Source organism: Paenibacillus sp. FSL M7-0896, from assembly GCF_037975415.1.
In the GTDB taxonomy this organism is placed as follows: domain Bacteria; phylum Bacillota; class Bacilli; order Paenibacillales; family Paenibacillaceae; genus Paenibacillus_AQ; species Paenibacillus_AQ silagei.
In genome coordinates this window covers 6,111,624-6,169,294 of record NZ_CP150250.1, presented here as the reverse complement: position 1 = coordinate 6,169,294, position 57,671 = coordinate 6,111,624, and the positions used below count along the sequence as shown (strand labels likewise).

52 protein-coding genes and 3 rRNA genes (2 of these 55 cut by a window edge) are annotated in these 57,671 nt (G+C 51.1%); 36 read left to right on the top strand and 19 right to left on the bottom strand.

Annotated features, from left to right (window positions below; genetic code table 11):
• The 6 genes from MKY12_RS26560 to MKY12_RS26535 form a co-directional block, all read right to left on the bottom strand.
• On the bottom strand, positions 1 to 924 hold the 5' portion of the coding sequence (locus MKY12_RS26560; RefSeq protein WP_339251119.1) for a metallophosphoesterase. Its footprint begins 3 nt before the window's first position; only the first 924 of its 927 coding nucleotides appear in the window; it begins with the start codon at positions 922 to 924; its stop codon lies off the left edge, out of view.
• A gap of 41 nt (positions 925 to 965) precedes the next feature.
• Positions 966 to 1,307: a multidrug efflux SMR transporter gene (locus tag MKY12_RS26555; RefSeq protein ID WP_036731114.1), complete on the bottom strand. Its 342-nt coding sequence runs from the start codon at positions 1,305 to 1,307 to the stop codon at positions 966 to 968.
• Positions 1,304 to 2,110 (bottom strand): HAD family hydrolase, encoded by an 807-nt coding sequence (locus tag MKY12_RS26550; protein WP_036731116.1) that lies wholly within the window; start codon positions 2,108 to 2,110, stop codon positions 1,304 to 1,306. The genes MKY12_RS26555 and MKY12_RS26550 overlap by 4 nt, the downstream gene beginning before the upstream one ends.
• Positions 2,111 to 2,222: 112 nt before the next feature.
• Positions 2,223 to 3,638: an ABC transporter substrate-binding protein gene (locus tag MKY12_RS26545; RefSeq protein WP_339311555.1), complete on the bottom strand. Its 1,416-nt coding sequence runs from the start codon at positions 3,636 to 3,638 to the stop codon at positions 2,223 to 2,225.
• A 34-nt stretch (positions 3,639 to 3,672) separates the two neighbouring features.
• A complete protein-coding gene (locus tag MKY12_RS26540) occupies positions 3,673 to 4,515 on the bottom strand; it encodes a carbohydrate ABC transporter permease (protein WP_339311553.1) in 843 nt (280 codons plus the stop codon).
• 36 nt (positions 4,516 to 4,551) lie between these two features.
• Positions 4,552 to 5,433 (bottom strand): sugar ABC transporter permease, encoded by an 882-nt coding sequence (locus MKY12_RS26535; protein WP_339311551.1) that lies wholly within the window; start codon positions 5,431 to 5,433, stop codon positions 4,552 to 4,554.
• Positions 5,434 to 5,656: 223 nt separating this feature from the next.
• On the opposite strand from MKY12_RS26535, the gene MKY12_RS26530 reads away from it, so the two are divergent.
• From MKY12_RS26530 to MKY12_RS26500, 7 genes are all read left to right on the top strand, one after another.
• Positions 5,657 to 6,235, top strand: a complete 579-nt coding sequence (locus tag MKY12_RS26530; RefSeq protein WP_339311550.1) for a transcriptional regulator — start codon at positions 5,657 to 5,659, stop codon at positions 6,233 to 6,235.
• Positions 6,236 to 6,238: 3 nt separating this feature from the next.
• Complete coding sequence (locus MKY12_RS26525) at positions 6,239 to 6,913, top strand: response regulator transcription factor (protein ID WP_339311548.1); 675 nt, start codon at positions 6,239 to 6,241, stop codon at positions 6,911 to 6,913.
• A gap of 38 nt (positions 6,914 to 6,951) precedes the next feature.
• Positions 6,952 to 8,088 (top strand): HAMP domain-containing sensor histidine kinase, encoded by a 1,137-nt coding sequence (locus tag MKY12_RS26520; protein WP_339251111.1) that lies wholly within the window; start codon positions 6,952 to 6,954, stop codon positions 8,086 to 8,088.
• Between the two features lie 89 nt (positions 8,089 to 8,177).
• Positions 8,178 to 8,852: an ABC transporter ATP-binding protein gene (locus MKY12_RS26515; RefSeq protein WP_339251110.1), complete on the top strand. Its 675-nt coding sequence runs from the start codon at positions 8,178 to 8,180 to the stop codon at positions 8,850 to 8,852.
• Entirely contained in the window at positions 8,849 to 11,278 is a 2,430-nt protein-coding gene (locus tag MKY12_RS26510) for an FtsX-like permease family protein (RefSeq protein ID WP_339251108.1), read from the top strand. The genes MKY12_RS26515 and MKY12_RS26510 overlap by 4 nt, the downstream gene beginning before the upstream one ends.
• A gap of 48 nt (positions 11,279 to 11,326) precedes the next feature.
• Entirely contained in the window at positions 11,327 to 11,782 is a 456-nt protein-coding gene (locus MKY12_RS26505) for a hypothetical protein (RefSeq protein ID WP_339251106.1), read from the top strand.
• 129 nt (positions 11,783 to 11,911) lie between these two features.
• Entirely contained in the window at positions 11,912 to 12,865 is a 954-nt protein-coding gene (locus MKY12_RS26500; protein WP_339251104.1) for an EamA family transporter, read from the top strand.
• Between the two features lie 117 nt (positions 12,866 to 12,982).
• Here MKY12_RS26500 and MKY12_RS26495 read toward each other — a convergent pair whose 3' ends face one another.
• The 4 genes from MKY12_RS26495 to MKY12_RS26480 all read right to left on the bottom strand — a co-directional run bounded on the left by MKY12_RS26495 (position 12,983) and on the right by MKY12_RS26480 (position 17,996).
• Positions 12,983 to 15,487 carry an FtsX-like permease family protein gene (locus MKY12_RS26495; RefSeq protein WP_339251102.1) on the bottom strand — a complete coding sequence of 835 codons (2,505 nt, stop codon included), beginning with the start codon at positions 15,485 to 15,487 and terminating at the stop codon, positions 12,983 to 12,985.
• Complete coding sequence (locus MKY12_RS26490; protein WP_339251100.1) at positions 15,484 to 16,182, bottom strand: ABC transporter ATP-binding protein; 699 nt, start codon at positions 16,180 to 16,182, stop codon at positions 15,484 to 15,486. The genes MKY12_RS26495 and MKY12_RS26490 overlap by 4 nt, the downstream gene beginning before the upstream one ends.
• Positions 16,183 to 16,278: 96 nt before the next feature.
• Entirely contained in the window at positions 16,279 to 17,313 is a 1,035-nt protein-coding gene (locus MKY12_RS26485) for a HAMP domain-containing sensor histidine kinase (RefSeq protein ID WP_339251098.1), read from the bottom strand.
• Complete coding sequence (locus tag MKY12_RS26480) at positions 17,310 to 17,996, bottom strand: response regulator transcription factor (RefSeq protein ID WP_339251096.1); 687 nt, start codon at positions 17,994 to 17,996, stop codon at positions 17,310 to 17,312. The genes MKY12_RS26485 and MKY12_RS26480 overlap by 4 nt, the downstream gene beginning before the upstream one ends.
• A 418-nt stretch (positions 17,997 to 18,414) precedes the next feature.
• Here MKY12_RS26480 and MKY12_RS26475 point away from each other — a divergent pair, with 418 nt between their 5' ends.
• From MKY12_RS26475 to MKY12_RS26430, 10 genes are all read left to right on the top strand, one after another.
• Complete coding sequence (locus tag MKY12_RS26475; RefSeq protein WP_036731138.1) at positions 18,415 to 18,717, top strand: hypothetical protein; 303 nt, start codon at positions 18,415 to 18,417, stop codon at positions 18,715 to 18,717.
• Positions 18,718 to 18,764: 47 nt separating this feature from the next.
• On the top strand, positions 18,765 to 19,442 hold the full coding sequence (locus tag MKY12_RS26470; RefSeq protein WP_036731140.1) for a PspA/IM30 family protein: 678 nt from the start codon (positions 18,765 to 18,767) through the stop codon (positions 19,440 to 19,442).
• A gap of 4 nt (positions 19,443 to 19,446) precedes the next feature.
• Positions 19,447 to 19,926: a PspC domain-containing protein gene (locus tag MKY12_RS26465; protein WP_036731142.1), complete on the top strand. Its 480-nt coding sequence runs from the start codon at positions 19,447 to 19,449 to the stop codon at positions 19,924 to 19,926.
• 3 nt (positions 19,927 to 19,929) lie between these two features.
• The gene (locus tag MKY12_RS26460) at positions 19,930 to 20,637 is read left to right on the top strand and encodes a PspA/IM30 family protein (RefSeq protein WP_339251092.1); all 708 of its coding nucleotides are present in this window, start codon (positions 19,930 to 19,932) and stop codon (positions 20,635 to 20,637) included.
• Positions 20,638 to 20,834: 197 nt separating this feature from the next.
• Positions 20,835 to 21,482, top strand: a complete 648-nt coding sequence (liaF, locus tag MKY12_RS26455; RefSeq protein ID WP_209878920.1) for a cell wall-active antibiotics response protein LiaF — start codon at positions 20,835 to 20,837, stop codon at positions 21,480 to 21,482.
• A 39-nt stretch (positions 21,483 to 21,521) separates the two neighbouring features.
• Positions 21,522 to 22,556 (top strand): sensor histidine kinase, encoded by a 1,035-nt coding sequence (locus MKY12_RS26450; RefSeq protein ID WP_036731150.1) that lies wholly within the window; start codon positions 21,522 to 21,524, stop codon positions 22,554 to 22,556.
• Positions 22,557 to 22,571: 15 nt separating this feature from the next.
• Positions 22,572 to 23,231 carry a response regulator transcription factor gene (locus MKY12_RS26445; RefSeq protein ID WP_036731152.1) on the top strand — a complete coding sequence of 220 codons (660 nt, stop codon included), beginning with the start codon at positions 22,572 to 22,574 and terminating at the stop codon, positions 23,229 to 23,231.
• A gap of 146 nt (positions 23,232 to 23,377) precedes the next feature.
• A complete protein-coding gene (locus tag MKY12_RS26440; RefSeq protein WP_339311547.1) occupies positions 23,378 to 24,181 on the top strand; it encodes a hypothetical protein in 804 nt (267 codons plus the stop codon).
• 209 nt (positions 24,182 to 24,390) lie between these two features.
• Positions 24,391 to 25,941, top strand: a complete 1,551-nt coding sequence (gene zwf, locus MKY12_RS26435) for a glucose-6-phosphate dehydrogenase (protein ID WP_036731156.1) — start codon at positions 24,391 to 24,393, stop codon at positions 25,939 to 25,941.
• Positions 25,942 to 26,284: 343 nt separating this feature from the next.
• Positions 26,285 to 27,871, top strand: coding sequence for a peptide chain release factor 3 (locus MKY12_RS26430; RefSeq protein ID WP_076082003.1), 1,587 nt, complete (start codon positions 26,285 to 26,287; stop codon positions 27,869 to 27,871).
• A 122-nt stretch (positions 27,872 to 27,993) separates the two neighbouring features.
• Here the strand turns inward: MKY12_RS26430 and MKY12_RS26425 are convergent, their stop codons facing one another.
• Complete coding sequence (locus MKY12_RS26425; protein ID WP_036700271.1) at positions 27,994 to 28,230, bottom strand: small acid-soluble spore protein SspI; 237 nt, start codon at positions 28,228 to 28,230, stop codon at positions 27,994 to 27,996.
• 194 nt (positions 28,231 to 28,424) lie between these two features.
• Between MKY12_RS26425 and MKY12_RS26420 the strand changes: the two genes are divergently transcribed.
• The 3 genes from MKY12_RS26420 to MKY12_RS26410 all read left to right on the top strand — a co-directional run bounded on the left by MKY12_RS26420 (position 28,425) and on the right by MKY12_RS26410 (position 30,756).
• Positions 28,425 to 29,084, top strand: a complete 660-nt coding sequence (locus MKY12_RS26420; RefSeq protein WP_036700269.1) for a TrkA family potassium uptake protein — start codon at positions 28,425 to 28,427, stop codon at positions 29,082 to 29,084.
• A 31-nt stretch (positions 29,085 to 29,115) separates the two neighbouring features.
• Positions 29,116 to 29,922, top strand: a complete 807-nt coding sequence (locus MKY12_RS26415) for an RNA methyltransferase (protein ID WP_339251085.1) — start codon at positions 29,116 to 29,118, stop codon at positions 29,920 to 29,922.
• 105 nt (positions 29,923 to 30,027) lie between these two features.
• Positions 30,028 to 30,756 (top strand): peptidase E, encoded by a 729-nt coding sequence (locus MKY12_RS26410; RefSeq protein WP_339251083.1) that lies wholly within the window; start codon positions 30,028 to 30,030, stop codon positions 30,754 to 30,756.
• Between the two features lie 50 nt (positions 30,757 to 30,806).
• On the opposite strand, the gene MKY12_RS26405 is transcribed toward MKY12_RS26410, so the two are convergent.
• The gene (locus tag MKY12_RS26405; RefSeq protein WP_339251081.1) at positions 30,807 to 31,358 is read right to left on the bottom strand and encodes a helix-turn-helix domain-containing protein; all 552 of its coding nucleotides are present in this window, start codon (positions 31,356 to 31,358) and stop codon (positions 30,807 to 30,809) included.
• A 160-nt stretch (positions 31,359 to 31,518) separates the two neighbouring features.
• Here MKY12_RS26405 and MKY12_RS26400 point away from each other — a divergent pair, with 160 nt between their 5' ends.
• The 13 genes from MKY12_RS26400 (at position 31,519) to MKY12_RS26340 (ending at position 46,376) form a co-directional block, all read left to right on the top strand.
• The gene (locus MKY12_RS26400; RefSeq protein WP_339251079.1) at positions 31,519 to 32,178 is read left to right on the top strand and encodes an alpha/beta hydrolase-fold protein; all 660 of its coding nucleotides are present in this window, start codon (positions 31,519 to 31,521) and stop codon (positions 32,176 to 32,178) included.
• A gap of 6 nt (positions 32,179 to 32,184) precedes the next feature.
• Positions 32,185 to 32,955: a class III extradiol ring-cleavage dioxygenase gene (locus tag MKY12_RS26395; protein ID WP_339251077.1), complete on the top strand. Its 771-nt coding sequence runs from the start codon at positions 32,185 to 32,187 to the stop codon at positions 32,953 to 32,955.
• A 156-nt stretch (positions 32,956 to 33,111) separates the two neighbouring features.
• Positions 33,112 to 33,996, top strand: a complete 885-nt coding sequence (locus MKY12_RS26390) for a hypothetical protein (RefSeq protein ID WP_339251075.1) — start codon at positions 33,112 to 33,114, stop codon at positions 33,994 to 33,996.
• 194 nt (positions 33,997 to 34,190) lie between these two features.
• A 16S ribosomal RNA gene (locus tag MKY12_RS26385) occupies positions 34,191 to 35,751 on the top strand.
• A gap of 299 nt (positions 35,752 to 36,050) precedes the next feature.
• A 23S ribosomal RNA gene (locus tag MKY12_RS26380) occupies positions 36,051 to 38,977 on the top strand.
• A gap of 146 nt (positions 38,978 to 39,123) precedes the next feature.
• A 5S ribosomal RNA gene (gene rrf, locus MKY12_RS26375) occupies positions 39,124 to 39,240 on the top strand.
• Together the 16S, 23S and 5S rRNA genes form the textbook arrangement of a ribosomal RNA operon.
• 527 nt (positions 39,241 to 39,767) lie before the next feature.
• Positions 39,768 to 40,865, top strand: coding sequence for a hypothetical protein (locus MKY12_RS26370; protein WP_339311545.1), 1,098 nt, complete (start codon positions 39,768 to 39,770; stop codon positions 40,863 to 40,865).
• Positions 40,866 to 41,062: 197 nt separating this feature from the next.
• Complete coding sequence (locus MKY12_RS26365; RefSeq protein ID WP_339311543.1) at positions 41,063 to 41,722, top strand: response regulator transcription factor; 660 nt, start codon at positions 41,063 to 41,065, stop codon at positions 41,720 to 41,722.
• Between the two features lie 2 nt (positions 41,723 to 41,724).
• Complete coding sequence (locus MKY12_RS26360) at positions 41,725 to 43,098, top strand: HAMP domain-containing sensor histidine kinase (protein WP_339311542.1); 1,374 nt, start codon at positions 41,725 to 41,727, stop codon at positions 43,096 to 43,098.
• Positions 43,099 to 43,201: 103 nt separating this feature from the next.
• Positions 43,202 to 44,293: a hypothetical protein gene (locus tag MKY12_RS26355; protein WP_339251070.1), complete on the top strand. Its 1,092-nt coding sequence runs from the start codon at positions 43,202 to 43,204 to the stop codon at positions 44,291 to 44,293.
• Between the two features lie 108 nt (positions 44,294 to 44,401).
• Positions 44,402 to 45,199, top strand: coding sequence for a dihydrodipicolinate synthase family protein (locus MKY12_RS26350; RefSeq protein WP_339311540.1), 798 nt, complete (start codon positions 44,402 to 44,404; stop codon positions 45,197 to 45,199).
• Positions 45,200 to 45,263: 64 nt separating this feature from the next.
• Positions 45,264 to 45,848 carry a DUF421 domain-containing protein gene (locus tag MKY12_RS26345; RefSeq protein ID WP_339311539.1) on the top strand — a complete coding sequence of 195 codons (585 nt, stop codon included), beginning with the start codon at positions 45,264 to 45,266 and terminating at the stop codon, positions 45,846 to 45,848.
• Between the two features lie 54 nt (positions 45,849 to 45,902).
• A complete protein-coding gene (locus MKY12_RS26340) occupies positions 45,903 to 46,376 on the top strand; it encodes an OsmC family protein (RefSeq protein ID WP_339311537.1) in 474 nt (157 codons plus the stop codon).
• 20 nt (positions 46,377 to 46,396) lie between these two features.
• Here the strand turns inward: MKY12_RS26340 and MKY12_RS26335 are convergent, their stop codons facing one another.
• The 4 genes from MKY12_RS26335 to MKY12_RS26320 form a co-directional block, all read right to left on the bottom strand.
• Entirely contained in the window at positions 46,397 to 47,821 is a 1,425-nt protein-coding gene (locus MKY12_RS26335) for a HAMP domain-containing sensor histidine kinase (protein ID WP_339311535.1), read from the bottom strand.
• 2 nt (positions 47,822 to 47,823) lie between these two features.
• Positions 47,824 to 48,510 (bottom strand): response regulator transcription factor, encoded by a 687-nt coding sequence (locus MKY12_RS26330; protein WP_339311534.1) that lies wholly within the window; start codon positions 48,508 to 48,510, stop codon positions 47,824 to 47,826.
• A 15-nt stretch (positions 48,511 to 48,525) separates the two neighbouring features.
• Positions 48,526 to 49,998, bottom strand: a complete 1,473-nt coding sequence (locus MKY12_RS26325) for a hypothetical protein (protein ID WP_339311533.1) — start codon at positions 49,996 to 49,998, stop codon at positions 48,526 to 48,528.
• A 520-nt stretch (positions 49,999 to 50,518) separates the two neighbouring features.
• Positions 50,519 to 51,940: a glycoside hydrolase family 1 protein gene (locus tag MKY12_RS26320; RefSeq protein WP_339251059.1), complete on the bottom strand. Its 1,422-nt coding sequence runs from the start codon at positions 51,938 to 51,940 to the stop codon at positions 50,519 to 50,521.
• Between the two features lie 139 nt (positions 51,941 to 52,079).
• Between MKY12_RS26320 and MKY12_RS26315 the strand changes: the two genes are divergently transcribed.
• Complete coding sequence (locus tag MKY12_RS26315) at positions 52,080 to 53,051, top strand: LacI family DNA-binding transcriptional regulator (RefSeq protein WP_339251057.1); 972 nt, start codon at positions 52,080 to 52,082, stop codon at positions 53,049 to 53,051.
• A 74-nt stretch (positions 53,052 to 53,125) separates the two neighbouring features.
• Here MKY12_RS26315 and MKY12_RS26310 read toward each other — a convergent pair whose 3' ends face one another.
• The 3 genes from MKY12_RS26310 to MKY12_RS26300 form a co-directional block, all read right to left on the bottom strand.
• A complete protein-coding gene (locus MKY12_RS26310; protein WP_051478692.1) occupies positions 53,126 to 53,824 on the bottom strand; it encodes a DUF6710 family protein in 699 nt (232 codons plus the stop codon).
• Positions 53,825 to 53,937: 113 nt separating this feature from the next.
• Positions 53,938 to 54,906, bottom strand: a complete 969-nt coding sequence (locus MKY12_RS26305) for a carbohydrate kinase (protein ID WP_339311531.1) — start codon at positions 54,904 to 54,906, stop codon at positions 53,938 to 53,940.
• Positions 54,907 to 54,939: 33 nt separating this feature from the next.
• Entirely contained in the window at positions 54,940 to 55,980 is a 1,041-nt protein-coding gene (locus MKY12_RS26300; protein ID WP_036732508.1) for a LacI family DNA-binding transcriptional regulator, read from the bottom strand.
• A 441-nt stretch (positions 55,981 to 56,421) separates the two neighbouring features.
• Between MKY12_RS26300 and MKY12_RS26295 the strand changes: the two genes are divergently transcribed.
• Positions 56,422 to 57,372 (top strand): ABC transporter permease subunit, encoded by a 951-nt coding sequence (locus tag MKY12_RS26295; protein WP_339251052.1) that lies wholly within the window; start codon positions 56,422 to 56,424, stop codon positions 57,370 to 57,372.
• A 12-nt stretch (positions 57,373 to 57,384) separates the two neighbouring features.
• Positions 57,385 to 57,671, top strand: partial view of a carbohydrate ABC transporter permease gene (locus MKY12_RS26290; RefSeq protein WP_036732509.1) — the 5' portion only. It continues 595 nt past the right edge of the window; the window shows 287 of its 882 coding nt (coding positions 1-287); it begins with the start codon at positions 57,385 to 57,387; its stop codon lies off the right edge, out of view.

The window sequence follows — 57,671 nt, the reverse complement described above, 5'->3', positions numbered from 1 at the left end:
CCTTAGAGCGTTAACGGGATACGCCACCTCATATTGCGCCGCTTCAATCCAGGTTCCGGTAGTGAAATCCCGTCCCCGCACAAGCACTTTATCAGCATAGACTTCTATATAATAGCCCTGGCTGCCGCTCTTGTGTTCATCTGCATCCGTCCAGAGGTAGGCCACCGAAGCAGCATTGAACATTGTAGCCGTCTGCCCGTTGCCGGGAAACATCGTGTTGCTGACCTCCAGCTCCCAGTGGGTATGTCCGGTGAACAGCAAGGTCTGCGGGTGCCGCGACAGAATAGTACGCAGCTCCTGATCCTGTGTTACCCCGTACCATTCCTGAGATTCCAGTGAACCGGCTACCGTATCCTTCAGCGGCTGGTGCAGGAAGAGGAAGACGGGCTGATCCGGCAGGTAAGTCTGTTCCTGGTCAGGCGGCAGTTGCCCGTTAGACTTCGGTTTGTCTGGTGCGTGTTCACCAAGCTTGCGGTCCAGCCACTGCAGCTGTTCAGCGGATAGATTGCAGAACGTAGGCAGCCCTTCCTCCGTGCCGAGGAAGATGAAATGATACCCTGAGATCCAGTGGTCATGATAGGGGCCCGGCATCCCCATCCGGGAAGTATACATCCCAAGGCGGGATTCCCAATGCCCGAGGCCGACATCATGGTTGCCCAAGGTGTAACGAAGCTGCGGCAGTGAGGCTTGATGCTGTTCAAGAATACGCTGGACCTCCTCATACTCCTCCGGGAAGCCATTGTCTGTTATATCTCCAATGTGCATGATGCCGCTGCTGCCTTGAGCATGTCCCGCTATATCCTCAAGCGCCCGTCCGAAGTTCTGATTGTACTCATGCTCGGGATCGGCCGTGACATGGGTGTCGGTAATAATCTGGAACGTCAACAGCGGTTCAGTAACGCCGGGTGTGGCAAATGTATTCATAGGCAAGCGAAGCCTCCTTGAAATATTTTTTATTCGTTAGGCTAATGCCCCTTGGTACTAATGTTCAAACCAATAATTCCGGCTACAATCACAGTCACCCATAGGAGGGAGGAGCCCGTCAGCCTCTCTTCGAACAACAATGCCCCCGCCAGAGAAATCAGGAGGATACCCGCCCCGGACCATACGGCATAAGCGACTCCAACCTTGATGGAGGTGAGGGCGACACTCAGTGAGGTGAAGCTAATTCCGTAGAATACGAACATCAGCACAGAGGGCCAGGGCCGGGTGAGGCCATGCGACAGCTTCATGGAGACCGTTCCAGACAGCTCGAAGACAATAGCTAAGGCAAGAAATACCCAGGCCATGGCCCCTTCGGCCTTCATCGTACCATCCTTCGTACGCCAAGCTCCGCATAAGAGGACACGATACAATCTGCATCCGGCAAAAGAGTCCCGGCAGCCCGCGTGTCTGCCGCCAGCCCGGCGGTAATTCCGCCGGCAATCCCAATGGCTGCCGCAGCGCCCGCTGCCTTCGCCATCCGCATATCTCCGTTCGTATCGCCGATCACGGCGGCTTCAGCCGGAGATACCCCCAGCCGCCCGCAGGCAAGCAGCGCCATGTCGGGGAAGGGCTTGCCCCGCTCCACCTGATCGGTGCCGATCACGGCGGTGAAATACTGGCGGATGCCCAGCCAGCGCAGATGACTCTCGGCTGCCGCAGTTTCGTCGGCAGTCACTACGGCCATAGGCGTGCCCTGGGCTGCGCACGCGTCCAGAAAGGGCACCAGCCCGGGAAGAGGACGGACCGGACGGCTCTGCTCCAGCATCGCATCCGCTGCATTCCGGCAGGAGTCCACCAGTTCGACCGCTTCGGCCCAGGATAGGCCGAGAGAATAACCCTGCCAGGACGCAATGGCGTACAGATCGCTCATCGTGCCCATGGCGAGCGGACCGTTGCGGTCGTAATCGGTGATCTTCCCTGCGGCATCATGAACCGTTCCCAGCAGGGAGGCCCGGTGCTGCTCAGGGAAGCTTAGTCCGCGCTGCTCAAGCTTCCAGGTGAACTGGTCCAGGAAGCACTCGCCCCAGCTTCCCCAGAGGGATACGAACTGTAGTAAGGTTCCATCCTTGTCGAAGAGGATGGCCGATATGGGATAGTTTCCTTGCGGAGTGTTAAGCTCAATCACGCAGCGTCCCCCTTCATAATTTGAATAGTCAAGATGCTCTCACATTCAGATAGAAACCGCCGCCTTCATCAGACGGCAGTATATTTGTTCCTGCATGCGTAGTTCAGCCGTTCTATTTCAGGTTATCCAGTGCCGCCTGAGCCGTCTGCTGCGCTTCCTTCAGCGCCTCGGCTGCAGGGATATTCTCAATCTGCACCTTATCCGCTGCGATGGTCAGGGCATCATTAATTTTGCCGCCTGTCGGGTCCTGGAACGGAGGGGAAGCGTGAGCCGCCTGCTGCAATGGAATCTTGATCTGCGGATTGCTCTCACTGAAGGCGACGAATGCCGGATCTTTGAGTGCAGACTCACGGACAGAGATGTAGCCGGTGTTGATGGACCAGAAGGCCGTATTCTCGGAGCTTGTGAAGTAGGTCAGCCATTTCATCGCTGCCTGCTTCTCGGCGTCTCCGGCTTTGGCAGGAATACCGGCCATACTCGCCCCGGCGACAGGTTTGCCTTCGCCGGCTCCGGCCCAGCCCGGTTGCTCCATAGCGGAGACGACGCTGAAATCGAGGTCGCCCTGGTCGCCGCTGGAGCCGGTGTATCCGGCCGCCTGGCCTTTCATCACATCGTCAATTGTCTTGTACCAGTACTCCCAGCCTTGCCCGCCCGAATGAATGCGCATCGTCTTGTCCTCATGAATTGCTTTGCGGAAGAACTCCCAGGCGTCGATCCACTCCGGGGAATCAATCGTGACCTTGGTGCCGTCCTCACTAAGAATACTGCCTCCTTTGCTGAGAGCGGCATCAACCATATTGCCGGAGCCCCACATCGGTTCCCAGCCGTAGAAGGTGGTTTTGCCACCTTCGGAGATGGTCATTTTTTTCGCGGCCGCAGCGAGGTCTTCCCAGGTCTTAATCTGGCTGGCGTCTATGCCGCTTTTCGCAAAAGCATCCTTACGGTAGTACATCACCTGGGTCGATCCATACATTGGGAGGAAATACTGCTTGCCGTCAACCTGGCCCTGGTTCAGGAAGGTCTGGACGAAATCCTCTTTATTGAAGTCCGGCTGCCCGGCAATCAGCTCATCCATCGGGGCGTAATAACCCTTGCGCGCCCAATCGATATTGGAGGAGAGGACCGCCGCCGGGACCTGCCCGGCAGCAATCGCTGCCTGAAGCTTCTGTTCGGTCTCTGTATAATCCCCCTGCACGATCCCCTTGACGATGACCTCCTGCTGGGAGGCGTTGAATTTCTGAATGAGCGATTCCATATTTTCACCCAGCTTGCCGCCGAGCCCATACCAGAATTCAATCGTGACCGGTGCGCCTCCAGCCGGAGCGGCATTGGCAGCAGGGACTGCGGCGGCTGCTCCGTCCGCTGTGACTGCATTGTCGGGAGCGGCATTTCCGCCGCAAGCGGTGAGCACGGAGAGTCCGGCGATCAGGGATGCTGCAGACAACCTTTTGAAAATAGAAGAATTTCTCGCTGGAACGGTACCGTCCTTTAAAAGGATGGCGAAGCTGTTTCCACTTGATACGTTCATCATCATTCTCCTCTTGGGTATTGAAGTTTAGGGTTTAGCCTTTACTTGAGCCTGCGGTCATGTTGACACTTTGCATTATCGTTTTCTGCGCCAGCAGGAAGATTAGCAGCAGCGGGGCAATCGTGAAGGCGCTGGCGGCCATGATGAGCGGCCATTTCAGTCCGTAAGCACCTCCTTCCACGAAGAAGCTGCGCAGACCGGCCGAGACCAGCTGCAGGCTGGGGTCCTTCGTAATGAGCATCGGCCAGAAGTAATTGTTGTACTGGTCAATGAAGGTAATCAGCGCCAGTACGGCGAATGAGGATCTTGTGACCGGCACAAGGATCGTCCATAGAATCCGCATATGCGAGGCACCGTCCACTTCACCGGCCTCCACCAGCTCATGCGAGACTTGAAGGAAGGCCTGCCTAATCAGGAAGATCGAGAATATACTCACACAGTTGGAGAGAATCAGGCCCGCATAGGAGTTCAGCAAGTGTAACTCGGAGAGGACCAGGTATCCGGGCAGGTAGACTGCCGTTGCAGGAACCATATAACCGAACAGAATCACTCCGGCAAAAACGCCCTTCAGGCGGAATTTCATATGCGTCAGCGCATAAGCCATCATCCCGGAATTGATTGTCTGCAGGAGGACAATGGAGACAGCGACGAAGATACTGTTACCCATATATCTGGCGAACGGCGCCTCGTTCCAGGCAGCGGCGAAGTTGCCCCACAGCGGCACCTCAGGCCAGAGTGTGGGCGGAGAGCGCCAGATCTCATCATTGGTCTTGAGGGCACTCGTAACCATCCAATAGAACGGGAAGGCCATCAGAAGAGCAAGCGCGGCGAAAAAAATCTGGCGGACCAGCCTACTGATACGTGTGAATATAGGCAAGCGGTGAGACCTCCTTAAGGGCTGATGGTAAAGCTTCTATTGATAATGAGTGGTCCGCTTGCTGATCCCGAAAGAGAGGACCGACAGCAGCATGCAGATCAAGACCAGAACGACAGCTACGGAAGAAGCCTCTCCGATCTGGAACGATTCGAAGGCGGACTGATAATACAGATAGAGCAGAGTGCGGGTGGAGCCGGACGGGCCGCCCTGGGTCAGGACATTAATCTGGTCATAGGCCTGAAGTGCCGAGACTAACTGCACCACGAATAAGAAAAGAGTAGTCGGCGAGATCAGCGGCCATGTAATCCGCAGGAACTTCTGCACCGGGCTTGCCCCGTCCAGCTCCCCGGCTTCCAGCAGGTCGGAAGGCACATTGCGCAGCGCCACCAGATAGAAGATCATTGCCCAGCCGACCGACTTCCAGATCGTGACCAGCAGGACGCCGGTTAATGCCCATTTGGGGTCCTGCAGCCAGCCGATGGAGTCCAGACCGAAGAAGTTCAGCACCGCATTGGCAAGTCCGGCTTCAGGCTGATAGATCCAGGACCAGACGATAGACACAGCGACGGTCGGCGTCACCCAAGGCGAGAACAGCAGGATCTGATAGAGGGCTGAGCCCTTCAGCTTTCTGTTCATGAGGAGGGCCAGACCCAGTCCGAACAGGATCACCGGCAGCACACTGCCGAGACAGAAGAGAACGGTCACCCTTAGCGCTTTGTAAAAAGCGGGGTTGCTGAGCAGATCGGTATAATTCTGCCAGCCGACAAAGGTTTTCTCCGGGCTCATGAAATCCCATTCCGTGAAGCTGAGATACAGCACATACAGCAGCGGCGCGAGCCAGAACACGGCGAACGGGATCATGGCCGGCAGAGTGAACAGCACGGGCTTCAAGCCGCTGAATAACCTTGAACGTGTCATTTTCGTCCATATTCTCCATTTCCTCCACATTGGTTGATGCGGTATAATGCAGAGGACAGTTCCTCTGTTCAAAAAAAATTGTACACTCATGAGGCAGGCTTGTGGTTAAGCGGGCGTAAAGCCCGTTCGGATTTTCTGTAAAATTTGTAGGATGATTGCCGTAAAGCTGCGGTATTGTGTAAGGTAGAGAGAACGATTCTATGTGAAAATGAGGTGCCACCTGATGAAGCAGGCCGCATTCGGCGAAGAAAATCCGCACCGTTCGCCCCGGGAGCAGCTGCTCGGCCCGGTAATCGATGCCATAGCCCAGACCATGGATTTATATGGAGCAAATTATTCTTTCGGACAGCTGTACGGAGTGATGTTCTTCGAGGACAAGCCGATGACGCTGGAGGAAATGAAGCAGGTCATGAATATGAGTAAAAGCAATATGAGCTACGGAGTCCGCTCCCTGATCGCCTCCCGGATGGTCACGAAGCTTCCGGAGAAGCGTGAGCGGAAGGAGCTGTACGCAGCGGAGACGGACTTCTTCGAGGCCTTCCGGAACTTCTTCACCCTGAAGCTTCAGCGGGAGATCGATGTGATGCAGGAAGCCATGGGAGCTGCGGTCCCTGACCTCCAGGCACTGGCCTATGCAGCAGACACACCCGAAGAGGAGCGGCAGGCCTGCCTCAGAGATTTGGAGAAGCTGGAGCATGCGGCCGAGTATTATGCCTGGCTGCAGCGGTTCGTGTCGGGGCTTGCGGAGGGGGTTGTTTTTGGCGGCGAACGGGGAAGTACAGGCGAGGAAGGCGGAGTATGAGCTATGAATAATCAGATTCTTATTGTTGATGATGAGACGGATATAGTTAATCTGCTTAAAGATTATTTTGAGATAAATGGTTATAAGGTCTTAACCGCGCGGAGCGGCGGGGAGGCATTACGCAAAGTAGTGTATAATCCAGACATTATTTTACTGGATATTAATATGCCGGAAATTGATGGTCTTGAGGTGTGCACTCGTATACGGGATTTCGTATCCTGCCCTATTATATTCCTGACTGCGCAAGTGGGAGAGTCAGATAAAATTAATGGCTTTCGTGTGGGCGGGGATGATTATATTGTGAAGCCATTCAGCATTGATGAGCTTGGAGCTAGGGTAGAGGCACATCTGCGCCGTGAACGAAGACAATCTGTTAAGACACAAACCAGATTTTCAGATGATTTAGTGATCGACTATTCTTCCAGATTGGTTTACTGCAAAGGATGCCCAATATCTTTTGCCAAGAAAGAATTTGGTATTATTGAGTTGTTGTCAATGAACATCGGTCAGGTTTTTGATAAGGACCATATTTATGAAAAAGTCTGGGGCCTGGACCATGAAGGAGATAGCATCGTTGTTGCAGAGCATATCAGAAGAATTCGGTCTAAATTTAATGAGGTTAGTGATCACATATACATTTCAACAGTATGGGGTGTGGGCTATAAATGGGTAGGGTAATAAAAGGTTGGCGTAACTTATCCATTAGGGTGACATTTATGATCTATATGCTTGTATTTGTCCTTATTGCCGGACTCCTTAGTGTGATTACTATTACTGGGGCAGGCCAGATACGTAATAATATGTTTCTGAAGTATAACGACTCTTACACCTCAGCGGACATTGAGAATCCAGCCATTGTCTACAACATGAAGGACTTCAATACAGATTATTCTTATACAGATGAACAGATTATTAAGTTATGCAGTTTTCTGGACTCCTGGTCCATTTTGATATTTTTTGGGCTGGCTACCTTGTCGGCCTCCTGGTTGTTTTACCATAATAAGCTCAAACAACCGATTGGGATTTTGCGCGAAGCTTCTAATAAAATATCCAATAATGACTTGGATTTTCATATTCCGCACTATAGTGAAGATGAAATGGGGCAGCTGTGCAGGTCTTTTGAGAGCATGAGAGCTGCTTTGGAGGATAACAACCGTCAGATGTGGCGTTCTATAGAGGACAGAAAACAGTTGAATGCAGCTTTTTCACATGATCTCCGGACACCGCTGACAGTATTAAGAGGTTACGCGGATTTTTTAAATAGATATCTGCCAGAAGATAAAATAAGCAAGGAGAAGCTACTGGATACCATAACAACCATGAGTATACATATATTACGGCTGGAGAATTATGTGCAAATTATGGGCGAGGCCCAAAAACTCGAAGATATCTCGGTAGCATGGACCCAAGTAGAGGTTTCCGTTTTTTTGAAACAACTAAGCAGTTTGGCTGAATTTCTGGCACGGGAACATTCATTGGAATTATCATTTGAAAATCAAATCGCTGAACAATCGTTGAACATTGATACAGGAATGGTTACCAGGATATACGAAAATATGATTGCCAATTCGCTTCGTTATGCAAGTCAGACGATTTCTGTACGATTTGAATTTGTTAAAGGATTCTTTTCGATTACAGTTAATGATGATGGCAAAGGGTTCTCAAGTCAGGATCTGAAGCTTGCTACCACGCCATTTTATACAAGCAAGGCGGAAGATGAGGAGAGCCATTATGGCATGGGGTTGAATATTTGCAAGGTACTGGCTGAGAAGCAAGGGGGCAGTATTCAGCTAACGAACAATAAGTCAGGTGGCGCCTGTGTGAAAGTTTCGATTTTGCTGCACCAAAGTTGATAAATAATAGATAACTATTGGATATCCTTTCCTAGAGAACCACTTAGGGGAGGATATTTTTGTATCCACGTATAAAGGGAGGCGCCGATATGATTCTGGAAGGAAAGAAATTATGTAAATATTATGGCAGTGGAGAAGGTCAAGTGAAGGCAATCCACAATGTTGATTTCTCAGTGGCGAAAGGTGAGTTTATCTCTATTGTTGGACAGTCTGGTGCAGGCAAAAGTACATTAATGCACATCATTGGGGGGTTGGATGCTCCTACAAGCGGTGAGGTCATCATAAATGGGACTTCCATTTATACATTGCCAATGAGTCAACTAGCAGTGTTTCGCCGCCGCCAGATTGGATTTGTGTTTCAGGCTTTTAATTTGGTACCCTCACTTAATGTGTGGGAGAACATCATTTTACCCATTGGGCTGGATGGGAAGAAAGCAGATGTTACCTATATTGAAGATATTTTAAATACTTTGGGGATCTATGAAAAGCGGGCCAGTCTGCCCACAGTATTGTCTGGCGGCCAGCAGCAAAGGGTGGCAATTGCCCGTGCATTGGCAGCTAGACCGGCTATTGTGCTCGCAGATGAACCCACAGGAAATCTCGATAGCCGTTCTAGCAATAACGTTTTGGATTTGCTGCGTTTATCCGTAGAGAAATATAATCAGACTTTGATTGTTGTAACGCATAATGACGAAGTGGCTAAGCTTGCAGGTCGGACTGTTCGAGTGGTGGACGGTTCCATAGCAGTAGAGGTAGAAGGATGAAAAATACGATTACTGTCCACAATGTATCCCTGAAAAATCTACGTCATCACAAAAGCCGGACCTTATTGACTGTAGGTACAGTTGCTTTAGCCGTAGCCTTAATTTTTGTGGTGCTGACTTATTTTTACTCTGACGACCAGAGGAGCAAGCGAGAAGCGATTAATGAGTTAGGTGCCTATCATGTGCAGTATGAGCATTTGTTGCCGGAGCAGCAACAAGCTATTGAGAATAATCCGAAGATAAAAAAGCACTATGTTTCCTATATCAGTAAAAATGTTAAGTCGGACACGTTTGAAAAATTAAATATTAATATGGCTATAAGTTATATAGAGGGAATTAATGAAGGACTGATTCAATTAATGCAAGGGAGGGCTCCGGTCACTGACGACGAAATTGTATTGGATAAATGGGTAATTGAGGAACTTGGCTTTTCTCCTAATATAGGAGTAGTAATTCCATTGAATTTGCAAGTTATGAATGCAGGGGAAACAGAACATATAACAAAAAAATTTAAGCTAGTTGGCATTATTGATGATATCGCCGTACGTAAAACGGTTAGAGCTGGTCTAATGTTTATTTCTCAAAACCTTTCCAGGCAATATAGTCCTAACCCGGATGTTGTTCTATTTGCTCTTTTGAATTCAGACTTTAATGCTTCATCTACGGCTCACAAAATTGGTGAGGGCTCTCAGCTAAAAGATGATCAAATACAAATAAATGAACGTTACAATGGCGCATATGAGCAGAATCCGTTAACTATTCTGAAAGTAACCCTTGTTGTGTTTGTAATTATAATTAGTGCAGCCATGGTTATTTATAACATATTCAATATATATATATCAGAGCAGATCCGTTTATTTGGGATGATGAAAGCAATAGGAATGACTCCTAATCAACTGCGAAAGATGATTCTTACGGAAGGACTTATGATTCCGCTGGTTGGGAGTTCTATGGGGCTTTTGCTGGGTGTAGGGGGAAGTGCAGCATTTATTCCCTTCTTAGGAAATATGGCTAGTGGTAGCTCCGAATTATATGTTCAACTGTCTCCTAACATTGCTTGTATTGCTTTAATTACAGGCCAGATTCTCGTTGTATTTTCTGTTTATATTCCTGCTAAAAAAGTAGGAAAAATTACGGAGATTGCAGCTATTCGTTATAATCCCGCTGAAGACTTGGGAAAGAGAAGTCATAAGACCAAAAAAAAATTCAAAAACTCAATTAGCGGTTTTGCTCTGGTATTGGCACAAATGATCCGATACCGTAAACGTACTTGGGTTACCATAACATCGATTACCCTGACAGGACTTATTTTTGTGGTCACTTGGAGTATTCTTAGTAGTATTAATATTAATAATATGGCTGGAAGTATGGTGCCTGGTGATTATAAATTAAGTACTGCTGCTTACCGTGGAACTGATGTAAACCTAGATCTGTTAAATAACAAAGTTATAAACCAAGTAGATGCTATTACTGGTGTCAAGACAGTATTAACAGAAATGTATGATGTCTTGATCTATAACAAACAAGATGCAAACCTTCATCTCAAGGACATGGCGAGTATGAAAAACCCGGAAATTCGTACGGATATTTATGCTTACGATGATGGCTTAATGAAAAATACACTCAAGATGCTCGGGAAAGATGATTCTATGCTTACAGAACTGAGAAATGGTGATAATCTCATTGCGGTCGCGGAAGATGGAAGGTACAAAGTGGGTGATAAAATACGATTGGCAAAGTATGGAGAAGGAAAGAAAGAACGTGTATTCACTATTGTCGGTGTATTGCCCAATTATGTTACGTATAAAGGTAGTACTTCAGAGGGGGGAGCTCTTATTGCGCATCAGAACCTGTTTAAACGATTGGACTCAGATCAACGTATTAAGCAGATTAGTGTTTTAGCCGATCAAGGCCAACAAGGGAAGGTAGAGCAAACCCTCAAAGGGATTGCAAATGCCGATCGGAGAATAACATTCACTTCTTTTCAAGAAATATATCAAGAGTTCAATGGAATGAAGAAAGTGCTTCAATTGGCGGCTAATGGTCTTATTTCAGCATTAATGATTATTAGCATATTTAATTTAATAAATTCCAATTTAACGAGCATGAATTCTAGAAAGCGGGAAATTAGCTTAATTGAAGCTATTGGACTGTCGCGGAGTCAGCTGATTTTACAATTAGGCAGTGAAGGCTTAATGGTGATCCTAATCAGTCTGGTGTTCACTTTTTCACTGGGCATTCCAGCAGGATATTTTGGCGTTGAAATTTTCAAGCAATCCGCCACCTATGTCCAATATCAACTGCCAATGACAGCCATGCTAACCCTATTATTCGCCTATTTTATAGTTCAAGTAGGGACTACCTTTTATATGCAGTGGCGCTTAAGCAAGGAGAGCTTGATGGAACGAATCCGGTTTAGTGAATGAGCGAGGGACAGCAAATAGTTTAATATAATCTTGAAGGGGGAAATAATAGTGTTTCAACCTAAAGTGAATTCTACAAAACCCATTTACAGTATATTAGTTTTGGTAATTGTTATTGCATTATCGTTAACAGCATGCGGAAGTAAAAAGGGGGATGGGATTTCTCCTGAGTATCATGGCGTAAAATACACAGGTCAAGGAGATGTGGAAACAAAAGTTAATGTGGTTATTTATAATGAAGATGATATTTTGTTTCTTCAGACCGTTAAGATTATTGATGATAACCCCACAGTCTGGAAAGCACTTCAGGCCATTTCAGACAATGCTGAACAGGGGATGCTAATCGAAAAGGATCAGAAAGGACAAATAATTAAGGTAGGTGATATAAAAAATGATAAAGAGAAGCACTGGAAACTTTTTATTAATAATACTATTGAAGAGGGAGATATTGAGAAAGTAGGGCTTGACGAGAACCAGCCGCTAACATTGAGATACTCTAACGATTAGTCAATGTACGGGGAGGGATCATGCTATAATATTGCCCAGGGGATGTTCTTATAAATGATAGAACGGGAGACCCCTCATAAACCTGTTTTTAGGGAAAAGGGATGACGCGGCTTGAAGCATAAGGGGAAAATGAATCAGTTATATGTGGTGGGAATAGCACTCTTATTTGTTTATTTATTTTGGGGAGGCACCTATGTCGGCATGAAGATTGCCATCGAGACGATGCCGCCCTTTCTGATGGCAGGGGTCCGCTTTTTCACGGCAGGTGTGGTCCTGTACCTCATTGCCAGAGTAAGCGGAGCGAAGCGTCCGGCCGGGCGTGAATGGCGATCCTCCGCGATTGTAGGTGCCTTGCTGCTGCTTGGGGGCAACGGGGTAGTAGCCTGGTCAGAGCAAAGAGTCTCTTCCTCCATCGCTTCGCTCATCGTAGCGGCGGTGCCTGTCTGGATGATGCTGATGGGTTGGCTTGGACGCGGCGGCAAACGGCCGAATACCGGAGTCATCGCAGGAATTGTTCTTGGACTGCTCGGCATCGCCGTGCTGGTCTTCCAGCCGGGGAAGGGAGAGGGCGGTACCGCTACCGATATGATTGGCATTATTACCTTGCTGGCAGCTTCCATAAGCTGGGCGGCAGGGTCTATGTACTCCCGAAGCGCAACCATGCCGGGTTCACCTTTGATGTCAACGGCTGCTCAGATGCTAACAGGAGGCGCGCTGCTGGTGATTTTCTCCTATTTTACCGGCGACTGGTCTCGGTTTGAACTCTCCGGCATTTCTATGCGCTCTTACCTGGCTCTGGCCTACCTGATCACTTTCGGCTCCATTGTCGGCTACACAGCCTATATCTGGCTGCTTAAGAATGCTGACGCTACCCTCGTCTCCACGTATGCCTTCGTGAATCCGGTAGTCGCTGTGCTGCTTGGCTGGCTGCTGGTAGGCGAACAGCTTACCTTGAACACCCTGATCGCTGCCGTGATCATTATCGGGGCTGTGGTTTTGGTGACTCTTTTCCGAAGTAAGCCACAGCCGGCGGCTACTCAAGCAGCGCTTGATATACAACCGCCGCAGCAGTCGGTACACTGAGAGCGAATAACCACATTCTGCTGACTGTTCAGGTACGCTATTATTAAGCTGTATTTCATATCTTATAACAGCAACAGCCGGTACTCTATTAGAGCATCCGGCTGTTTCAGCATGCCTTTATTCCATTTCACGGAGCCTTTCGACGATCGGGCTGCGGGCGAGCGGCTTATAGGCGCTTAAGGTGATGAGATAAGAGAGGACTGCCAGGATAGGGATGATCAGAATAAACGGCAGCCACATCATCCGGAATTCCATGTAGGCCATCCCTGCGGTAATGCCCCTTGCCGTCCAGTAAGTCAGCAGCACACCTATAGTAGAGGTAAGCAGCACAGTGAGAAGCACGGTGTACATGCCTTCGTAGACGAGCATACGCTTGAGCTGCTGTTTGGTCATTCCAATGCTCTCTAGAACGGCAAATTCATGCCTGCGTGCGATCACTCCGGTCAGGACAGAATTAATGTAATTAAGCAGGCCAATAAGTGCAATTACGAGACTCAGTCCATACCCTATAATCTGAAAAATATGGATATTATCACTTAACTCCTCCCTGTAATCTTCTCTTGATTTCAGCTGCAGAGCATCCAGCGGGCGGATAGCCTCCCTGATCAATTGCCCCGTTTCGTCAAGCTTGCCTGGGGCTGCATTCAGGGTAAGCGAGAGGATGTCTGCTGGAGTCCCGCTCTCCAAAGTGGCTTGCCGGAGTTCGGCTGCAGGCAAAAAGGCATTGTAGCCGTTACCGAAATACGTTTGACTGGTTGCTGCATAGAAAGCATTATATTTCAGCACGGCCATCACTTCGTATCTCCTCTTTAATCCGGAATAGCTGATTGTATCCCCGGGATGATAGTAGCTTGTATAAGAACCTGGCCCTGTAAGAGTCTCCGCCACCAGTATGTAATCTCCGGAATCGAATTGTTCCTTGTTAAAGTGACCTTCAAGTATATCCTGATCTGCGAGATCGTACCAACCGGAATCAAGCCCGTAGAGTTGGGTATGCACTTTGGCGGGAAGGGCAGAAGGAGTGGCTGAAGACTCGGCTGAAGCACGGACAGAATCATCCGGAGGATAAGAGAAGAGGGTATAATATACTTTATCGATACTTTCCACACCGTCCAGATGCTTCAGCTTCGCACACAGTTCCTCGGACAACTCGGTTTCATTGACTGAGCGTTCCCCCTCCTGCTGGACAATTCCCTTGTTGTGAATCATATAATCTCCATGAATATATGCACTGAGATATTTATTGACATCCATAGAGGAGATCACCGTAAATATCGTGTTAAATAGCAGAATGCTTAAGAAGAGCGAGGATAGCATCAGGCTCAGCTTCTTCTTGCTCCGGAACAGGTTGGAGAACGACATCCGGTATAGTCTGGCTCCATGCCTGGATGGCTTGAGGGTTCTTTTTCCGCTATTCTGAACGCCTGAGAATTTAACGGCTTCCACCGGGGCGATGTCCGCTGCCAGCCGGCCCGGCTTATGCGCTGCGATCCACACGGTCAGGAAGGAGAAGAGGGCTGCCCCTGCAAATATCCATGGACTGGATGAAAGAGAATTTCCTTTTAACTCCCCGGATAGCGAAGTGGTCAGAGGTGTAACCCATCTGCCGGTCATATAGCCGGAGCTAAGGCCGAACGGCAGGGCAATGAGGTACAGCAGCCTGGCTTGAATAGCGATGATTCTCCTCAGTTGTCTCGGGGTGGTGCCAATCATTTTCAGCAGGCCGTAGAACTTCACATCCCGGACCACCGAAATATAAAAAATATTGTAAATAAGCAGGTAGCCGCTAAGCATAATGATAAAGATAACTGCGGCATATGGAAGGATATTCTCAACATTTTCCGCCAAAGATACGCTGGAGTAGGCCCAATTGATCCCGATAGGAGCCGTAATACTCGTATCAGCTAGAATCCTGTTCATTTTTTTCTCAATATGAAATGAATTGTTGAACATGACACTCAGTTCTGAGGTGTTTACGTAGGATCCGCTTTCCTTCGATTGTACGGGATCAATGTCTGAGAGGTTTTTATCGGTAAAGGCCTTGGAGACAAAAGCCAGACCCGCCATCGCCAATTGCTTGTCCGCTTCATAATAGCCCGACAAGGTGAATTTGCGGTTAATGATCCGTTCTCCGGTATCGATCTGCAGTGTGATTTCCTTCCCGAGCTCCGGCTGCACCCCTAGCTTGCCCAGAACCCAGGTATTCAGGGCAACCTCATTCTCTCCGGCAGGCAATCCCCCTTCAACAAATTCTATGAAGCCGTGATCAGCGTAATTCTGGTCAACCTGCAGCACCTCAACCCGGTCCTGGTCGAACACTTTATTATGTAATATGCCGGAATTAAGGGAGAGAGAGGATTGTTTAATGGAAGGGTGCTTCAGCAGCGTCTCCACTTGTTCCGGGCTAAGATATTTAAACCCTCCGTGAAAGTCACTTCCGACTGTCTTCATCTGTGCGTATTGCATGGATTGGTTAAGGCTTAGAGCCATGGTGAAAATGGAGGTGATGAGCAGTGTAGTCAGTATAATGGCGCAGATGGCAGCCAGATTCCGCAGCCGGTTGGCTCTCAGGCTAGTCATCGCCAGATTTAATATGGTCTTCCGGTTGTTCGTCGCGATCATAACCGGCTCTCCCCGTGGGCCTGCGCCGATCCCAGGGCAAGCCTGCCGTCCTCAATGCGGATGATCCGGTCCGCCATCTGTGCAATGCTCTCGTTATGTGTGATCATTACAATGGTCTGGTCGAATTTGACACTGAGCTGTTTCAGCAGGATAAGTACCTCCTGGCTGGTCCTGCTGTCCAGATTGCCGGTGGGCTCATCGGCCAGAATAATGGAAGGTTTGGTGGCAAGCGCTCTTGCGATAGCTACACGCTGCTGCTGGCCTCCGGAGAGCGCAGAAGGCAGGTTACCAACTTTCTCCTGAAGCCCCAGACTTGTGATGATCAGGTTCAGATATTCCTGGTCAATCTGGCCGCCGTCAAGCTCAATGGGCAGGACGATATTTGCCAGCACACTCAGGATCGGCACCAGGTTATAACTCTGGAAGACAAATCCTACAGAACGGCGTCTGAAGATGGTCAGTTTCTCATCACTCATCTGAAAAATATCATGCCCGTTGACATAAACCTTGCCCTCTGTAGCCCGGTCCAGACCGCCAAGCATGTGAAGCAGCGTGCTTTTTCCGCTACCGCTCGTCCCGACGATTGCCACGAACTCCCCTTTTTCTACATTTATAGACACGTCATCCAGGGCTTTGACCGTATGCTCTCCTTTTCCATAATATTTCTTGAGATTCTCTATTCGTAGAATAGACATGTTATATTCCTCCTGTGCGTATGTTTGTATCCACCTCTACAAGGTATCAGACAAATCTAACAGGAGAGTGTCTGAAATCTGACGGAATGGACATATTCAGAATAGCGGCAGGAAGATCGAGAACACAGTGCCTTGTCCGGGAACAGAAGCAGCTTTCATATGTCCGCCTTGAGCGGTGATGATCTCCCGGGCCAGGAATAGCCCAATTCCCACACCTTCTGAATCGCACACATTCTTTCCCCGGTAGAACCTCCTGAAAATTTGGGGCAGCTCTTCCTGGGAGATTCCACGGCCGGTATCTGCGATATCCAGGCGTATAAACATCTCATTTGCTTCCGCAGTGATATGGATACTGCCCCCTGGTTCTGAATATTTCACAGCATTCTCCAGCAGATTGAATAACACTTCGGTTGTCCATTTGGGGTCGTAGCACGCTGTGATGTGAGGTTCACAGTTTATACTGATAGTGATGCGGCTGTTCTCTGCCTGGATTAGGATCTGGGAGACTGCTTCAGAAACCGCACGGATCACAGGACAAGGCTCCAGGCGCAAAGAGATCATGCCCGTCTCCAGCCTGGACAGTTTGATCAGGGATTGGATCAGCCAGTCGAGTTTTTCCGACTGTTTTTTAACTTGTACAGCAAGCTGAAGCGCATGTTCATCATTCACCAGACTTTCCTCAAGCAACTGGCTGTAGATCATAATATTGGATAAGGGCGTTTTGGTCTGGTGGGAGATGTCGGAGATCAGTTCTTTAATTTTGTTCTTTTCCGTTTCCAGATTCTGTCCGTTCACTCTTGCAATCTCTATGTACCGCATTAATTTATGTTCTATGGAGGAGAGCAGGGTTTCTTCATAATTATAGGTGGGCTCACGCCCGTGAGTAGCATTGTCTACCAATGTCTCTACCTTTCCCATGAAAGAAGTAACCATATTCCGGAGCGACCGGAACCAGGCACCTCCTAGGATCAGCATGCAGATTATGAATAGAAGAGAGAGTCCAAGCAGCGATGAACCAGTGATCTCCAGTAATATAATACAAGTCGCATATACCAGCACCAGAATGATAAAAGCTGCAGCAAATGCCAGATTCACCAATTGGTTAAGCGGCAGCCGTTCTTGTCTCTTCATAGAACAGGACCTTCTGTCCATGTATACCCTAAACCATATACAGTCTTGATATATTGAGGCGAAGAGGGATCCTCTTCGATCTTGGCCCGCAATCTTTTGATGGCTACCGTTAGTGCATTCTCATCCACGAATACCGCCTCCTGGCTCCACGTTTTGTCGATCAGCTGCTCACGGGTCAGAATGTTTCCCCTATTCGTTACCAGTATGCGCAGCAGTTTCTGTTCGGATTTGCTCAGCAGCAGCGGCCGGCCGTTCTTGAAGTACTCCATTTTGCCAAAATCAAATTCAAGCAGGCCTACAACGATCCTCTCACTGGTAAGCGCATCACTTCTTCTCAGAACGGCCATTACCCTGGCCCGCAGAATCATCAGACTGAACGGTTTGGTAATATAATCATCAGCCCCCAGAGCAAATCCGGTTACAATATCCGGTTCCATGTCGTTGGCCGTCAGGAAGATAATCGGCACCTGCGAGGTTCCGCGGATTCTTTCGCAGTAATCCAGTCCGCTTCCGTCTGGAAGGTTCACATCCAGCAGAATGAGATCGATTGGGGTTGAGGAGATAATCTGATCAGCCATTGCCAGTGAATAGGCTTGTTCAATATGCAATTCATTATGGGCAAGTGACAGGGCTATCCCCTTGTTCAAGCTTTGATCGTCTTCAACGATGAGTAGTGTCTTCATGGGCATGACTCCTTTAGTAATCAGGCATTCTCCCAATATTATGGCCAACCCTGGAATATCCTGCAAGTGGGGCGGTGCAGTCTTGATTCGTCGGACAATAAAAAGGCATCTCCATGGTAGAAATCTACCTTGAACTTCTTGTCCCCAAAGCCTTGGACTACTTGTATCTCCCTCAGCAAACCCCAGTGCAGCGATCTTCATTACATATTTGTACATCCATGAGCTGTTGCTTACATCGCTGAAGCCTTTTTTTCTCTTCAGCATGCTAAACTTTCAGGATATATAGCCGCCCCCAGTCCTGCAACCATCCCCGACTAAGGTCCAGTACATAAAACCGTCCACAGTCTGTTTTGAAAGATGCGGGATTGCCCTAGAATAAGGGTATAAGAAAGAGAGCAGCGAAAGGCGGTGATAACAAATGCAAAGAAACAAAGGTAACGGACTTGCGATTGCGCTGATTGTAATCGGAGCGGTAATGCTGCTTGGCATTCTGCCTCACTTGATTTCAGGAATTTTCGGTATCCTGTTCCCGGCAGTGCTGGTGGTGCTCGGATACTACGGAATTAAGAGCGGCCGCAAGATTATCGGCTGGGTGGTGCTGTTCATCGGTGTCATGTCCCTGATCTCCAAGCTTTCCTGGATTATCGGTCCGCTGCTGGGTATTGCTCTGGTAGTGTGGGGCATCTCGGTACTCAGGGGCAAACAAAGCAGAACATACTAATACACACAGTCCATACTTATTAAGAAGCAGGGAGGGAGCAGGAAATCATGAGTGTTTTTCGCAGAATGAGGGACATCACCGTAGCCAACTTGAATGAACGACTGGAGCAGAGCCAAGATCCGGTGAAGCTGATTGATCAATTTCTACATTCAACCCGTGAAGAGATCGGGGAGGCCGAACGGCTGTACCAGCAGTACGCTTCTCATACGAAGCAATTGCAGCAGCAGGTGAATCAGGCCACCGCCATGAGGAACAAACGTGAAGAGCAGGCGCTCCTCGCACTCAAGGCAGGCGAAGATCATCTGGCCAAGCTGGCATTGCAGGAGAAAATTATCCACGAGGAAAAGCTGGAGCAATACAGCGGGCTGCTGGAGACGAGCCAGCAATCACTTTTCGAACTGGAATCCCAGCTGAACGAGCTCAAAATGGAGTATCAGACGGTATATAGCAAACGCCAGTTCTATGCAGCACGGATGGAGTCGCTGCGGCTGCAGCAGCGCATGAATCAAAGAGCCGGTGCTTATGGCGGCGGAGATGTTCCCAAAATGTTCGGCCGTCTGGAAGACAAGATGAACGACTGGGAGCTAGAAGCCAAAAGCCTGAGCGACTTGCGCCGGATGGGACAGGAATATGCGGTGCAGGCCGGAGAGACCGTGGCAACCGTACTCGAAAGAGAAATGGCCCGTCTAAAGGAGAAGCTGAACAATGATGGCAGAAAGGAGTAGTAGTATGACCCGATTGTATCGTTCAACAAGAGACAAAGTAATGACTGGGCTGGCAGGCGGATTGTCCGAGACTCTCGGCATTGACTCTACACTGTTCCGGATTCTGCTGGTGATCAGTATTCCATTTAGCGGTGGAGCTACAATTCTCGTATACTTTATCGCAGCAATGGTGATTGCCAAGGAGCCTAACCAGTACAATCCCTTCGGTCCCGGACCGGGTGGGCCGGGCGGCCCGTACGGCGGACCCTACTCCGGCGGACCTGAATATGGCCGCGGACCACAGGCTCCGCACCAAGGACCTCAGGGATATGGCCCCTATGGCGGACAGCCGGGCTACAATCCCGGTTATGAGAAGGCAGGCGCTCATGCGGCTCCTGATTCCGGCCTGGATGCCATGATGAAGGATATCGAGAAGAAGGCACTGCAAAAAGAAGTGGAAGAGCTCAAACAAAAACTTGCTAAATACGAGAAGGGAGAAGTGTAAATTATGGGAGTATTCAAACGGATTAAAGATATGACTAAGGCGTCGGTAAATGATATGTTGGATAAGGTAGAGGACCCGATTGTGATGCTGAATCAGTATCTGCGCGATATGGAGGCTGAGATTCATGAGGCTGAAGTAACGGTAGCGAAGCAGATGGCTAATGAACGCCGTATGAAACAGCGTGTGGACGAAGCTGCCAAGGTTGCCGGACAACGTGCTGCACAGGCTGAGCTTGCGCTGAAGAACGGGCAGGAGGAAGTTACCCGCAAGCTGCTGGAAGAGAAAATCTACTTCGACCAGAAGTTTACCGAGTATGGCGAGCTTCACGCACAGGCTGAAGTACAGGCCAAGGAACTGGTGCAGCAGCTTCATGATATGAAGGATGAGTTCTACAAAATGCGCAACAAACGCAATGAACTGGTATCCCGCGCTCAGATGGCTAAGGCCAAGAAGCAAATGTCCCAGATCAGCAACGTACATTCCATCGAAAGCGGAAGTGCCTCCCTTGGTTTCCACCGCATGGAAGAAAAGATCATGCAGCTCGAAGCGGAAGCAGATGTGATGCGCGCTCCGTATAGCCCTTCGGCAACCGCATATGCTAAGCCGGTAGATCCTGAGAAGGAACTGAAAGTGGAGGAGCAGCTTGCCGCACTCAAGAACAAGCTGAACTCAACTCCTGCAGCCCCTCCTTTGAATAAAAAAGAACAATAATCCCTGTTCCTAAAGAGCAGCCGGATATGATATGCTGATCAAGGTAAAGCCATACGGTATGGATTCTCCATACCGGTATGGCTTTTGTAGCGGATGCAGTATGTTGAAGATGTAGCTTCGCGATACTTCAGCTAAGGCTTACGAGGTCAGTTTTGCTTCAAATATAAGAATTGATATGCTGTGCAGGAGGTGCGGAAATGGATAAACGGAACCGTTTGATTGCCATCGGATTGATTGGTGTAGGCTGCTTGATGATATTTGGCAAATGGATCGGCTTCTTCTCCATTGTCGCACTCCTGTTCCTGCTGCTGGGAATCTACCAGACGACGTCGGGCAAGGTCAAGCAAGGTTATAAGCTAATGGGAGTCGGAGCAGTCCTGCTGTTGCTGGATCATTTGCTGCTGGTGCTTGGCATCTGCCTGCTTTCGCTGGGGATGTTCTTTGTCAAATCGAAAAGAATGCAGCGCAAGGCGGGGTTTGTGCAGAAGCAAAGCTTTTCTTCCAGATTCGACTGGGATCTCTCGCCGTGGGTGATGCGCAGTCTGAGCGCCTGGCATGTGCTGGGCGAGGTGGATGTGGATCTTTCACTGGCCATGGCGGAAGAGCAGGAGACGATTATGCTGTATCAGGGGATTTTTGGCGATGTGGACATTCTGCTGTCTGAGGATTACGGAGTGGAGATTGAGGCATTCGTACTGTTCGGCTCGATTGAGTCCGGCAGTAACCGCGATACGGGGATGCTGAACCGGCTGAACTGGAAGTCACCTAACTATGACAGCTGCGAGCATAAAGTGAAGTTTAACATTTCTTATCTGATGGGGGATCTGGACATACGCTTCCCCTAAGAGTATGTTAGGGCCAAGAGAGAAGGGAGAGCTCCCGGCATGGACAAAAAAAGCAGTAATATGGTAACGCGCAGTATGGGTGAGGGAGCTCTGTTCTCTTTGTTCATGCTGCTCGTTATTACATATATTATGTATACATATGGGCTACTACGGCCGTTCGAGGATTGGCGGATTGGCATAAGGACAGGATTGACGCTGATTCTGTTGCCGATGGCTTTCGGAATCGGGTACGGCTTCTATCAGGGCTTCCGCAGCAAGCGCAAGCTGGAATTACTGCGGGCTACCCTGGTCGCCTGGGAGAAAGGCAATCTTACCCCGGCTATGCCGGACCTGGGCAACGATGAGCTGGGGCGGCTCGGGGAACAGCTCGGGCGGATCAGCGGCAAGTGGGAGAATCAGGTTAATACGCTGCAACGGCTCTCCACCAATAACGCGAAGCTTGCCGAGCAGGCCCGGGTCACGGCAATCATCGAGGAACGGCAGCGGCTGGCACGGGAGCTGCATGATGCGGTATCGCAGCAGCTGTTCGCCATCTCGATGACGGCAACGGCAGTAGGCCGGACGCTGGAGAAGGACTTCGACAAGGCACAGCGGCAAATCGCGCTGATCGAGGAGATGTCTGCAGTAGCCCAGTCCGAGATGAGGGCGCTGCTGCTGCACCTGAGACCGGTGTACCTGGAAGGTAAGGGGCTGGAAGAAGGTCTGCAGGAGCTGATTAAAGAACTGAAGATCAAGGTGCCGATTGATATTCTGTTCGAGATGGATCAGGGAGTAGAGCTGCTGAAGGGCGTGGAGAATCATTTGTTCCGTATTGTGCAGGAGGCTATCTCCAATACGCTCCGCCATGCCAAAGCGGAGAAGATGGAGATCCGCCTGCACCGCCGGGGTGATACCGTCCGGCTCACGCTGCGCGATGATGGAATCGGGTTCGAGATGGATGACAGCAAGCAGACCTCTTACGGTCTGTCGAATATGCAGGAGCGGATTACAGAGATCGGGGGCTCGATCCAGTTCATCACTGCTCCCGGCAAAGGCATGCGGATTGATATTACCGTACCGGTAGTCAATGAATAGGGGGCAGGTGTAACGATGGAGATAGAAGAAGATAATGCAATCAAGGTCCTGCTTGTAGACGATCATGAGATGGTCCGGATCGGACTTGCTGCGGTGCTTGGCACCGAGGATGGCATTGAAGTCGTCGGCGAAGCGGGAAGCGGCGAGGAGGGCATCCGTCTGGCCCAGGAGTATACGCCGGATGTGGTGCTGATGGATCTGGTGATGGACGGCATGGACGGAATCGAGACGACTAGACAGCTGCTGAAGCTGTACCCGGATTGCAAGGTGATTGTGTTGACCAGTTATTTGGATGATGAGAAGATGTATCCGGTGATTGAAGCGGGAGCCTTCAGTTACCTGCTCAAGACCTCACGGGCCAGCGAAGTTGCAGATGCGATCCGGGCAGCCGCCAGAGGCCAGTCCGTGCTGGAGTCGCAGGTGGCGTCCAAGATGATGAACCGGTTCCGTTCCAATGCAAGAGGAGAGGCACCGGCTTACAAAGAGCTTACCGAACGCGAGATGGAAGTGCTGAAGCTGTTAGCCCAGGGCAAATCCAACCAGGATATTGCTGATCAATTAATTATCGGAATCAAGACGGTGAAATTCCATGTCACGAATGTTCTTGCCAAGCTGGGGGTTGAAGACCGGACTCAGGCGGCTATTTATGCATATAAGAATGGACTGGCGGAGTAAGCACGGTCTATGGAAGCCATGGAGCACTTTCAAGCGAGTCCGCCCGGACGATCTTGGAAGTGTTTTTGCATGCGTTCGTATATCTTTCTCTGAAATTGGATAACCTGTCTAGTAGATTACTAGATCGGTTGAGAGGGAGATGCGAAGTGGGGAATAAAGGGCAGAGTAAGGGGATACTGGTGTTGGTGCTGGCAGGGATATGTGCGCTGATGCTCCTGAGCGGATTCCGAAGCGCGGAACCCGCAGGAAGAAGCGGTGTACAGAGTGCTGATGCTTCTACAGCTGCCGTAGAGCTTCAGGAATCCCTTGCCCTGCTGACCACCCTGGGCGGACAGGCCTCCGCTCCCGGCGCGCCGCTCCGGCTCGTATTGAAATGGCAGGGGGAATACAGCGGCGAAGAGGCTGCTGAAGCTGCCGTACAGAGCCTTGCCACCCGGCTGGGGCTGGGTGAAATGAGCAGCGCAGATGAGGAAGGGCACCGGGCCTGGCGTTCTGCCGCGCAGCTCAGTGGAGGTACACAGGTCTCCCTGTTCTGGAGTGAGCTTGGCGGCGGGCGCAGCTACTGTATTGTTACGCTGGAGACGGCGGATCTTCTGGGCTCCCCGGAGCTGCCGGCCGCAGCGGCGGCCGCCGGAGAGGCGATGCTGCAGGCGGGAATTGCTGCGGAATGGAATGCTTCGCTGCAGGCACCTGCGAAGGAGCAGGGCGGAACGCAGGCAGCACTCCTTGCTACGGAGCAGCTACTGGCTGTACCGCTCCCCGGTATTCGGGCAGAGGAGAGTTACGCCGACATCTCCACCTCCAGTCATTCGTATAGTGTGCCGGGTCTTCAACGCACAGTCAGCAGCGGTAACCACAGCCTGGCCCTCCAGCTGGCAGTTCACAAGAACGTCAACGCGGACGAGAACCGGATAACCCTTGGAATGCCATTAATTACAATCGAATACTGAGGTTAAATGACGTAATATAAGCGTAATCCGGTGAAGGCATAAGAAAGAGTAATGGAAAAGTGCGAAATCCCGAGAAAAACTGTCAGGAATGTGATGGCATCCTCCGTGCAATTATGATAAAATGACATCACGCCTATAGTCGTATGTTGTTTCATACCAGGCGATGAGAATGAATGTCAACTATATTACATACAGAGAGATGAGGAGCCATGGCTGAAAATCAAACCCTTGATGCACTGCATACACCCGGTGCTGTATTCTTTATCTTCGGTGCAACCGGAGATCTGGCCCGGCGTAAGCTTTTCCCGGCGATTTACAGTTTGTACCGTGAAGGCAAGCTGACCCAAGATTTTGCGGTCATTGGCGTGGCTCGGCGTCCCCGTACCCAGGATGAGTTCCGGGAAGATGTGAAAGAATCCATCCGCGAGTTCTGCCGTTATCAGGCAGGTGATGCTGCGGAATGGAACGAGTTCGTACAGCATTTTGAATACAAGTCACTCGACATCAATAATATTGACGGCTTCCGTGAGCTGAATGAGCAGACGGAGCGTCTGGAAGAGAAATTCCATATTCCGGGCAACCGTATGTTCTATCTGGCGCTTGCGCCTGAGCTGTTCGGCAGCGTATCCTTCAACCTCAAGGCAGGCGGGATGCTGCAGGCCAGAGGCTGGAACCGTCTGGTCATCGAGAAGCCGTTCGGCTATAATCTCGAATCCGCTGAGGAACTGAACGAACAGATCCGTCAGGTCTTCAAGGAAGAGGAGATCTACCGGATTGACCACTACCTGGGTAAGGAAATGGTTCAGAATATTGAAGTGATCCGGTTCGCCAATGCCTTCTTTGAGCCATTGTGGAACAACAAGCATATCGCCAACATTCAGATTACACTCGGCGAGACGGTGGGCGTGGAAGAACGCGGCGGGTATTACGATCATGCGGGGGCGCTGCGCGATATGGGCCAGAACCATATTTTGCAGCTGCTGACGATGATCGCTATGGAACCGCCTAGCCGTCTGCTGGCTGAAGATATCCGTGATGAGAAGGTCAAGGTTCTACGTTCGCTGCGTCCTTATGCGACCGCTGATGAAGTTCGCGAGAACGTAGTCCGCGGCCAATACACTCAAGGTCTCTACAAGGGCAAGACGCTTCCGGCTTACCGCCAGGAAGACAAAGTGGACCCGGAATCGAATACAGAGACGTATTTCGCAGCCCGTGTGTTCGTGGATAACTTCCGCTGGGCTGGAGTTCCTTTCTATATCCGTACCGGCAAACGCCTGCCTGTGAAGACCACCGAAGTGGTTGTAGAATTCAAAGGAATGCCGACCAACGTCTACTTGGGCCAGAAGCACAAGCTCGAGCCGAACCTGCTCGTCATCCGCGTCAATCCGATGGAAGGCATCTACGTGAAGATCAATGCGAAGAAGCCGGGCTCGGAATCCGAGATTCAGCCGCTGGCCATGGATTTCTGCCAGAGCTGCATGATCGGCATCAACTCGCCGGAGGCGTATGAGCGTCTGTTGCATGATGCTGCACGCGGCGATTCCACCTACTTCACCCGCTGGGATGAAGTGTCCTCGGCCTGGTCCTTCGTGGACCGGATTGCCAAGGCGTGGAAGGAAGAGAGCAACGACTTGGCTTCCTATCCTGCGGGCTCCTGGGGCCCGGTTGAAGCCGACCAATTGCTTGCCGGAGAAGGCTTCCACTGGTGGCCGGTCAACGGCCAGGATGAAGACAATGTGGTCTGGCAGGTTAACCGCTAGTCCCTGAAGAAGAACTGTTACAGATCCTCCTGCATCTCGCCTGCGGGGGGATCTTTTTGATGAATCGTGAATTTATATTACAAGATATTTCACTACAGGCGCTTTTTTGTAGATAATCTCTGCCGGATTTTGCTATACTGAGAAGGATGCTTTCAACATAAAGATTTCTAAGCCTAGCGCTATAGATGATCCTATACATGGTAAACGTTACGTTCAAGAAATAGACGTTGATTCTCTGTTGATTCTCTAAGGAAAGGATCTGAATCCATGAATAGTCCGATTTGATTGATCCGGTAATAGAGGCAGGAGTAAGCATGAATTTATAGATGAAGGGATATGTGCAATGAATAAAGCAACGGACCATAAGCTTCAGAGTGAAGTCGACAAACGCAGAACCTTTGCGATTATTTCCCACCCGGATGCGGGTAAAACTACACTGACAGAGAAACTGCTGCTCTTCGGAGGTGCCATCCGTCTGGCAGGTACAGTCAAAGCCCGTAAGGCAAGCAAGCACGCCACCAGTGACTGGATGGAAATTGAGAAGCAGCGCGGAATCTCGGTTACGTCCTCTGTGATGCAGTTTGATTACCTGGACCACCGGGTGAACATTCTGGATACTCCGGGTCACCAGGATTTCAGTGAAGACACCTATCGTACGCTCACTGCGGCTGATAGCGCGGTCATGCTGATCGACGTAGCCAAGGGTGTGGAGACACAGACCATCAAGCTGTTCCAGGTCTGCGCGAAGCGCGGCATTCCGATCTTCACCTTCATTAATAAGCTGGACCGCGAAGGCCGCAGCCCGTTTGATCTGATGGAGGAGCTGGAGAATGTGCTGGGCATCCGCTCGGTGCCGATGAACTGGCCGATTGGGATGGGCCGTGAGCTGTGCGGCGTCTATGACCGGATGAAGAATCAGGTTGAGCTGTTCCAGGGCGATGACCATTCCGTAATTAAAGTACAGAAGGTGGAGAGCTACCGCGACCCGATTATCCGTGAGATGGCGGGGGAGTACCTGCATGATCAGCTATGCGCGGATCTGGAGCTGCTGGATGTAGCGGGCGATCCTTTTGACTATGAGAAGGTGCTGCGCGGGGAGATTACTCCGGTATTCTTCGGCAGTGCTATCAACAACTTCGGTGTGCAGACGTTCCTGGATAATTTCCTGGAGCTTGCGCCGAAGCCTGAACCACGCCGCAGTACAGCAGGTGCTGTAGAACCGACGAATGAGAAATTCACTGGCTATGTATTCAAAATTCAGGCGAACATGAATCCCGCACACCGCGACCGTATCGCTTTCCTGCGTATCGTGTCCGGCAAGTTCGAGCGCGGGATGAGTGTGAAGCATGTACGTGCCGGCAAAGACATCAAGCTATCCCAGCCGCAGCAGTTCCTTGCCCAGGACCGGGACATTGTTGAAGAGGCGTATCCGGGGGATATTATCGGTCTGTTCGACCCGGGCATCTTCCGGATTGGCGACACGCTCAGTCAGGCCGGAGATATCGAATTCGATGAGCTGCCGACCTTCTCGCCGGAGATTTTCTCCAAAGTCACCATCAAGAATGCACTGAAGTCGAAGCAATTCCAGAAGGGGATCGACCAGCTGACCGAAGAGGGTATGATCCAGGTGTTCCGTACCGTCAACTTCGACGATATTCTGCTGGGTGTAGTCGGACAGCTGCAGTTCGAGGTGTTCGAATACCGCATGAAGGGTGAGTATGGCGTGGACGTGCAGCTTCAGCGCATGAGCTACCAGTTCGCACGCTGGATCGTGGATGAGAACAAGCCGGATGCCAGCAAGTTCCGGATCAACTCCACTTTGGTTACGGACAAAAAGGGTAATTACGTAGTGCTGTTCGAGAACGAATACGCTATGCGGACCGCGATGGAGAAGAATCCGACCGCGAAGTTCCTGGAGACTGCACCTTGATGGGTGTAATAGAAGTAAGATGAACAGTTAAGCATATGTACAATTAGGCTATAAAAAACCTCCGGCTCCACCTGTGCAGCAGCACGGTGGGGTGCGGAGGTTTTTGACGGGATGGGCCTCCTCTAGGAGGTGATGGACCCTGGGGTAAGCTTGTCCAGATGTCTGTGCAGCATAGAGAGAACCCGGTCCTGCTTCGCAGGGTCGAGGTCCTTCCAGATCATCTCAAAGACGACACCCAGTCCGGGAAGCGCGGCTTCCGGCCCGTCCACGGAATTCTCAATAACCTCCCGCAGACCTTCTTCGGACTGGCCGTGCACCTTGTGAATGATGGCCTGGCGCAAATCAAGGGTGACTGGCATAATCGGCCTCCTTAAAGTTTTGTGAGCATCTGCTTCCTGAATCAGCATCGCAAAACTGACTTCGAAAGCAGGGGCTTAGACAGGTAAGCAGCCTTCTTATAAGGTGCCCTGCGGGAGCGCTGAACATTCAAGTTTATAACGGCTTATGCTATACTGTGTGAGATGTATTATATGGGCGGGAGGGACAAGGCTTAATGGCAAAAAAACAGTATGCGATCATCGGCATGGGCCGCTTCGGCTCAAGTGTGGCCAAGGCGCTCAGCGGGATGGGCTATGAGGTGCTGGCCATTGATGCGGATGAACAGCGCACCCAGGAAATCTCCAATATTGTGACCCATGCCGTATCTGCAGACTCCACGGATGAAGAGGCGCTGCGTGCGCTTGGCATCCGTAACTTCGATGTGGTGGTAGTCGCCATCGGGGAGGATATTCAGGCCAGCATTCTGACAACGCTGATCTTGAAGGATCTGGGCGTACCTGCCATTATCGCCAAAGCCAAAAGTGAGCTGCACGGCAAGGTGCTGGGTAAAATCGGAGCAGATAAGGTGATCTACCCGGAGCGGGACATGGGGATGCGGGTGGCGCATCATCTCGCTTCTCCGAACATCCTCGATTACATCGAGCTGTCACCGGAGTACAGCATTCTCGACATGAAGGTCTCAGGACCGATGCTGGGCAAGAACCTGCAGGAGCTTGACATACGCGCCAAATATGGGTGCAATGTTATGGCGATCCGTCAGGGCGAGGAAATGAATATATCCCCCAGAGCGGAGGACCGCCTGACCGATGGTGATGTCCTTGTCATTGTCGGACGGAAGGATAACCTGACGAAGCTGGAAATGGCTTATCAATAGGAATCTGTAAGCATCAGAAAGGTAGGACCCTATGGAAATTATGTCGCCGCAGAACACGCGGGTGAAGGAATGGGCCGGACTGCAGGAGAAGAAGCACCGCGACAAGTCCGGTAAATATATCGTAGAAGGCATTCATTTGGTGCAGGAGGCGCTGCAGGCGGAAGCGGATGTGGAATGCCTGGCCTTTGACCTCGATAAAGGAATGCCGTCTGAATTGAAGCCGCTGCTTCAGGCGGTGCAGGGTATGGAGGTCATCGGCGTGTCGGCAGCGGTGGTTGCCAAGTGCAGCAGCACGGGCACCCCGCAGCCGGTGTTCGCCATTGTGCGGAAGGAGCAGAAGGGGATAGAGGCCATTCTGGCGAAGCAGGACAGCCTGGTTGTGGTGCTGGACGGGGTCCAGGACCCCGGCAATGTGGGCACCATCATCCGCAGCGCGGATGCGGCCGGTGCTGACGGCGTGATTCTCGGCCAAGGCTGCGCCGACCTCTTCAATCCGAAGACCATCCGGTCTACGATGGGCTCAATGTTCCATCTCCCGGTAGTGGAGGGGGAGCTCGGCACGATTCTGCCGCAGGCGCGGGAGCGCGGCGCGCTGCTGGTCAGCACCTCGCTGACGGCGGAGGATTCTTGCTACACCCATGATTTTCACGGCAGCCAGTGGCTGTTGATCGGCAGCGAAGGCCAAGGCATCTCACCTGAGACAGCCCGTCTAGTCGACAAAAGCATCCTCATCCCGATGGCCGGCCGCGCCGAATCACTGAACGCCGCGATGGCCGCAACGATCCTGCTGTTTGAGGGGATGCGGCAGCGGGGGAATTATCTTAACCAACCTATATAACTTTCACAACAAAGTCAGTCCCGGTGTGTCTGAATAAGACGTAATGCATCCGGGACTTTTTTGTATTCTTTTTTTGCTTCAATATTATAAATAGGAGTGATGAAGATGGGGATTATTGTGGCGATTGGCGGAGGAGAGATTAGCGAATTGGAGACTTTGGCAATCGATCAAACGATTGTAGATCTAACGAACAAAAAGAATCCCAAAGCGTTGTTCATTCCTACAGCCAGTATGGATGCGGAAGGGTATTGTGACTCTTTTCAATTAGTGTACGGTGACCGCTTAGGGTGTGAGGTCCAGCATTTACTACTGACGAAGAATACATATGCACCAGAAGAGATCGAAAACATGATCTTATCCGCCGATTTAATCTATGTGGGTGGCGGTAATACGAGAAAGATGCTGGACATCTGGCGGGAGCATGGTGTGGATATTTTGCTGAAGCAAGCGTACGACTCGGGGGTTGTGCTGTCAGGAATGAGTGCGGGTTCGATCTGCTGGTACGAATACGGTCATAGTGACTCAGAGGCGTTCGATAATGAAGGGAAATGGATCTATATCAAATTGAAGGCGATGGGGATCTTACCAGGAATTCACTGTCCTCATTATAATGAAGACAACCGCGAGGCAGATTTCTTGGAGATGGTTAAGGGAATGGATACAACAGGCATAGCCATTGAGAATCACTGTGCCATTATTTATAAAGATGATGGGTATAAAGTGATCTCTTCCAGAGAACAGGCCAAGGCCTATAAGATTCAAGAGATTAATCAGCAGATGATCGTGACGGAGATTGAGAAGCATGCTGAATATAATGAGATAGCGAATATGTGAATAAAAGCCCGCACTCTGCCTATCCGGCCAGAGTACGGGCTTTTGAATGTTCAGAGGACATCCTGTCCGTTTTCGCTTTCAGTGTAGATGGAGATTAGCACAATCGCGGTGTCCTCTCCCGTATTTTTGACGGAATGGGGGGTGCAGGCATTCCAGCTAAAGGAATCACCCTCAGTAAATTCAGCTCCATCTTCCCCTTGCTGTGCATAGATGGTTCCTTTAATGACAACATGAACCTCCTGTCCTTCATGTGCATGGGGGGCATCTCCAATCATGGCACCGGGAGGGAACTCGACGATTGACATCCGGACGTTCTGGGTGGAGCTGAGGTGTTCGACCTTTAGCTCGGCTGCGCCGCTGGTGGTGATTCTCCGTTCATCCTTGCGGACAATCTGCATGCGTTCTTCTTTTTTGAGCAGCAAATAAGCAAGAGGGACCTTCAGAGCCTGGGCGATATTCTCCAGTGTAGCGATGGAAGGTGATGTCTTATTGGTTTCGACCTGGCTCATGAAGCCTTGGGAGAGGCCGGTAGTGTAGCAGATTTGCGCGATGGTGATATTTTTCCGCTTGCGGATTGCCCGTATTGTAGCGCCGATATCCATAGGATCACACCTCTATAATATTTGTAATACTAAACTTATTTTCATATTAACAATTTTATTGTTGACAAGTCAATGTGCATTGCGATAAATTACTCATATAGAAAATATATTATTATAACTAATATTCAAGTGATAATCTTCAGTTATGGAGGAAAATAAGATGAATCCTAAGTATTCATATGATGTTCACCTACCGGATGGGCTGGAGCAGGGCAGGAAATACCCGGTGATCTTTACTTTTCACGGCAAAGGCTCTGATGAGCGCAATATGTTCGGTCTGGTGGCCCCGCTGGCTAAGGAGTTCATTATTATCGGGGTTCGCGGGAATCTGCCACTGGGTATGGGGTATCAATATTATGATTTGAAAAGCCTGGGCAACCCTATCCGCGAGATGTTTGACCAAGCTGTCAGCGATCTTGAGACCTTCATTCACTATGCAACGCAGCAGTATCCGATCGATCCGGACAAACGTTATTTGCTCGGCTTCAGCCAAGGGGCCATTCTGTCTATGACGCTTGCGCTTACGATGGGAGATCAGCTGAAGGGGATTGTAGCACTGAATGGATATATTCCTGAATTTGTGAAAATGGAGTATAACCTCCGCAGCCTTAAGAACGTGTCTGTCTTCGCTTCACATGGTGAATACGATTCGGTGTTCCCGGTGCGCATTGGACATGAGACTGCCGCCTATCTGGAGGGGCAAACCGAACGGTTGACCTTCAAACTCTATCCGTCCGACCATGGCGTAACTGAAGAGAACCAGCGTGATTTCTTGCAATGGCTCAAGCAGGATGCCGGATTAACCATTAATAAGGAGTGATTGACTATGATGCCTTCCTATTTTTTTGCACACGGAGCTCCATCTATCGTTCTTGAAGATAATACCTACACCAAGCTGTTAAAAGAGTTCAAGGACCATATGCCCAAACCGAAAGCTATCGTTCTCTTCTCAGCGCATTGGGAGGAACCCGTGCAGTCCGTGGGCGCGGCGGCAACGTATGATACCATTTATGACTTTGGCGGATTCCAGGATGAGCTGTACCAGATGACGTATCCGGCAAAGAGTGACCGGGCGCTTGCGGATCAAATCCAGAATTTATTTACTGCGCACGGGATTGAGAGTGTACGGAATGAGACCAGAGGACTCGACCACGGCGCATGGGCTGTGCTGAAGCTCCTCTACCCGGAGGCGGATATTCCGGTTGTGGCGATGTCTGTGAATCGTGATTTGCCTAATGCGCAGCAGTATGAGATCGGCAAGGCGCTGGCGGCGCTGCGTGAACAGGATGTGCTTATCATCGCCAGCGGGGGAACCGTTCATAATCTGCGGAGGTTGAACTGGAATTCGGATGAGGTCAACGGTTGGGCTGAGCAGTTCGATCGCTGGATTCAGGAGAAGGTGGAAGCATGGGATACAGAAGCGCTGTTCCAATATGATGAGCTTGCTCCCTATGCAGAGATGGCGGTCCCAACGAGTGAGCACTTTATTCCGCTGTTCATCGCTATGGGAGCGGGAGACCCGGGGCGTAATGCGCAGCTGCTTCACCGGAGTTATCAGTATGGCAATCTAAGCTTGAGCTGCTGGCAGTTTAATTAAAATGTGGTGAACTCCGCATGCTCCGCTTCGGCAATCTCCTTGGCATAATTCCGAAATCAGGCATGCCAAGCTGTCGGGGAGGAAGGAATTTCCGGTCCACTTTTCAATACATTCTTGGTAAGGTAGGGGGACTGCTATTCTGAAGAGGTGATAATTATGCAAAAGAAACATTGTGCATTCTGCGATCAGATTGTCCGCATTACAGCAGACGGTGAGTACGATCAGTATATCGACTGCTCCTGCTCTCCTGGCGGAAGCTACGGCCTGCTTAGAGACAGCTATGAATCAATTCTTGCGCTCTCGTTCCAACAGAAGCGGGACATGCTGCATCTGATCTCAGGTTATATCCGCGAAAAGACGGATTGTGGCGAGAAGGTGATCCTTGCGTTCGGCGATCTGGAGGATATTGTGAATGCCCCGGGTATTCCGGTAACGGCTGAGGATAAAGGAGCCCGGCTGTTGCTGTATATATATAGGCATTGTAGTGGCCCCGGGGAGCCCGTAGTGATTCATCCCCTGTCCCGCAGCTACAATCTGACATACTCTCCCAATCTGCAGGAGCTGGTCTATATTATTGACAGGCTGCAAGGTGAGAATCTGTTAGTCCGGGAAGGCATGAACTTCACATTGACCTCCCTGGGGTGGGAGGAAGCAGTGGCTGCCTCAGGAGGCCGGACCTTACAGCAATGCACCGTTCTTCTGCCGGATGATGAGAAGCTGCAGGCGGAGTGGCAGGACAAGCTGTGGGCCAAAATCGAGCAGTTGGGCTATTTCCCCCGTTTGCTTGCCAGCAAGAACGAAGCTGCGAATTCGCTGGAGCCTGTGGCGGACAGTAAGCTGGTTATTGCGGACCTCACAGGCCAGTCATCTGAGGTGTATCTGGCAGCGGGCTATGCGCTTGGACTGAATATTCCGGTAATCTGGACAGTCAGAAGCGATGAGGCAGATACATTAAGGATCCATCTTCAGGAGATACGTCCTCTGGTTTGGGATACTGCGGAAGAGCTGATGGTATTGCTTCAGCAAGAACTTTTGAAATAATAGTTGCATAGTTGTCTGATCCATGTTATATTATAAAAGTTGCTGGTGACGAGCTGATCGACACTGACAACGAGCTTGATCTTTGAAAACTGAACAACGAGTGAGTATCGGAGATCGCTTCGGCGAGATCCGAAAATGAGAATGTAAATTCTCGTCAGATGTTTCAAAATGAGCAATCGCTCTTTCTAAATACCAATTTGGAGAGTTTGATCCTGGCTCAGGACGAACGCTGGCGGCATGCCTAATACATGCAAGTCGAGCGGAGTTTGAAAGGAAGCTTGCTTCCTTTCAGACTTAGCGGCGGACGGGTGAGTAACACGTAGGCAACCTGCCCTCAAGCCTGGGATAACTACCGGAAACGGTAGCTAATACCGGATAATTTCTTTTTTCTCCTGAGAGAAGAATGAAAGGCGGAGCAATCTGCTGCTTGGGGATGGGCCTGCGGCGCATTAGCTAGTTGGTGGGGTAACGGCCCACCAAGGCGACGATGCGTAGCCGACCTGAGAGGGTGAACGGCCACACTGGGACTGAGACACGGCCCAGACTCCTACGGGAGGCAGCAGTAGGGAATCTTCCGCAATGGGCGCAAGCCTGACGGAGCAATGCCGCGTGAGTGATGAAGGTTTTCGGATCGTAAAGCTCTGTTGCCAGGGAAGAACGTCCGGTAGAGTAACTGCTGCCGGAGTGACGGTACCTGAGAAGAAAGCCCCGGCTAACTACGTGCCAGCAGCCGCGGTAATACGTAGGGGGCAAGCGTTGTCCGGAATTATTGGGCGTAAAGCGCGCGCAGGCGGTTATTTAAGTCTGGTGTTTAAACCTTGGGCTCAACCTGAGGTCGCACTGGAAACTGGGTGACTTGAGTACAGAAGAGGAAAGTGGAATTCCACGTGTAGCGGTGAAATGCGTAGATATGTGGAGGAACACCAGTGGCGAAGGCGACTTTCTGGGCTGTAACTGACGCTGAGGCGCGAAAGCGTGGGGAGCAAACAGGATTAGATACCCTGGTAGTCCACGCCGTAAACGATGAGTGCTAGGTGTTAGGGGTTTCGATACCCTTGGTGCCGAAGTTAACACAGTAAGCACTCCGCCTGGGGAGTACGGTCGCAAGACTGAAACTCAAAGGAATTGACGGGGACCCGCACAAGCAGTGGAGTATGTGGTTTAATTCGAAGCAACGCGAAGAACCTTACCAGGTCTTGACATCCAACTAACGAAGCAGAGATGCATCAGGTGCCCTTCGGGGAAAGTTGAGACAGGTGGTGCATGGTTGTCGTCAGCTCGTGTCGTGAGATGTTGGGTTAAGTCCCGCAACGAGCGCAACCCTTGACTTTAGTTGCCAGCAGGTTGAGCTGGGCACTCTAGAGTGACTGCCGGTGACAAACCGGAGGAAGGTGGGGATGACGTCAAATCATCATGCCCCTTATGACCTGGGCTACACACGTACTACAATGGCCGGTACAACGGGAAGCGAAGCCGCGAGGTGGAGCCAATCCCAGCAAAGCCGGTCTCAGTTCGGATTGCAGGCTGCAACTCGCCTGCATGAAGTCGGAATTGCTAGTAATCGCGGATCAGCATGCCGCGGTGAATACGTTCCCGGGTCTTGTACACACCGCCCGTCACACCACGAGAGTTTACAACACCCGAAGTCGGTGGGGTAACCCGCAAGGGAGCCAGCCGCCGAAGGTGGGGTAGATGATTGGGGTGAAGTCGTAACAAGGTAGCCGTATCGGAAGGTGCGGCTGGATCACCTCCTTTCTATGGAGAATCGTCTTCTGCAATGAAGACATTCAAATCGGAAGCTTCGCTTCCACAATAGAACCCTTGGGTTCGAATACTCACTCGTTGGTCAGTTTTGAGAGTTTAAGCTCTCAAGTAACACTGTCTGTTATTCCGAACATCACAGCCGTGATTGTCCCGTAATAACAGCAACTTGATCCTTGAAAACTGGATACCGAAACGAATTTGCGTTTTAGAACATTCCTTTAAGCTGAACTTGTGTAAACAAGTTTCATATTAATGGCGATACTAGCGATTTTCCTTAGGGAAAACGCATTGGTTAAGCTACTAAGAGCACACGGAGGATGCCTAGGCGCCAGGAGCCGACGAAGGACGTGGCGAACAACGAAACTGCCTCGGGGAGCTGTAAGCAAGCTTTGATCCGGGGGTGTCCGAATGGGGAAACCCAGCTGTGGTAATTCGCAGTTACTCATTTCTGAATACATAGGAAATGCAGAGGCAGACCAGGGGAACTGAAACATCTAAGTACCCTGAGGAAGAGAAAACAATAGTGATTCCGTCAGTAGCGGCGAGCGAACGCGGAACAGCCTAAACCAAGAGGCTTGCCTCTTGGGGTTGTGGGACGTCTCACATGGAGTTACAAAGGAATAGGGTAGGCGAAGAGGTCTGGAAAGGCCCGCGATAGAGGTAAAAGCCCTGTAGCCTAAACTGTGTTCCCTCCGAGACGGATCCCGAGTAGTGCGGGGCACGTGAAACCCCGTATGAATCCAGCAGGACCATCTGCTAAGGCTAAATACTACCTGGCGACCGATAGTGAAACAGTACCGTGAGGGAAAGGTGAAAAGCACCCCGGAAGGGGAGTGAAATAGAACCTGAAACCGTGTGCTTACAAAAAGTCAGAGCCCTCTTTATGGGTGATGGCGTGCCTTTTGTAGAATGAACCGGCGAGTTACGTTTAACATGCAAGGTTAAGGTGAGAAGCCGGAGCCGCAGCGAAAGCGAGTCTGAATAGGGCGACTGAGTATGTGGACGTAGACCCGAAACCGTGTGATCTACCCCTGTCCAGGGTGAAGGTGCGGTAACACGCACTGGAGGCCCGAACCCACGCATGTTGAAAAATGCGGGGATGAGGTGGGGGTAGCGGAGAAATTCCAATCGAACTCGGAGATAGCTGGTTCTCCCCGAAATAGCTTTAGGGCTAGCCTCGGTGAATGGAGTGGTGGAGGTAGAGCACTGATTGGGTGCGGGGCCCGCAAGGGTTACCAAGCTCAGTCAAACTCCGAATGCCATTTACTTCTTGCCGGGAGTCAGACAGTGAGTGCTAAGATCCATTGTCAAAAGGGAAACAGCCCAGACCATCAGCTAAGGTCCCCAAGTGTGTGTTAAGTGGGAAAGGATGTGGAGTTGCACAGACAACCAGGATGTTGGCTTAGAAGCAGCCACCATTGAAAGAGTGCGTAATAGCTCACTGGTCGAGTGACTCTGCGCCGAAAATGTAACGGGGCTAAACACACCACCGAAGCTATGGCTAGATGCTTTGCATCTGGGGTAGGGGAGCGTTGTATGTGGGTTGAAGGTGTACCGTAAGGAGCGCTGGACAGCATACAAGTGAGAATGCCGGTATGAGTAACGAAAAGATCAGTGAGAATCTGATCCGCCGAAAGCCCAAGGTTTCCTGAGGAAGGCTCGTCCGCTCAGGGTAAGTCGGGACCTAAGGCGAGGCCGACAGGCGTAGTCGAAGGACAACAGTTTGAAATTACTGTACCACCGTAATCCGCTATGAGCGATGGGGTGACGCAGGAGGGTAGTGACGCGGACTGATGGATGTCCGTCTAAGCAGTGAGGCTGGTGTGCAGGCAAATCCGCACATCGTTAAGGCTGGGCTGTGATGGGGAGCGAAAATTATAGTAGCGAAGGTCATGATCTCACACTGCCAAGAAAAGCCTCTAGCCAGGAGAAGGTGCCCGTACCGCAAACCGACACAGGTAGGCGAGAAGAGAATTCTAAGGCGCGCGGAAGAACTCTCGTTAAGGAACTCGGCAAAATGACCCCGTAACTTCGGGAGAAGGGGTGCCTCGGTAGGGTGAATAGCCCGAGGGGGCCGCAGTGAAAAGGCCCAAGCGACTGTTTAGCAAAAACACAGGTCTGTGCGAAGCCGCAAGGCGAAGTATACGGGCTGACGCCTGCCCGGTGCTGGAAGGTTAAGGGGAGCGGTTAGGAGCAATCCGAAGCTGTGAACCGAAGCCCCAGTAAACGGCGGCCGTAACTATAACGGTCCTAAGGTAGCGAAATTCCTTGTCAGGTAAATTCTGACCCGCACGAATGGCGTAACGACTTGGGCGCTGTCTCAACGAGAGATCCGGTGAAATTTTAATACCTGTGAAGATGCAGGTTACCCGCGACAAGACGGAAAGACCCCATGGAGCTTTACTGCAGCTTGATATTGAATTTGGGTACGATCTGTACAGGATAGGTGGGAGCCGTGGAGGCAGGAGCGCAAGCTTCTGCGGAGGCGCCGTTGGGATACCACCCTGATCGTATCTAGGTTCTAACCTAGTGCCCTCATCGGGTACGGGGACCGTGTCAGGCGGGCAGTTTGACTGGGGCGGTCGCCTCCTAAAGAGTAACGGAGGCGTTCAAAGGTTCCCTCAGAATGGTTGGAAATCATTCGCAGAGTGCAAAGGCATAAGGGAGCTTGACTGCGAGACCTACAAGTCGAGCAGGGACGAAAGTCGGACTTAGTGATCCGGTGGTACCGCATGGAAGGGCCATCGCTCAACGGATAAAAGCTACCCTGGGGATAACAGGCTTATCTCCCCCAAGAGTCCACATCGACGGGGAGGTTTGGCACCTCGATGTCGGCTCATCGCATCCTGGGGCTGAAGTAGGTCCCAAGGGTTGGGCTGTTCGCCCATTAAAGCGGTACGCGAGCTGGGTTCAGAACGTCGTGAGACAGTTCGGTCCCTATCTGTCGTGGGCGCAGGAAATTTGAGAGGAGCTGTCCTTAGTACGAGAGGACCGGGATGGACGTACCGCTGGTGCATCAGTTGTTCCGCCAGGAGCATGGCTGAGTAGCTACGTACGGACGGGATAAGCGCTGAAAGCATCTAAGCGTGAAGCCCCCCTCAAGATGAGATTTCCCAACATGTAAGACCCCTTGAAGACGACGAGGTAGATAGGTTGGAGGTGGAAGTGCAGCAATGCATGGAGCTGACCAATACTAATCGGTCGAGGGCTTATCCAAAAAATAATTCGCAGATTCGTTTCGGATTCAGTTTTCAGGAATCAAATTGTAATTTATGGAGCTCAAGTAGCTCTGTAAAGAAGATTTGTTTTCAGCATTTGGCGATGCTGAGACCTGAATAATAGCATTTGATATTCAAATGCCCGTTTGGTGGCGATAGCGGAGGGGTTCCACACGTACCCATCCCGAACACGACCGTTAAGCCCTCCAGCGCCGATGGTACTTGGACCGAAGGGTCCTGGGAGAGTAGGACGTTGCCAAGCACACATGACCACTGTTGAGAAATCGACAGTGGTCTTTTTGTTTTTTTAGGAAATCTGAACACAATAGGTGCTGCTGCGCCGAGGGATGGGTCCCATGCTTCACAGCCAGTAACATTTATAAAGAAATCCTGCAAGAAGTGCAACAATGCTGCCCCGTAGAAGCGGTCTATGCTGAAATCCTGCACGAAATGCAACAAATTCAGCGCTAACTTGCTCTAACCACCGAAATTTGTGCAAATAATGCAACAATGTAGCGTAGCCCGTAACTTTTTTAAAGAATTCTTGTAAAAAGTGCAATATTGCTGCTCCTTACAAGCGGCCGATGAGAGAGAAAATAGCCTATGGGCTGGATGTATTCTACCAGAAGGCGTTGAGGTACCAGCATTTTTCACCCGCAGGGTGAGTTTGTTCTATTCCGGGCGAGGGTCTCTTTTTACAACTCCATAACAACTGTCACTCTACTTTATAACATGTTGAGAGTAGGGTAATGGTAGAGAAAATACTATACTCCTGTGGAGGTTATCCCGTTGAATAAGAAGAAGTGGTCTACTTCTATAGCAGTCCTGTTATGTGCAGGAGGGTTATTCGCCATCAGTGCTGTTGTCGTCCCAAACTTAGTGAACTCTGCTCTTGTCACCAAAGGCAGCGCAGCAGCACAGAATGATCTCAGACTGACACTGCCGGAGAGTACAGTTCCTGTATTGAAAGTAGCGGCACCCGTGCCAGTATCTACTGTCGATGATTACCTGCGGAAGAATATGAACAAGGAGCTAATGGAGCAAATTTATGATTCTCTGAGTAAAGCACCTGAGCCCACGGTAGTTGGCGGCCAGGATCAAACCGAATCTGAGCTTAACCTTCGAACTAAGCGTCAATGGGTGCTGGAAGATCAGTATGAGTATGATGGCCTTCGGCCTCAGAAGCCCCTGCCCTTCGAGGCGGGACAAGGAGATTTATATCTGGATCTAAAGACCAATACGCTCTACGTTCCAGATAGAACTTGGACCGATGAAGAACTGCTGCAGCTTATAGACTGGAACTATCGCCAGGCGTCTGCAGCCTCTCTACGCTTTCCGGAAAAATCTGTTCTTCCTCAAAAGTACAGCGAATCTAAATTCATCATGCGTGCGGTTGAAAGTGTGCGGAAGCTCTACGATGCCGATGTGTCTAAGATGCAAATGGCAACTAATCTGAGAAAAGCGGAATATGGCTTCTCTTCACAATGGTGGGTGTATTTCTCTCCCTACAAGGAGCGCACCATGCGGGGGCAAGGGCAGGAGGTCTGGACATACAATGTGTGGATTGATCCAGAAACCGGAGTGGTAGTGGATACGACAGCAGTTAATTTGGCAGCGATAAGAACTCCTATTGATGAGGCTGCGGCTCAGTCAGTCCAAAAGGATCCTAGCTGGATCAAGGAAGCTATACGGATTGTTAAGGACAAGCAAGGAGAGCAAAGGAAGATCGTAAAGACCTATCTGACCGATACTGAAGTGAACAACAAACGTGGAATGGTTGCGGTAGATGTGTTATTAGAAGACGGCAGCAAATATAATGCGGAATTTCGCTATCCGAGTATGATGTTGCGTTGCCTCATTTATGAGCCAGCGGATAAGGGGAAATAAGCGGGAAGCTTATGTTCAATGAACAAACTAGTCCTGACGATCAAGCAGTTCTTGATTCGTCGGGATGTTTTGGCGGGCGGGTGTGTAAGGTCCGGTTCGGCTTATAGGTTATGGATGCTTTGGAATCTGGTATGATTAAGATTAGGTTACCTATGAAAGGGTATTTGTGGCTACAGAGTTAGGAGGATATTCGACAGATGGCTCATATACTTGTTGTTGAGGATGAACAGGCGATTAATGATTTAATAACGATGAATCTTAAGCTGGTGGGACATACGTATGCCAAAGCCTATACCGGCTCAGAGGTTGCGGAATTGCTGGAGAAGGAACGGGCGGATCTCGTCCTGCTGGATGTCATGCTTCCCGGTCTGGACGGGTTCGGGGTGATGCAGCAGATTGCTCCGCTTAAGATTCCGGTCATTCTGATTACGGCCCGGGGTGCACTCTCTGACCGGATCAGGGGCTTCGAGCTGGGGGCGGATGATTATATTATTAAGCCTTTTGAGATTCTGGAGCTGCTGGCCCGGATTAATGTTGTGCTGCGGAGGAATGAGCAGGCCGCCTCTGCTTTTGTATGTGAAGGGGTTGAAGTCCGGTTCAAGGAACGTCAGGTGTGGGTGGAACAGCTGCTGGTGGATCTGACGGCCAGAGAATTCGAGCTGCTTGAAGTGCTGATCCGTAACCGGAATATTGCTCTTTCCAGAGAGAAGCTGCTGGAGCTGGCTTGGGGCTATGATTATGCCGGTGATACCCGTACCGTGGATGTACATATAAGGCAGCTGCGCAAAAAGCTGGGCTGGGAAGAACGGATTAAAACCGTGTTCAAGCTGGGCTACCGGCTGGAAGTTCAGGTCTAGCCATGCGGTTCTGGCATAAGATTCTTCTTGCTGTCCTGGTGCTGTTTATAGCGGCCCTTGATGTGAGTGTCGTGATGGTGTTGAAAAAAAGCTGGCAGCTGAACATGGCTAGTGAGCGTAAACGCGCGGCCAGCGAGCAACTGCTGATTACAAACAGTATATATGAGAATCTGGAATCCAATCGGTTCAGAGGGATGTCGCTCAACCCTGAACTGCTGGTAAGCGTGACTCAATCTTATGGTCAGCATTACCGCAAACAGGGAATAGGATTGGAACTACGTGAGAATGGTCGGCTGCTGTATCCCATTGAGGACGGGGTGAGTCCCGGTCAGGAGGAGACGCGTGCAGCACAGGAAGAACATATCATGACGTTAGCGATGCCGCTCCCTGCTCCCTATCAACATTTGGAGCTGGTATACAAGCGCGATATCAGCGGGCTGTACGCTCAGCAGGAGGAGCTTAACCGTTTTTTTGTGATGATTAACTGGATTGTAGGACCGCTTCTTGTGGTGCTGCTCTACCTTCTGATCCGGCATCTGACCAAGCCGCTCAAGCTGTTATCGGAGACGACGAAGACGATTGCCGAAGGCGACTATTCCAAGCGTGTGGAGCTGAACAGCAGGGATGAATTCGGGGAGCTTGCCTTCAACTTTAACAAGATGGCTACTGTGATCGAGCAGCGGATGAGCGATCTCGCAGGCATGGCTGAGGATAAACAGCGGATGGTCGATAATCTAGCCCATGAGCTGCGGACACCGCTAACCAGTATGCAGGGATTTGCGGAGCTGCTGACCACGGCTAACATAGATCAGGAGGATCAGGTCAAAGCGGGGCGCTATATTCTCAGCGAGACGGTGAGGTTGAAGAATCTAGCTTTTAAACTGTTGGATCTGTCCGTTCTGCGGCATCAGCCGCTGGTGTTGGCAGAGGTAGATGTGGCTTCGCTGTTCGACACAGTGGCCCAGACCGAGCAGCAGAGGGTAACAGATAACGGATTACGGCTGGAGCTGGATAGCACCATTCCTGCCGTATGGGGAGATGCGGATCTGCTGGCAGCTTTTCTGGTGAATCTGATTGAGAATGCCATTCCTGCGTCCCCGCCAGGCAGCACAATCCGCTTGCTGGCCTATCAGCAGGACGGAGAAGGGGTACTTGAAGTACAGGACAGCGGGAGTGGAATGACAGAAGAACAGAGCAGGCGGGCATTTGAGCCGTTCTACCGTGTAGACCAATCCCGTTCACGGGCCTATGGCAACGCAGGTCTGGGTCTATCTCTATGCCGCCAGATTGCCGAAGCGCATCAGGGCAGAGTTGAGCTGCAATCTGCTCCTGGTGAGGGGACGAGCATCCGGCTTTTTTTAAGCTCCACTTTGTGAAGCTATTTTACAACTCCATAACAACTGCTCCTCTACTCTATAATATCCCGGGATTAAGCTATGGATAGAGTTAATATCCTGAATCCCGATGGAGGTAATACAATTGAACAAGAAAAAGTGGTCTGTTACTATGGCAGTTGTCCTATGCTCAGGCGGTATGTTCGCATTCAGCGGACTCCTTGTCCCCAGTCTGGCGAACTCAGCAGTCATCGCAAAGTACAGTACGGCAACTCCGGTCAGTGCTAAGGCAAGTCCGGCAGGAAGCGCCGTTCCTGTGCTGAAGGTGGAGGCACCCGTGCCGGTATCTACCGTGAATGATGATCTGCTGCTGAAGCAGATGACAGAGGAGCAGATCCAGCAAATCTACGACTATATGGAGCTACCGGGCGATCCGAACACTTCAGGCCGGGAAATGACCGAAGCGGAGATCAATCGCAGGCGGGTGCTGGAAGATCAATATGTCTATGATGGTGTGCGGCCACAGAAGCCTTTGCCGCTACAGGCGGGGCAGGGAGAAGTGTATTTCGATATAAAGACCAATACGTATTATCAACCGGAGCGCACCTGGACGGATGAAGAGCTGCTGCAAATGATTGACTGGTCCTACCGGGTTAATCTTGTGGCATCCAAACGTAATATAACTGCTCCGGCCGTTGCCGTACCGGAGAAATTCAGCAAGGCTGAAGTACAGGCACGGGCGGCTGAAAGTGTGCGCAAGCTGTTCGATGCCGATATCTCCAAGCTGAAAACAAATGTTATGCTGCATGAACCGGGCTATGGCATACCCTCATTTTGGTCGGTTCACTCTGAACCATATAAGTCGCTTACTCTGCTTGGACAAGGTCAGGAATACTGGCAATATAGTGTGCAGATCGATCCTGACACCGGGGTGGTGGTAGATACGACAGCTTTTAACTCTGTGATGAAAAGAACCCCTATCGACGCGGCAGCTGCGGCTGCCATGAAGAAGGATGACAGCTGGGTAAAGGAAGCTACCCGGATTGTAAAGGACAAGCAGGGAGAGAAAAGAAAGATAGTGAAGGCGTATCTGACGGGCACTGAGGTAAACAATACACGCGGGATGGTGGCCGTGGATGTGTTGCTGGAAGACGGCAGCAAATATAATGCGGAATTACGCTATCCGGGTAAACAGCTGCGTTGTCTGATCTATGAGCCTGCCGGTAAGGCTAAGTAAGCGGGAAGCCGTGTTGCTATAGAACTGAATTTATCCTGATGATCAAGTCTCTCTTGATTCATCGGGATTTTTTGTTACATTAGAGAGAAGACAGAAAGGGGTGAGGGGATGAAAAGATTAAATGTGGCGATTCCAACGCCTTTTCATGGGGATGAGGGTCTGAATACAGACGGATTTGCGCCTATCGTGGCTTACCAGCAGCAAAACGGCATCGAATCGCTGCTTATCTCGGGAAGCACTGGCGAGCAGCATTCGCTGAGTATTGAGGAAAGATTAGAAATTATTGATTATTTCAATCAAGAGCGTTCTCCGGGGATGGAGCTGATCTTCGGCGTGTCCGCGATAAGAACCCGTGATGCTGTCCGGCTGGTGCAGGCGGTGGAGACATCAGTGATGGATGTGCTGCTGATCGGATTTCCCCCGTATATCCGGCCTACGCAGCAACAGGCGGTTGCTTATGTGGAGGAACTGCTTAGTCATACGAGCAAGCCCGTAGCGCTGTATAATAATCCCGGCCGGACCGGATTCGATTTGACCCCGGAGTCGCTGAAATCATTAATCCGCCGCTATCCGAACATTGTAGGATATAAGGAAACAGGCGATTTGCAGCGGCATGTGGGAGTGGAGTATCCGGAGGGGTTCATTCTTTTTGCAGCAGGGGATATGAGGCTTGTGGAGAATTTCGCCGCAGGCCCTTGCAATGGCCTCTCCAGTGTGGCCGGAAATCTGTACCCCTTGGAGATCAAAAGCGCGGTGGAGCGTCTGCTGCGGAAGGAGCAGGTGGAGGCTGGACCTTTGGAGGACATAGTGGCGCAGGTGTTCAGCGGGCATGCGCTTGTCAACATCAAGCAGCATTACAACCGGTTGGGGATTCCGGCGGGCGTGTGCCGGGCTCCGATTCTCTAGATATGCATATTCGCCTCCTGTAAGACAAAAGCTAGCCTATCTACTGTCAAAAGGAGACGGAGCGATGAATGAAATCTGGAGCGAAATCTGGAAGGCGCTGGTGCTGATCATTGTCGGGATGCTGGTGCTGCGGCTGGCCGGCCGCAAATCGATCTCGCAGATGACGATTCCTACGACGATCGCCATGATCTCAATTGGGACGATTATTGTGCAGCCGATCGCCGATCATAGTATTCTGATTACTATAGTTGCAGCAGCCGTATTCATCATAGTGTTAATTTTAGTGGAATGGCTGCAGGTACGGTGGAATGCTTTTGAGCGGCTAATTAAGGGGCCTGCGGTTATTGTTATTGCGGAGGGAGAGCTTCAGCCTAAGAATCTGAGGAAGCTTAGATTAACCGTCGATGAGCTGGAGATGAGCCTGCGGGGACAGGGGATCTCCAGGCTCAGCGATGTCAAAACAGCGACGATTGAGCCTAACGGCCAGCTCGGATATGAATTGCAGGATTCCGCAAAGCCGGTCACTATGGCCCAGGTAGAGGCGCTTTTTGCTACGTACCTGGGCGGAAGCTGTCCAGCGAATGAGACTGCATACCTGGATCAGCCTGATCGGCAGACGGGGCTTTTTGACGAGATTAAGTTGCAGTAGAAGTGTAGAGATGACTGTAAAATCAGCTAATCAGAAAAGAAAGGACGGAGTGAGATGAAGCATCCTTTTCACCTGAAGGCGGTATGGAATGGAGGGCGGAACAGCGAAGGGCATATTGATGCGGGCGGACTGCGGACGGTTATATCGATTCCGCAGGAGATGGGCGGGCCGGGAACCGGCACGAACCCGGATGAGATGCTGCTGGGTGCAGCAGCGACCTGTTACCTGATTACTCTGGCCGCAATGCTGGAGCGTTCGGAGATTGTTCCAGAGGAGCTGACCCTGGCGTCTGAAGCGACAGTAGATGTCACGAATAATGTGTTCACGTACGAAAAGATCGTGCACAAGCCTAGCATTGTGCTCCAGGCTGGTGCGACACCGGCGCAGCTGAAGATGGCAGAGCGGCTGGCACATAAGGCTGAAGTCTCCTGTATGATCTCCAGAGCCGTGGCCGGTAACGTCTCTATAGAGACTAAGCCAGTTGTGGAAATCGCGCACGGGAGCGGACAAGCCCGGGTAGAGTTATAGTAGCACAGGGGGATACAGAGCTAGAGCTGCACTGGTGATGCAAAATGCTGCTCCACCTCGTAGCGCGGCAGCTCAACAATTACCGAGGTTCCTTTGGTGAACTCACTCTCGATCCGCAGACGCCCGTCATGCAGCTCGATAATTTCTTTGCAGATGGCGAGGCCCAGGCCGCTGCCGGACTGACGGGAGCGGCCTTTGAAGAATTTGGTGCCAAGCTGCGTCAGATCCGCGGCCTCGATGCCTTCGCCGTTGTCAGCCACGGTGACGATTATCCGTTCGCCTTCGAGCACTGCGGTAAGGCGGATCTCACCCTCCGCAGGGGTGAACTTGAACGCATTATCCAGCAAATTGACAAACACCTGCTTCAACCGGTTAAAATCACCGTCCACCGGCAGCGGCTGATCGGGAAGGTCGGCGTAGAGGCGGATCTGCTTCGTCTGTCCCCGGTATCTGAATTGCAGCAGCAGATCCTCCAGCAGGCCTCTGAGATCATACGGCTGGCGCACAATGCGGATCTCTCCGGCCTGAAATTTGGAGAAGTCGAGCAGATCCTCCACCAGTCCGATCAGCCGGTCTGTCTCCCCGGTCATGACCTCAAGCCCCTGCAGGATCTCCTGCCTATCTGATAAATCACCGAACAGCAGCGTTTCCCCCCAGCCTTTGATGGAGGTAAGCGGGGTCCGCAGTTCATGGGTGACGGAGGAGATGAAATCATATTTGAGCTTCTCGCTCTTGAGAATTTCCTCCGACATATAATTCAGCGTTACCGCAAGGGTGCCGACTTCATCGTCATAGCGCCTCGCTGCCCGGACGGCAAAATTACCGGTGGCCATTTCCTTGGCGACCCCGGTCAGCTGCTGGATCGGCCCTACGATCCGTTTGGCGATAATCAGGCTGAGCATGAAGCCGAATCCAATGACGAGTAGTCCGATGACGGCTGCATTGAGTGCGATCCGGATAATAACATGATATAAAGGCTCTGCCGAGACCGAGTACCGCAGCAAGCCGATTGTGCTCCCCGACTCCTTCAGCGCGATAGAGACTGCCATAATTCGTTCCCCATTCACTGGCTTGATGCTCTGAAAGCTTCCTTTGCCGCTGGTCAGAGCTGCTCTCACATCAGGGGTACTCACCTGCTCTGTACTGGAGAAGCCGAAGGAATTAATGACCACGTGCCCAGCTGGACTCAGCACTTCCACCTTACTGCTCTCCTCAGGGGAGAGATTCTCCAGAATATAACGCGCCCGCTCATTCAAGCTATAACTCTCCAGATACTTATTGAAAAAGGTCGCTGAAGTCGTGGCCCTTGTATTCAATGTCTCCATCGCACTGCCCAGATAATAATAGTGGACAGCAGCGATGAACACTCCCTCCAGCAGCAGCACGATCAGGAGCAGCACAAGGGTAATATAGACGATAAGTCTGGACCTGATTCCCTTCAGCACAATTAGCCCCTCCAAATATATCCGAATCCCCACACGGTCTCGAGGAACTGCGGCCCGGAGGACTCCTGTCCGATCTTCTGGCGGATTCGGCTGATATTCACATCTACAATTTTAAGATCCCCCATGAAGTACTGCCCCCATACGGCTGTCAAAATATCATCCCGGTTCATGGCCTTGTTCGGCTGTTCCGTCAGCAGCTTAACGATCATAAACTCGGTTGGGGTCAGCGGGATATCCTGCCCGTCCTTCAATAATTTCCGTTCATCCAGCAATAGTGTAAAAGGCGGCAGCTCGATAAGATTCTCCTGCGGCAGCGCTTCTCCCGGATACATCCGGCGGTAGAGCGAGCGCACCCGGGCGACCAGCTCTACCGGACTGAAGGGCTTGACCACATAGTCATCTGCGCCGGATTCCAGGCCCATGACCTTGTCGATTTCCTGGCTTTTGGCGGTGAGCATAATGATTCCCAGCCGGGGGAAGTGTGTCCGCAGAAGGGTACACACCTCGAACCCGCTGAGTCCGGGCAGCATCAGGTCGAGAATCGCAATGTCAAAATCCCTCTGTTCTCTTGCAATGCGCAGCGCCTCTTCACCGGTAGAAGCCTCCGCGATCTCGAAGCCTGCCCGCTTAAGGTTGATACACAGCAGATCACGGATAGGCTTCTCATCTTCCAGTATCAGCACTTTCATGAATAGCTCTCCTTCTTATTGCCGGGGCTTCTGGGGTGTGCCGGCCAGCTGAACGACTTCATCTAATGTCAGCTTAAGCTGATTATAATTCTGCAGATCGGCCCCCTGCAGCTTGCCGGCGGCATCCGCTGCGGGCATTACGGCAACGAATAGGGTAGGCTCCGTGTCATTGTTAGAGTTCCCCTGCTCATACAGCAGCTTATACTCTCTATTCTCAGCCTTCAGCTGGACCTCTGCGGCAGCCCATGCTTTCTTCGTCAGCAGGCGAAGCTCCAGCAGCGGAGCCTTCACAGCAGACCCGGTATTCTTGTAGCTGAACTGGAGCTTCTCCCAGGGCTGGGGTGATTCTCCCGGAACCTCCAGCAGGGTCTGGCCCGCCCAGGACTTGGGAATACGGAAGTTGAAGCCCCAGCGGTCGAACTGCTCCTGCACGAAGGTCAGGCCGGTCTGTCCGTCCCACTGATAATATTTGGTGATGAATGGGGTCGCCAAGGGAGCCATGCTCTCCGTACCGGCTGGCGGCACCAGGAAGCCGAATTCCAAGATCCCGTCATTATTCACATCCAGGCTGGACTGCGGGTAGTCCTTAATTGCAATACTGCTGCTGCCAAGCAGGTCAGGAGAGACGGCTGGCGGAGATAGCACCAGATCCTTGCTTGCAGCGAGCGCAGTACGCTGATAATCATCTGTAGCCAGTATATCAGTAAACCTGTCTTTTTCCCAAGTTAGCAGTGAAGTATAGGAGGCATGTGCGCCAATGGCGGCATCGATGACAATTGCGTTCCGGGTAGGGGACGCCTTGCCGAACTGGGCTTCGATGACATTACCATCGAGCTTCTGGTCAGATAAGGTCTGCAGCGTACCGTCCTTGAGCCGGAGCAACAGGAGATGGGTCTCACGGAGGTTATCTGTGGTGTAGGTACTCTGAAGCAAGGCAATGTCGGTATGGCCGCTCCCGGTCAGGTCGCCCAGGACCAACTGGTCGTAAGGCTGCTTAAGCAGCTCGGTCAGCTTGCCGCCGTTTAGGCTGTAAACCGCCAGCTCTTTGCTCAATCCCTCCCCGCCGCCGTATCCGAGCAGCAGCTCCTCCGCTCCGTCACCGGTAACATCTGTGAAGGACACTTCATTCAATTCGCTGCCTACCCCGGTAAGGTTAGCCAGCTTGGTCCACTTGCCGTTCTGCTGTGAGAGGAGGAGGGTATTGATCTCGTAATCGGTTTTGTCTGTCTTGTAGAAGGCGAGAAGCTCCTCCTGCCCGTCCTTGTCCAGATCCTGTAATTGAATCGCACTGCCGGATTCCGAGTGGATGGGTACTGTTAAATGCGCGTTGGCCGGTAGAAAGGATTTGACGATTCCGGTAAGATTGCCGTCGCTATTCCCCTGTGCCGGGGCTTGAAGCAGATCGCTCGGCGTCTTCATGGTGCCACAGCCGGAGGCGATCAGGCTTAAGAATAAGAGGCTGCTGAGGCCGAAGGTATATTTGTTCATTACAGTTACGCTCCTTAGGATTCATCTGTGGCTAGTATATCCTAACCTTTCGGACAATTAGTTTCAAAATGGTAAAGGAGCTGACTGAAGATATTAATATGAGATGAAATATGAGATGGAATATGAGATGGAATGGCAGTAACGCAAAGCTTAAACTCGTCGACTGCGGTGAACATTTGGACTTTCGGCCGCTGTTGTATACAGATTTCTTAATTCAAGCCGCTGTTTGCGGTTGAAATCCGTATACAAAGGCGGACGCTATCGCTCCTACAGTTCCAAATTTCCCCTCCGCTCCTTCCCTGCTTTTTGTTAATGGCTTATTCAACTGAAATTGATATCTTCAGTTATCGGGGGGAGGGGCAGGCAAAGACCAGCAGAATGGGGCGCTGTCGCTACCATTCTTACAGTCCAACCCGGTTGGGCGCATGAAGAACGCAAGATGTTATCTTTCCCTATGAAAAAAAGGCTGTCCCAATCAGCTTTTTATGGCTTTCGGGACAACCTGTATTGTCTGGCTATTCTATTGGCCTGAGCGCCGCAGGCTCTGTCCATTGGTAGCAATAACATCCTTATACCAGTGGAAGGATTTCTTGCGGTAGCGCTCCAGGGTTCCGGTATTGTCGTCGTGGCGGTCTACATAGATGAAGCCGTAGCGTTTACTTAGTTCAGCGGTTGACGCACTGACCAGGTCAATACAGCCCCAAGAGGTGTAGCCCATGACTTCAACGCCGTCCTCGATGGCTTCGCCCACCTGCACCAGATGGTCATTCAGGTACTCAATCCGGTAGTCGTCATTGACGGTTGGCACGCCGTCTTCGCCGGTGATCAGCTCATCCTTGGCTCCGAGTCCATTTTCCACAATAAATAGCGGCTTCTGGTAACGGTCATAGAACATATTCAGCACATAGCGCAGACCCTGCGGGTCAATCTGCCAGCCCCATTCGGAAGCCTTCAGGTATGGATTAGGTGCGCCCCCGATGAGGTTGCCTTCCTGGGTACGTTTGCTGCTGTCTCCGGTCTCACAGATGCTCACATAATAGCTGAACGAGATAAAGTCAACGGTATGCTTGAGAATGTCCGCATCGCCAGGCTCCATGTGAATCTCAATGCCGTGCTCTCTGAAGTAACGTTTCATATAGCCAGGGTACACACCTCTCGCATGCACATCTCCGAAGAAGTAATTCATATGCTCTGACTTCATTGCCGCAATGACATCGTCCGGGTTAGGCGTGAGCGGATATGTTGGCATGCTTAGGATCATACAGCCGATTTGGGCCTGCGGATTGATCTCATGTCCGATTTTGACCGCTGTAGCACTTGCGACCAGCTCGTGATGAATGGCCTGGTACAGATCCTGCTTGCTCAGCTTGTCCTTCGGTGTATAGATCCCGCCGCTCATGAATGGCTCGTGCAGGATGGAGTTGATCTCGTTGAAGGTCAGCCAGTACTTCACTTTATCCTTGTAGCGGGTGAATACCGTTCTGGCATACCGTTCATAGAAGCCGACTAGTTGCCGGTTCACCCAGCCGTCATACTGCTTGGACAAGTGCAGCGGAGTTTCGTAGTGGGAGAGGGTCACCAGCGGCTCAATGCCGTATTTGTGACATTCATCGAACAGGTCATCATAGAATTGCAGACCTTGCTCATTAGGCTCCAGCTCGTCGCCGTTCGGGAAGATTCGCGACCAGGCGATGGAGGTACGGAAGACCTTGAAGCCCATTTCGGCAAAAAGCTTAACATCTTCTTTGTACCGGTGGTAAAAGTCGATGCCGACCAGCTTCATATTATCCTCGGTAGGTACCTCGGTGATAGGGCCCCTGATTCCTTGCGGAGCTACGTCTTGAGTGGACAGGCCTTTGCCGTCTTCGTTGTATGCGCCTTCCAATTGGTTCGCAGCGACTGCGCCGCCCCACAGGAAGCCTTCAGGAAATGGTGTATTCATTGATAATCCCGCCTTCTATTAGTTATGGATTCAGATATGGTAAGCTGTTCATAGGTCCTATAATTCAATGCTAAATGTTGTAACGCGTTACATGTCAAGTATTATTATAAAGATGAAAAATTATGTAAGGAGAGCCATCATGTCGAATCTGGATCAAATCGCTAAACTGTCGGGATTCTCCAAAGCTACAGTATCGAGGGTGCTGAATCGTTCTCCCCATGTGAGCCAGGCAACGCGGGAGATCATCCTGAAGATCATGGAAGAGCTGGACTATGTGCCCAATGGCAATGCCATCTCCTTGTCCACAGGAGAGACGATGCAGATCGGGATGGTAACGGAGGGGATTAACGAGGTAATGCTGCCTTTTCTGAACAGCTTCGTGGAGACTGCGAGCCGGCACGGATATCAGACGATTATCTATACCTCCGGGGGTGATCCGGCCAAAGAGCTGCAAGCCTTCGAGGATATGCGGCGCAAAAGAGTTGATGCGCTTGTCATCAGCACCTGCGTTAACGATCAGGCGCTCCTGGGCTCTTACTGCAAATACGGGCCGATTGTCTCCTGGCAGCGGATGGAGCTTCCTGAGATTCAGAGTGTCGCCATGAATCAATATGACGGGTACATGCTGGGACTTGAGCATGTGATCGAACGGGGTTATACGCGGATTGCCAATGCTTGGGGCAGGCCGGCCAGTATGAATACCTTCGGGAGGATACAGGCGTATCAGGATGCTGCCCGCAAATATCATCTGGAGGTGAACCAGGAATGGTCGCAGACAGGGATCTTTTCCATCCGGCAGGGTGAGGAGCTGATCCGCAGGCTGCTGCTGATTGCTGGCGGGCCTCCGAATGCCATCCTTTGCGCCAATGATATGGTAGCGGCAGGGATACTGAGCGAGGCCCGCAGGCTTAAGGTGAAGGTACCGGAGGAGCTGGCGATTGTCGGCTTCGACAACACGGAGCTGGCCCATACGCTGGGGATCACCTCAATTAATAATCCGATTGGCGCACAGGCGCAGAATGCGCTGCATCTGATTCTCGGCAAGCTGGGGGGAACAGAAGCCGGGCAGCAGGAGCTGGAATTTCAGCTCGTACAGAGAGCTACTACTTGAATAAGCCGTGAACCGTCCGATTTGGGCGGGTTCGCGGCTTTTTTGTTATTTAGGAAATTATGGTTTGTCGTCCTTCAGAAAATAATCTTCTGCGCCGCCATGATCCGGCCGATCTCAAAGATAGCGGCGCATTCCACGAAATGAACCTCGGAGATAATCGAATGGTCATGCGTTCTGTAGTAATACCTGCCGTCGGTATACACATGATCATAGATGAGGCTGATGTCATACACCGAGGTGGGGTAGAGCTCCCCTTCGCCCTTGGCGATCCCCGCCGTTATGGAATGATGCCCTGAGCCTTCCACGAAGGAGATGCCAAGAGGGAGCCAGAGGGTAACCTGATGATCCTTATCCTGCCGCCAGCTTCCGTTCAGGGTACCTTCACCGATGCGGATCAGACTGTCGCGCAGCTTGCGGGGAATCCAGGGGGAGGGAAAGACCAGGTCACGTGCCAGGTTGATGATTCTGCTGCTGTTGTCAATCTGCCGCATCAGGAAGTGGAAGCTCCGTCCGTCCAGCGTCACCTCGGCCCATTCATCAAAGAACAGGTTGTCCGAGAACATCCGCTCCATCTGGTCGACCTCCCCGTAGAGCGCGGGCATCAGCATGAGCTGGCTCTGAATACGTCTGCCTATCAGCCGGATGAAGTCCACAATCGGATGGGTCTCGGGCTGGAAATAACCATAATTGATATCATAATAAAAGCCGAGATTCTCATTGATTAAATCCTTGGCAAACGCCATCAGATTATCGAATTCTTGTTTCATCGTCATGCAAAAGCTGCTCCTTCAACCATATGATAATGTGCTTATCATATTACGTGCCATGCTCCCCTGTCTGTGATGAAAACAGCAGGTAAAGATTGGTTTAACAGCAGCTCCGCAGCTTACCCGGCAAACTCCTGGACCTCGTCCAGTGTCGGCAGCGCGGCAATCGCCCCGACCTTGGTGCAGACCATCGCCCCCACCCGGTTGGCGAAGGTGACGAATTCTTGCTGCAGCTCCGCGCTGCGGGTGAAGTCTGCCGGATGGGCCAGCTGGCTGATCCGGCAGAGCAGCGCTCCGATGAAGGCATCGCCGGCACCCGTGGAATCGATGGACTTCACGGTGATGCTCGGAATCAGCAGCCGGGAGTCCGGGGAGGAGATGAGAGTGCCGTCTTTGCCCAGAGTAACGGCTACTGCTCCGGCTCCCCACTCATGCAGCATATCAAGGGCGGCATCACGGTCCGCTTCGCTTGTAATCAGCTGCAGCTCCTCGTCGCTGACCTTTACCAGATCGGCCTTGGAGATACCGGCTCTGGACAGCGTGATGAATTCCTCCTGCCGCCCGGTCCACAGGTCGCCCCGGTAGTTGGGATCGAAGGAGACGAACTGTCCGTTCGCCTTCGCTTCATCCATGAGCGTCATATAGACCTCGCGGAAGGGATCAGCCAGCAGCGCTGTCGCCGAGCCGAAATGAAGCATGGCCGCCTCACGGACGGCTGCCAGGTCAAGCTCTTCCAGCCTGAGCAGCTGGTCTGCCCCGCGGTGGAACACGAAATCGCGTTCTCCGTTCGCTGAGCGCGAGACAAAAGCCAGTGTGGTCGGGCTTGCGGGATCAAGCAGCAGCATCGAGGTATCCACGTTCTGTTCTTCCAGCGTCTGCTTCAGGAAGAAGCCGAAGGGATCGGCTCCGACTTTGCCGAGGAAGGCGGAGTGGCCGCCGAGCCGGGCGATGGCTGCACTTACGTTCGCTGGCGCTCCGCCGGCCTGCTTAGAGAAATGCCGCCCTGCAGTCAGGCTGACATCAACATCGGTGCAAAAGAAATCAATGAGCAGCTCGCCCGCACAAAGGACTGAACCATGTAGTTTCATTGTGAAATAACCTCCAGGCAGAATGGGTTGGTATTAGCTAAGAGCGGGGGTAGAGTCTCTGAATACAACGTCTGTAGCGACATGTGTCACCTGATAAGGCTTGGCAGGGTCCTTGATCCGGGAGAGCAGCATTTCGGCAGAGACAATCCCCATATGACCGCTGTAAATATGTACCGTCGTCAGATGGGGTTCGATGATCCGGGATTCCGAGGCATCGTCGAAGCCGCAGACCGCAACCTGCTCCGGCACCTTGATTCCTCTGTTCTTAAGTGACTTCATGACACGGATTGCGATGAAGTCATTGGCGCAGATGAAGGCGGAGGGCCACTCGTCAAGGGCGTCCAGCTGCTGATCCATCCAGTCCGCCTCCAGCATGTAGTCCCGGTCCTGACCCACAATGCATAATTCGGGATTGAGCGGAATACCGGCCGCAGAGAGTGCCCGATTGAAGCCGATCCAGCGTTCATTGAAGCTGCGGCAGTGGTTGTAATCGCCTACAAAACCGAAGCTCTGCACTCCCTGATCCATCAGCTTGCGGGTCATGGAACATACACTGTGCTCATTCTCCATGAGCATCAGATCTGCCTTCAGCTCCGGATAAATAATATCGGACGCGCAGTCAATGAAGATCGTTGGAATGCCGAGCTCGGTAACCAGCCCGCTGTATTCTTTACTGAACATTTCAATACAAATGATGCCGTCCACATTCGCAGGCTCAAAATTGCCGGGCAGAGTCATACCGTTAATATCGTTCTCCCGGACAAAATAAATGGACAAGGTATAGCCTTCGGTACTGATACGCTTCTCCAGTCCGCTGAGCAGCTGGGAACCGAAGTGGGAGCTGTTGGGGAGATTGCTGGTCAAAAGGGCGATATTGCCCTGATTCTCAGAGGCGCTGCCTGCTGCTTCCAGATAGGAGAATTGTTTATATTTGAGCTCGACGGCCTTGTTGATGACCTTCTCCCGGGTCTCAGGAGGAATGCTCTCTGCACCGTTCAGGGCTTTGGAGGCCGTATTTCTGGAGATGCCTAGCGCATCTGCAATGTCTTGAATGGTGACCTTTGCTTTCTTCATCACTGTGTTCCACCTTTGTTTCCCCGTATTAGTAACCTCTGCTACCTAATATATAGCATTTACTCAAAATTGACAACGTGATTTTACAAATGCACAAATTAATTTTACAATTCAAAAATTAAAGACACCTTTAAGTGCTAATATCTATGTTAATGTTACATTTGCACTGTATAATGCACGGTTTTAATTATTTTTTGTGCAAAATGTATTGACTTATAATCACGATCTCTGATAAATTGTAAAGGCAAAACATGTTCAAATGTAAATTTGAAAACCTATTCATTTTGTTAAATGTAAATTAATAGTTAGACCGGAGGTGGGTAACCTAACCGTCAGGAGGATAGACAGATCCGGGCGGACCTATGCCATGTGAATGGCAAGCTAGCAGCGGCCCTGCTGCGCAGCAGCATTAGCACAGCCGCACTGTAAGGAGGGGGAAAATTGGCAAATCCGATAGTTCAACAAAGGGGTACTGAACTCAAATCACGTAAATCAATTCTAAGCTATCTGCGCCGGAATTATATCCTGTATTTATTCTTGGCTCCGGCCGTAATTCTTACCGTTATATTCAAATACGTTCCAATGTACGGCGCTATTATTGCCTTCAAGGATTTCAGCCCGCGCAGAGGCATCCTGGGCAGCGCATGGGTGGGCTTCGAGCATTTCGAGCGGTTCCTCTCCTCGCCGAATTTCTACGATATTCTAATGAATACGCTTAAATTAAGCGCCTACGGGCTGATTCTGGGTTTTCCGGTGCCTATTGTGCTGGCGCTTATGCTGAATCTGATCCGCAGCGCGAAGCTGAAGAAGAACATCCAGCTGATTGTGTATGCACCTAACTTTATCTCGGTTGTGGTTGTCGCAGGGATGCTGTTTGTCTTTCTGTCGCCGACAGGTGTGGTGAACGCGCTCATTACTACTTTTACAGGTAAGCCGGTGTCCTTCATGAGTGATCCCGCTTACTTCCGTACCGTATATATTCTGTCAGGCATCTGGCAGACGGCAGGCTGGTCCTCGATTATCTATGTAGCTACGCTGGCCGGTGTAGATCCGCAGCTTCATGATGCGGCGACGATTGACGGTGCCTCCCTGCTGAAGCGCATCCGCCATATCGATCTGCCCGCGCTGAGGCCGGTGATGGCCGTGCTGTTCATCCTTGCCGCAGGCGGCATCATGTCCATCGGCTATGAGAAGGCCTTCCTGATGCAGACGGCGCTCAATACCCCGACCTCGGAGATCATTGCGACCTATGTCTACAAGGTGGGTCTGCAGGCCGGCGATTATGCCTATTCCACCGCGATCGGATTATTCAATTCCGTCATTAACGTAATCCTGCTGGTCTTCGTCAATACGGTCGTCAAACGGCTGAACGAAGGGGAAGGGCTGTATTAAAAGGAGGTAAGTATGGATATTCAATATTCCGGGAAGGACCGGATTCTGGTTGTTATCACGTATATATTGCTTGGTTTGTTCATCCTGGTCATTCTGTTTCCGCTGGTGTATGTCGTGCTGGCCTCCTTCTTAACACCGAATGTGCTCATTACCAAGGGGCTGGCCATTGCGCCGTCGGACTGGACCATTACAGGCTACGTCAAAATTCTCAGCAACGACGCGATGATCCGCGGCTTCTTCAACGCTTTGTTCTACTCTGCCGCCTTCGCGCTGGCTACGGTATTCTTCTCCGTCTTCGC

What these genes read in the sequence shown, in the direction of transcription:
- MKY12_RS26310 (WP_051478692.1), bottom strand. Translation starts at nt 53,824, where the DNA reads ATGACGATGAAACAAGAATTCGATAATCTGATGGCGTTTGCCAAGGAT.
- MKY12_RS26460 (WP_339251092.1), top strand. Translation starts at nt 19,930, where the DNA reads ATGGGAGTATTCAAACGGATTAAAGATATGACTAAGGCGTCGGTAAAT.
- zwf (WP_036731156.1), top strand. Translation starts at nt 24,391, where the DNA reads ATGGCTGAAAATCAAACCCTTGATGCACTGCATACACCCGGTGCTGTA.
- MKY12_RS26510 (WP_339251108.1), top strand. Translation starts at nt 8,849, where the DNA reads ATGAAAAATACGATTACTGTCCACAATGTATCCCTGAAAAATCTACGT.
- MKY12_RS26465 (WP_036731142.1), top strand. Translation starts at nt 19,447, where the DNA reads ATGACCCGATTGTATCGTTCAACAAGAGACAAAGTAATGACTGGGCTG.
- MKY12_RS26410 (WP_339251083.1), top strand. Translation starts at nt 30,028, where the DNA reads ATGGGGATTATTGTGGCGATTGGCGGAGGAGAGATTAGCGAATTGGAG.
- MKY12_RS26490 (WP_339251100.1), bottom strand. Translation starts at nt 16,182, where the DNA reads ATGTCTATTCTACGAATAGAGAATCTCAAGAAATATTATGGAAAAGGA.
- MKY12_RS26525 (WP_339311548.1), top strand. Translation starts at nt 6,239, where the DNA reads ATGAATAATCAGATTCTTATTGTTGATGATGAGACGGATATAGTTAAT.
- MKY12_RS26350 (WP_339311540.1), top strand. Translation starts at nt 44,402, where the DNA reads ATGAAAAGATTAAATGTGGCGATTCCAACGCCTTTTCATGGGGATGAG.
- MKY12_RS26320 (WP_339251059.1), bottom strand. Translation starts at nt 51,940, where the DNA reads ATGAATACACCATTTCCTGAAGGCTTCCTGTGGGGCGGCGCAGTCGCT.
- MKY12_RS26470 (WP_036731140.1), top strand. Translation starts at nt 18,765, where the DNA reads ATGAGTGTTTTTCGCAGAATGAGGGACATCACCGTAGCCAACTTGAAT.
- MKY12_RS26500 (WP_339251104.1), top strand. Translation starts at nt 11,912, where the DNA reads ATGAATCAGTTATATGTGGTGGGAATAGCACTCTTATTTGTTTATTTA.
- liaF (WP_209878920.1), top strand. Translation starts at nt 20,835, where the DNA reads ATGGATAAACGGAACCGTTTGATTGCCATCGGATTGATTGGTGTAGGC.
- MKY12_RS26405 (WP_339251081.1), bottom strand. Translation starts at nt 31,358, where the DNA reads ATGGATATCGGCGCTACAATACGGGCAATCCGCAAGCGGAAAAATATC.
- MKY12_RS26325 (WP_339311533.1), bottom strand. Translation starts at nt 49,998, where the DNA reads ATGAACAAATATACCTTCGGCCTCAGCAGCCTCTTATTCTTAAGCCTG.
- MKY12_RS26515 (WP_339251110.1), top strand. Translation starts at nt 8,178, where the DNA reads ATGATTCTGGAAGGAAAGAAATTATGTAAATATTATGGCAGTGGAGAA.
- MKY12_RS26360 (WP_339311542.1), top strand. Translation starts at nt 41,725, where the DNA reads ATGCGGTTCTGGCATAAGATTCTTCTTGCTGTCCTGGTGCTGTTTATA.
- MKY12_RS26345 (WP_339311539.1), top strand. Translation starts at nt 45,264, where the DNA reads ATGAATGAAATCTGGAGCGAAATCTGGAAGGCGCTGGTGCTGATCATT.
- MKY12_RS26420 (WP_036700269.1), top strand. Translation starts at nt 28,425, where the DNA reads ATGGCAAAAAAACAGTATGCGATCATCGGCATGGGCCGCTTCGGCTCA.
- MKY12_RS26545 (WP_339311555.1), bottom strand. Translation starts at nt 3,638, where the DNA reads ATGAACGTATCAAGTGGAAACAGCTTCGCCATCCTTTTAAAGGACGGT.
- MKY12_RS26315 (WP_339251057.1), top strand. Translation starts at nt 52,080, where the DNA reads ATGTCGAATCTGGATCAAATCGCTAAACTGTCGGGATTCTCCAAAGCT.
- MKY12_RS26445 (WP_036731152.1), top strand. Translation starts at nt 22,572, where the DNA reads ATGGAGATAGAAGAAGATAATGCAATCAAGGTCCTGCTTGTAGACGAT.
- MKY12_RS26365 (WP_339311543.1), top strand. Translation starts at nt 41,063, where the DNA reads ATGGCTCATATACTTGTTGTTGAGGATGAACAGGCGATTAATGATTTA.
- MKY12_RS26425 (WP_036700271.1), bottom strand. Translation starts at nt 28,230, where the DNA reads ATGCCAGTCACCCTTGATTTGCGCCAGGCCATCATTCACAAGGTGCAC.
- MKY12_RS26480 (WP_339251096.1), bottom strand. Translation starts at nt 17,996, where the DNA reads ATGAAGACACTACTCATCGTTGAAGACGATCAAAGCTTGAACAAGGGG.
- MKY12_RS26555 (WP_036731114.1), bottom strand. Translation starts at nt 1,307, where the DNA reads ATGAAGGCCGAAGGGGCCATGGCCTGGGTATTTCTTGCCTTAGCTATT.
- MKY12_RS26495 (WP_339251102.1), bottom strand. Translation starts at nt 15,487, where the DNA reads ATGATCGCGACGAACAACCGGAAGACCATATTAAATCTGGCGATGACT.
- MKY12_RS26300 (WP_036732508.1), bottom strand. Translation starts at nt 55,980, where the DNA reads ATGAAGAAAGCAAAGGTCACCATTCAAGACATTGCAGATGCGCTAGGC.
- MKY12_RS26535 (WP_339311551.1), bottom strand. Translation starts at nt 5,433, where the DNA reads ATGACACGTTCAAGGTTATTCAGCGGCTTGAAGCCCGTGCTGTTCACT.
- MKY12_RS26395 (WP_339251077.1), top strand. Translation starts at nt 32,185, where the DNA reads ATGATGCCTTCCTATTTTTTTGCACACGGAGCTCCATCTATCGTTCTT.
- MKY12_RS26415 (WP_339251085.1), top strand. Translation starts at nt 29,116, where the DNA reads ATGGAAATTATGTCGCCGCAGAACACGCGGGTGAAGGAATGGGCCGGA.
- MKY12_RS26485 (WP_339251098.1), bottom strand. Translation starts at nt 17,313, where the DNA reads ATGAAGAGACAAGAACGGCTGCCGCTTAACCAATTGGTGAATCTGGCA.
- MKY12_RS26330 (WP_339311534.1), bottom strand. Translation starts at nt 48,510, where the DNA reads ATGAAAGTGCTGATACTGGAAGATGAGAAGCCTATCCGTGATCTGCTG.
- MKY12_RS26430 (WP_076082003.1), top strand. Translation starts at nt 26,285, where the DNA reads ATGAATAAAGCAACGGACCATAAGCTTCAGAGTGAAGTCGACAAACGC.
- MKY12_RS26305 (WP_339311531.1), bottom strand. Translation starts at nt 54,906, where the DNA reads ATGAAACTACATGGTTCAGTCCTTTGTGCGGGCGAGCTGCTCATTGAT.
- MKY12_RS26390 (WP_339251075.1), top strand. Translation starts at nt 33,112, where the DNA reads ATGCAAAAGAAACATTGTGCATTCTGCGATCAGATTGTCCGCATTACA.
- MKY12_RS26530 (WP_339311550.1), top strand. Translation starts at nt 5,657, where the DNA reads ATGAAGCAGGCCGCATTCGGCGAAGAAAATCCGCACCGTTCGCCCCGG.
- MKY12_RS26475 (WP_036731138.1), top strand. Translation starts at nt 18,415, where the DNA reads ATGCAAAGAAACAAAGGTAACGGACTTGCGATTGCGCTGATTGTAATC.
- MKY12_RS26340 (WP_339311537.1), top strand. Translation starts at nt 45,903, where the DNA reads ATGAAGCATCCTTTTCACCTGAAGGCGGTATGGAATGGAGGGCGGAAC.
- MKY12_RS26400 (WP_339251079.1), top strand. Translation starts at nt 31,519, where the DNA reads ATGAATCCTAAGTATTCATATGATGTTCACCTACCGGATGGGCTGGAG.
- MKY12_RS26520 (WP_339251111.1), top strand. Translation starts at nt 6,952, where the DNA reads ATGATCTATATGCTTGTATTTGTCCTTATTGCCGGACTCCTTAGTGTG.
- MKY12_RS26450 (WP_036731150.1), top strand. Translation starts at nt 21,522, where the DNA reads ATGGACAAAAAAAGCAGTAATATGGTAACGCGCAGTATGGGTGAGGGA.